The sequence below is a fragment of the Martinezella calliandrae genome (assembly GCF_030272695.1).
GTDB classification, from domain to species: Bacteria; Pseudomonadota; Alphaproteobacteria; order Rhizobiales; family Rhizobiaceae; genus Rhizobium; species Rhizobium calliandrae.
The window spans coordinates 1-56,959 of sequence record NZ_JARFYN010000015.1; the positions used below are offsets into that span (position 1 = coordinate 1).

Annotated in this window: 57 protein-coding genes, 1 tRNA gene and 3 pseudogenes (1 of these 61 cut by a window edge); 24 read left to right on the plus strand and 37 right to left on the minus strand. The window is 59.9% G+C overall.

Annotated features, from left to right (window positions below; genetic code table 11):
• The 9 genes and pseudogenes from purU to PY650_RS13515 form a co-directional block, all read left to right on the plus strand.
• Positions 1-103, plus strand: a pseudogene (gene purU / locus PY650_RS13475) (formyltetrahydrofolate deformylase); the annotation flags it as partial.
• 157 nt (positions 104-260) lie between these two features.
• On the plus strand, positions 261-818 hold the full coding sequence (locus PY650_RS13480; RefSeq protein WP_285879783.1) for a hypothetical protein: 558 nt from the start codon (positions 261-263) through the stop codon (positions 816-818).
• A gap of 169 nt (positions 819-987) precedes the next feature.
• Entirely contained in the window at positions 988-3,915 is a 2,928-nt protein-coding gene (locus PY650_RS13485) for an aminotransferase (protein ID WP_285879785.1), read from the plus strand.
• 505 nt (positions 3,916-4,420) lie between these two features.
• Complete coding sequence (locus PY650_RS13490) at positions 4,421-4,615, plus strand: hypothetical protein (protein WP_285879786.1); 195 nt, start codon at positions 4,421-4,423, stop codon at positions 4,613-4,615.
• Between the two features lie 263 nt (positions 4,616-4,878).
• The gene (locus tag PY650_RS13495; protein ID WP_285879787.1) at positions 4,879-5,874 is read left to right on the plus strand and encodes a P1 family peptidase; all 996 of its coding nucleotides are present in this window, start codon (positions 4,879-4,881) and stop codon (positions 5,872-5,874) included.
• 273 nt (positions 5,875-6,147) lie between these two features.
• Entirely contained in the window at positions 6,148-7,677 is a 1,530-nt protein-coding gene (locus PY650_RS13500) for an ABC transporter substrate-binding protein (RefSeq protein ID WP_285879788.1), read from the plus strand.
• 91 nt (positions 7,678-7,768) lie between these two features.
• A complete protein-coding gene (locus PY650_RS13505) occupies positions 7,769-8,722 on the plus strand; it encodes an ABC transporter permease (protein WP_285879789.1) in 954 nt (317 codons plus the stop codon).
• Entirely contained in the window at positions 8,719-9,579 is an 861-nt protein-coding gene (locus PY650_RS13510) for an ABC transporter permease (RefSeq protein ID WP_285879790.1), read from the plus strand. Before PY650_RS13505 ends, PY650_RS13510 begins: the two co-directional genes overlap by 4 nt.
• 24 nt (positions 9,580-9,603) lie before the next feature.
• On the plus strand, positions 9,604-11,004 hold the full coding sequence (locus PY650_RS13515; RefSeq protein ID WP_285879791.1) for an amidase: 1,401 nt from the start codon (positions 9,604-9,606) through the stop codon (positions 11,002-11,004).
• On the opposite strand, the gene PY650_RS13520 is transcribed toward PY650_RS13515, so the two are convergent.
• The 4 genes from PY650_RS13520 to PY650_RS13535 form a co-directional block, all read right to left on the minus strand.
• Complete coding sequence (locus PY650_RS13520) at positions 11,001-11,240, minus strand: hypothetical protein (RefSeq protein ID WP_285879792.1); 240 nt, start codon at positions 11,238-11,240, stop codon at positions 11,001-11,003. The two genes, PY650_RS13515 and PY650_RS13520, sit on opposite strands and share 4 nt — an antisense overlap.
• A 75-nt stretch (positions 11,241-11,315) precedes the next feature.
• Positions 11,316-12,170 (minus strand): C40 family peptidase, encoded by an 855-nt coding sequence (locus PY650_RS13525; protein ID WP_285879793.1) that lies wholly within the window; start codon positions 12,168-12,170, stop codon positions 11,316-11,318.
• An 11-nt stretch (positions 12,171-12,181) separates the two neighbouring features.
• Complete coding sequence (locus PY650_RS13530; protein ID WP_120702766.1) at positions 12,182-12,532, minus strand: MarR family transcriptional regulator; 351 nt, start codon at positions 12,530-12,532, stop codon at positions 12,182-12,184.
• Between the two features lie 148 nt (positions 12,533-12,680).
• Positions 12,681-14,072: a leucyl aminopeptidase family protein gene (locus PY650_RS13535; protein ID WP_285879794.1), complete on the minus strand. Its 1,392-nt coding sequence runs from the start codon at positions 14,070-14,072 to the stop codon at positions 12,681-12,683.
• A gap of 147 nt (positions 14,073-14,219) precedes the next feature.
• Here PY650_RS13535 and PY650_RS13540 point away from each other — a divergent pair, with 147 nt between their 5' ends.
• Positions 14,220-15,044: a tetratricopeptide repeat protein gene (locus tag PY650_RS13540; protein ID WP_285879795.1), complete on the plus strand. Its 825-nt coding sequence runs from the start codon at positions 14,220-14,222 to the stop codon at positions 15,042-15,044.
• 6 nt (positions 15,045-15,050) lie between these two features.
• Here PY650_RS13540 and PY650_RS13545 read toward each other — a convergent pair whose 3' ends face one another.
• The 11 genes from PY650_RS13545 to PY650_RS13595 form a co-directional block, all read right to left on the minus strand.
• On the minus strand, positions 15,051-15,695 hold the full coding sequence (locus tag PY650_RS13545) for a LysE family translocator (protein WP_285879796.1): 645 nt from the start codon (positions 15,693-15,695) through the stop codon (positions 15,051-15,053).
• A gap of 125 nt (positions 15,696-15,820) precedes the next feature.
• The gene (locus PY650_RS13550; RefSeq protein ID WP_285879797.1) at positions 15,821-16,801 is read right to left on the minus strand and encodes a type II secretion system F family protein; all 981 of its coding nucleotides are present in this window, start codon (positions 16,799-16,801) and stop codon (positions 15,821-15,823) included.
• 20 nt (positions 16,802-16,821) lie between these two features.
• Entirely contained in the window at positions 16,822-17,829 is a 1,008-nt protein-coding gene (locus PY650_RS13555; protein ID WP_285879798.1) for a type II secretion system F family protein, read from the minus strand.
• 10 nt (positions 17,830-17,839) lie between these two features.
• A complete protein-coding gene (locus PY650_RS13560) occupies positions 17,840-19,309 on the minus strand; it encodes a TadA family conjugal transfer-associated ATPase (RefSeq protein ID WP_285879799.1) in 1,470 nt (489 codons plus the stop codon).
• An 81-nt stretch (positions 19,310-19,390) separates the two neighbouring features.
• A complete protein-coding gene (locus PY650_RS13565; RefSeq protein ID WP_285879800.1) occupies positions 19,391-20,662 on the minus strand; it encodes a CpaE/TadZ family protein in 1,272 nt (423 codons plus the stop codon).
• Positions 20,663-20,699: 37 nt separating this feature from the next.
• Positions 20,700-21,428 (minus strand): CpaD family pilus assembly protein, encoded by a 729-nt coding sequence (locus PY650_RS13570; protein WP_285879802.1) that lies wholly within the window; start codon positions 21,426-21,428, stop codon positions 20,700-20,702.
• A 55-nt stretch (positions 21,429-21,483) separates the two neighbouring features.
• Positions 21,484-22,983, minus strand: a complete 1,500-nt coding sequence (locus PY650_RS13575; RefSeq protein ID WP_285879803.1) for a type II and III secretion system protein family protein — start codon at positions 22,981-22,983, stop codon at positions 21,484-21,486.
• A 13-nt stretch (positions 22,984-22,996) separates the two neighbouring features.
• Positions 22,997-23,809, minus strand: coding sequence for a Flp pilus assembly protein CpaB (cpaB, locus tag PY650_RS13580; RefSeq protein ID WP_285879804.1), 813 nt, complete (start codon positions 23,807-23,809; stop codon positions 22,997-22,999).
• Positions 23,810-23,973: 164 nt separating this feature from the next.
• Positions 23,974-24,486, minus strand: coding sequence for an A24 family peptidase (locus PY650_RS13585; protein ID WP_285879806.1), 513 nt, complete (start codon positions 24,484-24,486; stop codon positions 23,974-23,976).
• 93 nt (positions 24,487-24,579) lie between these two features.
• Entirely contained in the window at positions 24,580-24,762 is a 183-nt protein-coding gene (locus PY650_RS13590; RefSeq protein ID WP_285879808.1) for a Flp family type IVb pilin, read from the minus strand.
• 86 nt (positions 24,763-24,848) lie between these two features.
• Positions 24,849-25,031, minus strand: a complete 183-nt coding sequence (locus PY650_RS13595; RefSeq protein ID WP_285879809.1) for a Flp family type IVb pilin — start codon at positions 25,029-25,031, stop codon at positions 24,849-24,851.
• A gap of 405 nt (positions 25,032-25,436) precedes the next feature.
• On the opposite strand from PY650_RS13595, the gene PY650_RS13600 reads away from it, so the two are divergent.
• The 7 genes from PY650_RS13600 to PY650_RS13630 all read left to right on the plus strand — a co-directional run bounded on the left by PY650_RS13600 (position 25,437) and on the right by PY650_RS13630 (position 30,978).
• Positions 25,437-25,850, plus strand: a complete 414-nt coding sequence (locus PY650_RS13600; RefSeq protein WP_285879810.1) for a pilus assembly protein N-terminal domain-containing protein — start codon at positions 25,437-25,439, stop codon at positions 25,848-25,850.
• A gap of 160 nt (positions 25,851-26,010) precedes the next feature.
• A complete protein-coding gene (locus PY650_RS13605) occupies positions 26,011-26,631 on the plus strand; it encodes a TadE/TadG family type IV pilus assembly protein (protein ID WP_285879811.1) in 621 nt (206 codons plus the stop codon).
• 5 nt (positions 26,632-26,636) lie between these two features.
• Complete coding sequence (locus PY650_RS13610) at positions 26,637-27,227, plus strand: TadE/TadG family type IV pilus assembly protein (RefSeq protein ID WP_285879812.1); 591 nt, start codon at positions 26,637-26,639, stop codon at positions 27,225-27,227.
• Positions 27,228-27,363: 136 nt separating this feature from the next.
• Entirely contained in the window at positions 27,364-28,584 is a 1,221-nt protein-coding gene (locus PY650_RS13615; protein WP_285879813.1) for a phosphopentomutase, read from the plus strand.
• On the plus strand, positions 28,581-29,549 hold the full coding sequence (locus PY650_RS13620; protein WP_285879814.1) for an adenosine deaminase: 969 nt from the start codon (positions 28,581-28,583) through the stop codon (positions 29,547-29,549). Before PY650_RS13615 ends, PY650_RS13620 begins: the two co-directional genes overlap by 4 nt.
• 122 nt (positions 29,550-29,671) lie before the next feature.
• Entirely contained in the window at positions 29,672-30,301 is a 630-nt protein-coding gene (upp, locus tag PY650_RS13625) for a uracil phosphoribosyltransferase (protein ID WP_285879815.1), read from the plus strand.
• 149 nt (positions 30,302-30,450) lie between these two features.
• Positions 30,451-30,978 carry a TIGR02281 family clan AA aspartic protease gene (locus PY650_RS13630; RefSeq protein ID WP_285879816.1) on the plus strand — a complete coding sequence of 176 codons (528 nt, stop codon included), beginning with the start codon at positions 30,451-30,453 and terminating at the stop codon, positions 30,976-30,978.
• Positions 30,979-30,984: 6 nt separating this feature from the next.
• Here the strand turns inward: PY650_RS13630 and deoA are convergent, their stop codons facing one another.
• The 11 genes from deoA to PY650_RS13685 form a co-directional block, all read right to left on the minus strand.
• Positions 30,985-32,292: a thymidine phosphorylase gene (deoA, locus tag PY650_RS13635; protein ID WP_285879818.1), complete on the minus strand. Its 1,308-nt coding sequence runs from the start codon at positions 32,290-32,292 to the stop codon at positions 30,985-30,987.
• A 3-nt stretch (positions 32,293-32,295) separates the two neighbouring features.
• Positions 32,296-33,069, minus strand: a complete 774-nt coding sequence (deoC, locus tag PY650_RS13640; protein WP_285879819.1) for a deoxyribose-phosphate aldolase — start codon at positions 33,067-33,069, stop codon at positions 32,296-32,298.
• Positions 33,066-33,872, minus strand: a complete 807-nt coding sequence (locus PY650_RS13645; RefSeq protein WP_285879821.1) for a purine-nucleoside phosphorylase — start codon at positions 33,870-33,872, stop codon at positions 33,066-33,068. The genes deoC and PY650_RS13645 overlap by 4 nt, the downstream gene beginning before the upstream one ends.
• Positions 33,869-34,261 carry a cytidine deaminase gene (locus tag PY650_RS13650; RefSeq protein WP_285879822.1) on the minus strand — a complete coding sequence of 131 codons (393 nt, stop codon included), beginning with the start codon at positions 34,259-34,261 and terminating at the stop codon, positions 33,869-33,871. Before PY650_RS13650 ends, PY650_RS13645 begins: the two co-directional genes overlap by 4 nt.
• Positions 34,262-34,264: 3 nt before the next feature.
• Positions 34,265-35,236 carry an ABC transporter permease gene (locus PY650_RS13655; RefSeq protein WP_285879824.1) on the minus strand — a complete coding sequence of 324 codons (972 nt, stop codon included), beginning with the start codon at positions 35,234-35,236 and terminating at the stop codon, positions 34,265-34,267.
• Between the two features lie 10 nt (positions 35,237-35,246).
• Positions 35,247-36,350, minus strand: a complete 1,104-nt coding sequence (locus PY650_RS13660) for an ABC transporter permease (protein WP_285879827.1) — start codon at positions 36,348-36,350, stop codon at positions 35,247-35,249.
• A 7-nt stretch (positions 36,351-36,357) separates the two neighbouring features.
• A complete protein-coding gene (locus PY650_RS13665; RefSeq protein ID WP_285879828.1) occupies positions 36,358-37,869 on the minus strand; it encodes an ABC transporter ATP-binding protein in 1,512 nt (503 codons plus the stop codon).
• Positions 37,870-37,949: 80 nt separating this feature from the next.
• Complete coding sequence (locus PY650_RS13670; protein WP_285879830.1) at positions 37,950-38,945, minus strand: BMP family lipoprotein; 996 nt, start codon at positions 38,943-38,945, stop codon at positions 37,950-37,952.
• A 385-nt stretch (positions 38,946-39,330) separates the two neighbouring features.
• On the minus strand, positions 39,331-40,206 hold the full coding sequence (locus PY650_RS13675; protein WP_285879832.1) for an NAD(P)H-binding protein: 876 nt from the start codon (positions 40,204-40,206) through the stop codon (positions 39,331-39,333).
• A 137-nt stretch (positions 40,207-40,343) separates the two neighbouring features.
• On the minus strand, positions 40,344-41,162 hold the full coding sequence (locus PY650_RS13680; RefSeq protein ID WP_285879834.1) for a helix-turn-helix transcriptional regulator: 819 nt from the start codon (positions 41,160-41,162) through the stop codon (positions 40,344-40,346).
• 56 nt (positions 41,163-41,218) lie between these two features.
• Positions 41,219-41,536, minus strand: a complete 318-nt coding sequence (locus tag PY650_RS13685) for a hypothetical protein (protein WP_285879835.1) — start codon at positions 41,534-41,536, stop codon at positions 41,219-41,221.
• 233 nt (positions 41,537-41,769) lie between these two features.
• On the opposite strand from PY650_RS13685, the gene PY650_RS13690 reads away from it, so the two are divergent.
• Positions 41,770-41,859: transfer RNA gene (locus PY650_RS13690), tRNA-Ser, on the plus strand.
• Between the two features lie 83 nt (positions 41,860-41,942).
• Here PY650_RS13690 and PY650_RS13695 read toward each other — a convergent pair.
• Both PY650_RS13695 and PY650_RS13700 read right to left on the minus strand, forming a co-directional pair.
• Positions 41,943-42,293, minus strand: a complete 351-nt coding sequence (locus PY650_RS13695) for an ArsR/SmtB family transcription factor (RefSeq protein WP_285879837.1) — start codon at positions 42,291-42,293, stop codon at positions 41,943-41,945.
• A 9-nt stretch (positions 42,294-42,302) separates the two neighbouring features.
• On the minus strand, positions 42,303-42,785 hold the full coding sequence (locus PY650_RS13700; RefSeq protein WP_285879838.1) for an SRPBCC family protein: 483 nt from the start codon (positions 42,783-42,785) through the stop codon (positions 42,303-42,305).
• A 250-nt stretch (positions 42,786-43,035) separates the two neighbouring features.
• Here PY650_RS13700 and PY650_RS13705 point away from each other — a divergent pair.
• From PY650_RS13705 to PY650_RS13725, 5 genes and pseudogenes are all read left to right on the plus strand, one after another.
• Positions 43,036-43,777 (plus strand): annotated as a pseudogene (locus PY650_RS13705) (sulfite exporter TauE/SafE family protein).
• A 66-nt stretch (positions 43,778-43,843) separates the two neighbouring features.
• Positions 43,844-44,650 (plus strand): alpha/beta fold hydrolase, encoded by an 807-nt coding sequence (locus tag PY650_RS13710; RefSeq protein ID WP_285879839.1) that lies wholly within the window; start codon positions 43,844-43,846, stop codon positions 44,648-44,650.
• 18 nt (positions 44,651-44,668) lie between these two features.
• Positions 44,669-44,791, plus strand: coding sequence for a hypothetical protein (locus tag PY650_RS13715; protein WP_285879840.1), 123 nt, complete (start codon positions 44,669-44,671; stop codon positions 44,789-44,791).
• A 94-nt stretch (positions 44,792-44,885) separates the two neighbouring features.
• Positions 44,886-46,007 (plus strand): alkene reductase, encoded by a 1,122-nt coding sequence (locus tag PY650_RS13720; protein ID WP_285879841.1) that lies wholly within the window; start codon positions 44,886-44,888, stop codon positions 46,005-46,007.
• On the plus strand, positions 46,004-46,732 hold the full coding sequence (locus PY650_RS13725; RefSeq protein ID WP_285879842.1) for an SDR family NAD(P)-dependent oxidoreductase: 729 nt from the start codon (positions 46,004-46,006) through the stop codon (positions 46,730-46,732). The genes PY650_RS13720 and PY650_RS13725 overlap by 4 nt, the downstream gene beginning before the upstream one ends.
• A gap of 40 nt (positions 46,733-46,772) precedes the next feature.
• Here the strand turns inward: PY650_RS13725 and PY650_RS13730 are convergent, their stop codons facing one another.
• Together PY650_RS13730 and PY650_RS13735 are read right to left on the minus strand one after the other, a co-directional pair.
• A complete protein-coding gene (locus PY650_RS13730) occupies positions 46,773-47,801 on the minus strand; it encodes an aldo/keto reductase (protein WP_285879843.1) in 1,029 nt (342 codons plus the stop codon).
• A gap of 97 nt (positions 47,802-47,898) precedes the next feature.
• Positions 47,899-50,067, minus strand: coding sequence for a mechanosensitive ion channel family protein (locus PY650_RS13735; protein ID WP_285879844.1), 2,169 nt, complete (start codon positions 50,065-50,067; stop codon positions 47,899-47,901).
• A gap of 181 nt (positions 50,068-50,248) precedes the next feature.
• On the opposite strand from PY650_RS13735, the gene PY650_RS13740 reads away from it, so the two are divergent.
• Positions 50,249-51,313 carry a DUF1444 domain-containing protein gene (locus PY650_RS13740; protein ID WP_285879845.1) on the plus strand — a complete coding sequence of 355 codons (1,065 nt, stop codon included), beginning with the start codon at positions 50,249-50,251 and terminating at the stop codon, positions 51,311-51,313.
• On the opposite strand, the gene PY650_RS37375 is transcribed toward PY650_RS13740, so the two are convergent.
• From PY650_RS37375 to PY650_RS13765, 7 genes and pseudogenes are all read right to left on the minus strand, one after another.
• Entirely contained in the window at positions 51,208-51,528 is a 321-nt protein-coding gene (locus PY650_RS37375; protein ID WP_432761526.1) for a tetratricopeptide repeat protein, read from the minus strand. The two genes, PY650_RS13740 and PY650_RS37375, sit on opposite strands and share 106 nt — an antisense overlap.
• Positions 51,505-51,588: pseudogene (locus PY650_RS37380) on the minus strand (SEL1-like repeat protein); the annotation flags it as partial. The gene PY650_RS37375 and the pseudogene PY650_RS37380, both read right to left, overlap by 24 nt.
• 83 nt (positions 51,589-51,671) lie before the next feature.
• On the minus strand, positions 51,672-52,976 hold the full coding sequence (pncB, locus tag PY650_RS13745) for a nicotinate phosphoribosyltransferase (protein ID WP_285879846.1): 1,305 nt from the start codon (positions 52,974-52,976) through the stop codon (positions 51,672-51,674).
• A gap of 193 nt (positions 52,977-53,169) precedes the next feature.
• Positions 53,170-53,445, minus strand: coding sequence for a hypothetical protein (locus PY650_RS13750; protein ID WP_285879847.1), 276 nt, complete (start codon positions 53,443-53,445; stop codon positions 53,170-53,172).
• Between the two features lie 74 nt (positions 53,446-53,519).
• A complete protein-coding gene (locus PY650_RS13755; RefSeq protein ID WP_285879848.1) occupies positions 53,520-54,479 on the minus strand; it encodes a 2-hydroxyacid dehydrogenase in 960 nt (319 codons plus the stop codon).
• Positions 54,480-54,491: 12 nt separating this feature from the next.
• Positions 54,492-56,129 (minus strand): ABC transporter ATP-binding protein, encoded by a 1,638-nt coding sequence (locus tag PY650_RS13760; protein ID WP_285879849.1) that lies wholly within the window; start codon positions 56,127-56,129, stop codon positions 54,492-54,494.
• Positions 56,126-56,959, minus strand: the 3' portion of a protein-coding gene (locus PY650_RS13765; RefSeq protein ID WP_285879850.1) for an ABC transporter permease. Its footprint extends 318 nt past the window's final position; only the last 834 of its 1,152 coding nucleotides appear in the window; its start codon lies beyond the right edge, outside the window — the gene reads right to left on this strand; the stop codon is at positions 56,126-56,128. The genes PY650_RS13760 and PY650_RS13765 overlap by 4 nt, the downstream gene beginning before the upstream one ends.

The window sequence follows — 56,959 nt, forward strand, 5'->3', positions numbered from 1 at the left end:
GGCCATCCATGCCCATATCCACTACCGCACCTTCCTCAACGGCAACCGCACCATCGTCTTCCCGGCAAGCCCCGGAAGCTATGCCTCGGAGAGGATGGGGTGAGATGCGGTCGGCGCAGCCCATGGAGCACCGAGCGCCTGAGAGACACCGAAGCGCCGAGTAACCCGGGATTCGATCTGGACGCCCCCTTTCCTTTTCCGGCCGAAATGCGATTTAATGCGGCCGATATCGAATCGCTTGCGGGTTCCGGAGGACGGAGATGCCAGCACATTTGTATAGAGTTCTGCCGCTCTCGGCCCTGGCTATTCTCGTGGCCGCGCGGGTCTCGACCGCAGCGATATCGGAGGAAGACCCTTCGAAGATCAATCTCGCGAAGCTGATCGAATGCACCACATACGACGTGCCAAGCTATAACAGCTTTTCCATGTGGTTGACGGGACCGGAAAGTGATGAGGCGATGAAGCTGTTCGGCATTACCGAACAGCCGTCGAACAACCTTCTGCTGCGGGAATTCAAGCTGGCGAAGCCGATCACCGTTTTTGGCCGACAGACAGACAGGATCGCCTTTGCCTCCTCCGGTCCGCTGGCTCTATTCGACGAGGCCGATCCGCACCCGATCGCCAAGCAGCTGGATGTCACCGCCGCGGTCGACAGGTTCGACAAATTCCTGGCCGAGAAGGAAATATTCTCCAAAAAGGAGCAATTGGAGAATTCCGACACGGTGCTGCACACACGCATCGCCCTCGACGTCTCGACCGATATCTACCATCCCGGAAAAACACTGGCGGGTTGCAGCTATTCGATCGAGGTTGAGTGAGGTCCGCGCCAGATTGGAATGCTGGGCCGACCTTTGTGCTCAATGAACGCGCGGGCGCACTAGGCAGGCGCGATTGGGAGCCTATCTTCCTTCCAATCATTCATTTTCGGTGATTTTCTTTTGGACGGAATGGTTTAGTGTCGACGCAGATAAACCATCCGGGGGTGCCATGACCGACGCTGCGCTCGTCAATCGCATGCAACTGCCGAGACCGGATACGACGCCGGAAGCGGCCGCGGAGATCTTGCAGACGCATTACGGCCTGGTCGGAACGCTCACCGAACTGGGCAGCCAGCAGGACCGCAACTACCGCATCGACGCAGGCGATAACAGCTACGTTCTGAAGATCTGCCGGACGGAATATGATACGGTCGAGTTGGAGGCGCAAAACGCCGCCATCCGCCATCTGCATGCAAAACCGGATGCGCCGCGCGTCCCGAATATCGTGCCCTCTCTCAACGGCCGAGAAATCCTCGTCGTCACCATACGTGAGCAGGATTATCTTGTCCGGCTGCTCAGCTATCTTCCCGGTCGGTCGCTGACGCGGCGCAAGCACCTGCCCATAGCCTCGGTGTCGGCACTCGGCGCCCTCTCAGCCCGGCTCGCTCGCGATCTTGCGGATTTCGACCATCCCGGACTGCACCGCAGTCTGCAATGGGACCTGCGCCGCGCGGGGCCTGTCGCCGTGCAGCTCCTGTCGGCAATCACCGACCATGAGGCTCGCGACCGCATCGCCAAGGCGATGGTTGCGGCCGTCAAGCGCATCCAGCCGCTTGCGAGCGGGCTTCGCGTGCAGCCTGTCCATCACGACGTTACGGACGATAATGTTGTCAGTCACCCCGATGTGCACGGGCAGCCGATTCCTGATGGGGTGATCGATTTCGGGGACATCATCCAGGGCTGGCTAGTGGGCGACCTCGCCGTCACCTGTGCCTCGTTGCTCCACCACGCCGAAGGCGATCCCTTCTACATCATTCCTGCCATCAAGACCTATCACGCGATCTACCCGCTTGAGGAAGCAGAGTTGAGGGCGCTCTGGCCACTGATCGTCGCCCGCGCCGTGATTCTTGCCGCGAGCAGCGAGCAGCAGCTCGCCATCGATCCCGACAACGACTATGTGCGCGGCAATCTCGAATTCGAGCGCAAGATTTTCGACGTCGCCACCGGCGCGCAGCCAGAAGTGATGGAGGCGGCGATCCTCCGGGCCGTGGGCATCGACGTTGCGCCGATTGCCACCGATACCTGGTCGGCGTTGCTGCCCGACATTGCATCGGACCGTATTGCTGCCGTCGATCTTTCGGTGACCAGCCCGCACTTTGCCGATGGCAATTGGCAGAAACCGGATATGGACTGGCGGTTGCTCGCCAAGGCGGCAATCGCCTCCGGCACGGCCGCGACTCGCTACGGAGAGTTTCGTCTGTCGCATGCCGATCTCCTCAGCATGGCGCCGCCGCAGAATTTCGCGCTCCATAGCGATGTCTGCCTGCCGGCTGGCACGGCGGTTGCCGCCCCCTTTGCCGGGCGCATCCAATGGCACGGCCAGCATCTGGTTCTCGTTGGCGAAGCGATCAGCCTGCATCTCGACGGCATCGAGTGCACGTTGGAAGAAGGCGCCGCAACCGAGCAAGGCGCTGACATCGGCACGATCGGCAGCGAGGGTTCGGCTATCGGGGGGTTGCGAGTGCAGCTCTGCCGCGTCCAGGGGCTGGTACCACCGCTCTTTGCCGCGCCACACCACGCCAGTGGCTGGTCAGCCATCTGCCCTTCGCCGGCAACCCTCCTCAGCGAAGCTTGCGAAGCGCCGCGGCTGGACAGTGCCGCACTTTTGGCCCGGCGCGAGGCGCATTTCGCCAAGCCGCAAAAACACTATTACGAGGTGCCGCCGCAGATCGAGCGCGGTTGGCACGAGTTCCTGTTCGATGTAAAGGGCCGCGCCTATCTCGACATGGTCAACAACGTGACCATGATCGGTCATGCGCATCCGCGCCTGACGGCGGCCATCGAGCAGCAATGGTCGCGCCTCAACACCAATTCCCGCTTCCACTATGTCGCCGTTGCCGAATTTTCCGAGAGGCTGGCGGCGCTTGCGCCGGAAGGTCTCGAGAGCGTCTTCCTTGTCAACAGCGGTTCGGAAGCCAACGATCTCGCCATCCGACTTGCCTGGGCGCACACCGGCAAAAAAAACATGCTGTGCCTACTGGAGGCCTATCACGGCTGGACGTTGGGAAGCGATGCCGTCTCCACCTCCATTGCCGACAATCCGCGGGCCTTGACAACGCGGCCCGACTGGGTGCATCCGCTCGTCGCGCCCAATACCTATCGCGGTCCCTTCCGCGGACCGGATTCGGCGGCGGATTACCTGGCCGGTGTTACGACCCTGTTGGAGACCATCGACGAGAGGGCCGAAGGCCTTGCCGGTATCATTGCAGAACCGGCCTATGGCAACGCCGGCGGCATCGCCTTGCCACGCGGCTATCTCGCCGAGGTCTACGCCGCCATCCGCAAACGCGGCGGCCTCTGCATCGCCGACGAGGTGCAGGTGGGTTACGGTCGGCTTGGTCATCACTTCTGGGGTTTCGAGCAGCAGGACGTCGTGCCCGATATCATCACCATCGCCAAAGGCATGGGCAACGGCCACCCGCTCGGCGCGGTCATCACCAGGCGGGAGATCGCCGAATCACTTGAGAAGGAGGGATATTTCTTCTCATCGTCCGGCGGCAGTCCGGTGGGCTCCGTCGTCGGGCTTACCGTGCTCGACATCATTAAGGACGAGGGCCTGCAGGAGAATGCGCGAATGATCGGCGATCATCTGAAGGTAGGACTGATCGGGCTGATGGAGCGCTTTCCGCTGATCGGCGCCGTGCATGGTATGGGCCTCTATCTCGGCGTCGAATTCGTCCGCGACCACGAGACGCTGACGCCGGCCACGGAAGCGACGTCGGCCATATGCGAACGGCTGCTCGAGCTCGGAGTCATCATGCAGCCGACCGGCGATCACCTTAATGTGTTGAAGATAAAACCGCCGCTTTGTCTTTCGGCGGACAGCGCGGATTTCTTCGTCAAAGCCCTGGAAAGGGCCCTGGAAGACGGCTTCTAGGCGCATTTTCCTGACCGTTCATCACCGAGGTGATTTCGTGACGAGCTGATTTTAATGCTCGTCAGGCATTGCCGAATCCAATGCCAGTTCCTATCTCTGTTTCGGTGATCGGCAATGCCGTTCCAGCCTCGGAGCTTGCGCGTAAGTTGACACAACCTTTCTCGCAATGCGCTGGATTCGGAATTTTATTTTCTCGATCGTCGATATTTTGACATCTTTCGGAATATGTTTCTGAGGATGGAATGGCTATTATCTACCAAGATTGTAGACAATAGCAGTGGATCGCGGGCCCTATCATTGGAGCCCATACAAGTACAACGCCAACTAAGGAAGTGACATGCTGAATATTAAAGTCATCGCTTCGATCCTTGGGCGGTCCGTGCTTGGCCATGACCGCCCGGGCGCATTCTCCCGCCCGCGCTGTCGAATGTGACGTTCGTCCCCTTATCGGATTCAAACAGTCAATTCGCCATGTCTGCGCCACTAGGGTGCGGAGGGAGTATTTATGAAGAAGCAAGTCATCGAATATGCTGGCGTTCCCGTCGGCATCGTTGTTCCGGATGAAGATCGGTTGAAGTTCATCGCGGTAAAATACCACGTCCACGATCTGGACGAACACCGCTTTAGAAACACGGACGAGGTCAAGCTCGCCATCCGCGATCTTCTCAATCGCCAACAAGCTAAACCGATCCACGTTTGATGGATCGGTTTAGCCATTTCCTTTGCGTCACCCGCCCTCGCCCTTCGAGGGCCCCGCGGGCCACCCCAGGGGTGAGGGCCGACATTTTGTACCGAGCGCGGCGTTCTCTCCGCCCTCTTTGTGAGGTGCGGAGCTGAAGGCCAGAGCCTCGAACCACGAGGGTCGGCCTCGGCGGCCATCGCCGCAAACATCTTGTCTTTTCCCCCTCTTTGCGATCCTATCGCCATGACCGCCTCGCGCTTCGAAAAGCGAAGGATTTTTCATTGGCTGATCTCCTCAATCTCCTGACCGATATCGAAGGCGTCGCCGTCGGTCATTGCACGGACCTTGCGCTTGCTTCCGGCGTCACGGCCATCATCTTCGACGAGCCGGCAGTCACCTCCTGCTCGGTACTCGGCGGTGCGCCGGGCGGACGGGACACGGCACTGCTCGATCCGGCCATGACGTTTGGTGTGGTCGACGGCCTGGTACTGTCGGGCGGTTCGGCCTTCGGTCTCGATGCGGCAGGCGGGGTGCAGGCGGGTTTGCGCGACATCGGGCGCGGCCTGCAGGTGGGCAGCGCGCGCGTACCATTGGTGCCGCAGGCGATCCTCTTCGATCTCATCAATGGCGGGAACAAGGATTGGGGCTTGCATTCGCCCTATCGCGACATGGGTTACGCCGCCTTCAGGGCCGCAGGCAAGGGCGTCTTCCTGCTCGGCACGGTCGGCGCCGGCACCGGAGCGACGACGGCAACGGTCAAAGGCGGCCTCGGCTCGGCCAGTGCCGTCAGCAGCCAGGGACACAGGATCGCGGCTATTGTCGCCGTCAATGCGCTGGGCTCGGCCACCATCGGCGAAGGCCCGCATTTCTGGGCCGCTGCCTTCGAGATCGGCAGGGAATTCGGCGGTCTCGGCATGCCCACGACCATAGACTCGCGCCTGAGGCTGAAGGGCGCGAATGTCACGGCAACAACGATCGGCGCCATCGTCACCGACGCTGCGTTGACCAAGGCGGAAGCGCATCGGTTGTCGATCTGCGGTCATGACGGCCTTGCCCGCGCGCTCTTGCCGACGCATCTGCCGCTTGACGGCGACACGGTTTTTGCCGCTTCGACCGGCAAACACAAAAGGGACGACCTGCAAAGCTTCATGGAACTGTGCCATCTCGCGACCATCGTCATGGCGCGCGCGATTGCCCGCGGCGTCTACGAAGCGACGGTGCTGCCCATCGAAGGCGCGCAGCCGGCCTGGCGGGACCGCTTTCCGGACTGGAGCTGATGCGAGCCGACGCCATACCCCAGTTGGTGAAAAACCTGAAAGTCGCGCTGATGGCGATCAGCCGGCAGATCGAAAATCTCGGATATCTTTTCAGCACGCATGCGGTCGAGTGTAGCGTCCGCGAGGAACTCCAACGGAGCCAATTCAGTCCAGCCGTATCAGCTATACGGGTCACACATTTTCGGAATTGCGTGTGCGCTTGCGAGATGACACTATTTTGAAAAATTATGCAGGCGGGAAACCGGCGTCGCGAGCTGCAATGTGGGAACTGAAATGACCAAGTTTTTAAGTCCAAGCCTGGGCGATTTTGCTCGCCGTCTAGCCTATGGCGCCGCGATATCGGCCGGGTTGCTGATGCTAGGCCTGACGCCCGCCGAAGCGGCCAAGACGACGCTGAATATCGGCATGAGCGTCGAGCCGGCTGGCCTTGATCCGACGATCGCCGCGCCCGTCGCCATAGGTCAGGTGACCTGGCAGAACATTTACGAAGGACTGGTCGCCATCGACGAGAGCGGCAAGATCGTGCCGCAGCTCGCCAAAAGCTGGGATATTTCCTCCGACGGCCTCACCTACACATTCAAGCTGCAGACCGGCGTCAAATTCCATGACGGCGAGGCCTTCGATTCAGCGGCGGCGAAATTCGCGCTCGACCGTGCCCGTGACGGCAAATCCGTCAATCCGCAGAAGCGGTTCTTTGCAACCATCGCCTCGATCGACGCGCCGGATCCCGAAACACTTGTGCTGCATCTCTCTTCGCCAACCGGCAGCCTGCTTTATTGGCTCGGCTGGCCGTCTTCGGTCATGATCGGCCCGAAATCTGCCGCCGACGACAAGACCACGCCTGTAGGCACCGGTCCATTCAAATTTTCGACCTGGGCCAAGGGGGACCATGTGGAGCTCGTGAAGAACCCGGATTACTGGAACAAATCCGTCGACGTAAAACTCGACAAGGTGACCTTCCACTTCATCTCCGATCCGCAGGCGCAAACGGCAGCCCTGAAGGCCGGCGACCTCGACGCATTTCCGGAATTCGCGGCACCCGAGCTCATGAATACTTTCGACGGCGACGCGCGACTGATGACCAAGGTCGGTAATACCGAGCTCAAGGTGGTTGCAGGCATGAACAATGCGCGCAAGCCGTTCGACGATAAGCGGGTGCGACAGGCTTTGATGATGGCGCTCGACCGCAAGACGATCATCGACGGCGCCTGGTCCGGCTTCGGCACGGCGATCGGCAGCCACTATACGCCGAATGATCCGGGATACCAGGATCTGACGGGCACGCTGCCCTACGACCCGACCAAGGCCAAGGCCCTGCTTGCTGAAGCCGGCTATCCCAACGGCTTCACCTTCACTATCAAAACACCGCAAATGGCCTATGCTCCGAGAAGCGCCCAGGTGATGCAGGCGATGTTCGCCGATATCGGCGTTACCATGAACATCGAACCGACGGAATTTCCGGCGAAATGGGTGCAGGACGTCTTCTCCGGCCGCGACTACGACATGACCATCGTCGCCCATGCCGAGCCGCTGGACATCGACATCTATTCACGCGACCCATACTATTTCAATTATAAGAACCCGGTTTTCAACGAGCTGATAAAGAAGATCCAGCTAACCGCCGACCCGGCCACACAGAACAAGCTCTATGGCGAGGCGCAGGCGATCCTGGCCGAGGATGCCCCCTCGCTCTTCCTCTTCGTCATGCCGAAACTCGGGATCTGGGACAAGAAGCTGAAAGGGCTCTGGGAGAACGAGCCGATCCCATCGAATGTATTGACCAACGTCTTCTGGGAGGACTGATTTTTTTCACTTCCACGCGCACAGCCGGGCGAATCGTCTCGCACGCTGTCAAATGCTTCGATGCCGGAGATGATCCGGCCATGGACAGGTAATGATCGTACTCCTCACCCGTCGGATCGTGGGTCTTATCCTGACCCTGGTCGCCGTTTCGCTGCTGGTCTTTGCGTTGATGGCCCTGCTGCCGGGCGATCCCGCCGCCATCACGCTTGGCACCTCGGCGTCACCGGAGACCCTGGCAGCGCTGCGGCACGACATGGGCCTGGATCAACCGTTGGTCATCCGCTACAGCCAATGGCTTGCCGGCGCGCTGTCCGGCGATCTCGGCAAGTCCTACACCTATGGCGTACCGGTCGCCGGCCTCATAGTCGAGCGGCTGGCCGTGACGTTGCCGCTCGCGCTCCTCGCCATCATTCTTTCTATCCTCATTGCCGTGCCACTTGGCGTGGCGGCCGCTGCCCGACGGGGCGGTATCTTCGACATCATCGCCACGCTGTTTTCGCAGATGAGCATCGCCGTGCCCGGCTTTTGGGTGGCGCTGCTGTTGATTTTGCTTTTTTCCACCTCGCTCGGCTGGATGCCCGCAGGCGGATTTCCCGGCTGGGGCGAGGGCGTCGGGCCGGCGTTCAGAGCGCTGATCCTGCCGGCAGTGGCATTGGCTCTGCCGCAGGCCGGCGTACTAACCAGGGTTACCCGTTCGGCCGTGCTCGAAACGCTGAACGAGGATTTCGCCCGTACGGCGCTCGCCAAGGGTCTGTCCGACGATGCCGTGCTCTGGGGTCATGTCTTACCGAACGCGCTGGTGCCGGTGCTGACCATTCTCGGGCTGCAGTCCAGCTTCCTCGTGGCCGGTGCCGTGCTGATCGAGAACGTCTTCAACCTTCCGGGTCTCGGGCGGCTCGCCTATCAAGCGCTCAGCCAGCGCGACATTATCGTCATGCAGGACGTCGTGCTGTTTTTTGCCGGCCTCGTCATCATCATGAATTTCCTCGTCGATCTCTCCTATCTGGTCATCGACCCCAGGCTCCGCAGCGGAGACACGCGATGATCACGGTCGAAACAGTCGCCCCCGCCCTCTCCCGCCGTTCCCGCGCGTTGCGCCGCGCCAAACTGATCGTCGGCGCGACCATCATCCTCGCACTCATCGGCGTGGCGGTTCTATCGCTCTTCTGGACGCCGGTGCCGCCGGCGAAGATGCAGATCATCCACAAGCTGCAGCCGCCCTTCACCTTCGGCCTTCTCGGCACCGATCAGCTCGGCCATGACGTGCTGTCCATGCTATTGGTCGGCTGCTGGAATTCGCTGTCGATCTCGGTATCGGCCGTCGCGATCGGGAGTACCATCGGGACAGTGATTGGCATCACCGCCGCCGCTCTGCGTGGGCTGTTCGAATCGCTGGTGATGCGTGCCTGCGACGTGATCTTCGCTCTGCCGCCGATCCTTTCGGCGATGATCCTCGGAGCCTTTCTCGGCACGGGGCGTTTTACAGCCGTCATCGCCATTGCCGTCTTCATGGTCCCCGTCTTTGCCCGCGTGGCGCTGGGGTCCGCGCTGCAGGCCTGGAGCAGGGATTACGTGCTGGCGGCGCGTGCCCTTGGCAATACGCGTCTTTCGATCACCAAGCGGCACGTGCTGCCGAACATCATCAGCGGGATCATCGTGCAGGCGACCATCCAACTCGGCCTGGCGATCCTGACAGAGGCGGGATTAAGCTTCCTCGGCCTTGGCGTGCCGCCGCCTGCGCCGACCTGGGGGCGGATGCTGGCGGATGCACAGACCTATCTCGGGCTGGCGCCCTGGCTCGCCATCCTGCCGGGCCTGGCGATCGCCCTCTCAGTCCTCGGCTTCAACATGCTCGGCGACGGCCTGCGTGATTTTCTCGATCCACGCGAGGCGAACCGCTAACCTAAGAACTGAAGAGTATTGATCATGACCGAAGCGACCGATCTTTCCATTCGCCAACTCCTCCAGGCGTTTTCTGAGAAGAGCCTTTCGCCGAGCGAATACTGGCTGGCGCTGGAGAAACATATCGAAGCCTGGGAACCGACGATCGCCGCGCTCTATGCCTATGACCAGGAAGAGGGGCGCAAGCAGGCCGCCGCCTCCACCGAGCGCTGGACTAAGGGTGGGCCGCTCGGACGGCTGGACGGCATTCCCGTGACGCTCAAGGAGCTGATCGCCACCAAGGGCCAGCCGGTGCCGCTCGGCACGGCCGCCGTCGAACTGGTTCCCGCCGCCGAGGATGCGCCGATTGCCGCACGTCTGCGCGAGGATGGCGCGGTGATTTTCGCCAAGACCACCTGCCCGGATTACGGCATGCTCTCCTCCGGCCTCTCCAGCTTCCACAAGCTCAGCCGCAATCCCTGGAACCCGACGCAGAACCCCGGAGGCTCCAGCGCCGGCGCTTCGGCGGCGGCGGCCGCGGGCTACGGGCCGCTGCACATTGGCACGGATATCGGCGGTTCGGTACGTCTACCCGCCGGCTGGACCGGCATTTTCGGCTTCAAGCCAAGCCACGGCCGCATCCCCGTCGATCCTTATTATGTTGGTCGTTGTGCCGGCCCGATGACCCGAACCGTCGAAGACGCCGCCTTTTCCATGGCCACTCTGTCGCGGCCCGACTGGCGCGATGGCACCAGTCTGCCGCCAAATGAGATCGACTGGATGGATCTCGATATCGATGTGCGCGGGCTGAAGATTGGCCTGATGCTCGACGCCGGCTGTGGCCTACCCGTCGATCCCGAGGTGCGCGATGCGGTGATATCGGCCGCCAAACGCTTCGAAGAGGCCGGCGCCATCGTCATCGACGTCGAGCCGGTGCTGACGCGACAAATGCTGGATGGGCTGGATGTCTTCTGGCGGGCGCGTTTCTGGGGCGACATCATGGGCCTCAGCGAGGAGCGCCGCGAGATGATCCTGCCCTATATCTACACGTGGGCGAAAGGCGCGGCCGATATCAGCGGCGTCGAGGCGGTGCGCGGCTTCAACCAGACCATCGAGATGCGCAGGAGTTGCGGCAGGCTATTTGCCGAGGTCGACGCGGTGATATCACCGACCAACCCGATCGTCTCCTATCCGGCCGATTGGGCCTCGCCTACCAACAACCCGATGCTGCCCTTCGAGCACATCGGCTTTACCGTTCCCTGGAACATGTCGGAGCAGCCGGCCTCGTCGATCAATTGCGGCTACTCCCGCTCTGGCATGCCGATCGGACTGCAGATCGTCGGTCCGCGTTTTGGCGACATGCTTGTCCTCCGGCTATCGAAGGCCTTCGAGGACTGGACCGGCGGAGTCACGAACTGGCCGAAGCATCCGCTCAAGGCGATTTAAAGCGTAGCCGCGCCCTTCTGCTCGACATCGGCGCCAAGCTGTCGCAGCGCTTTTTCGATGACGCGCAAATCGTCCTGCAGGCCGTCATCGGCGCTCATCATGCTTTCACTGCCGGCGCGTTGGATGCCGCGCGCTTCGCTCTGGAGCTCGCGCAGCCGATCGATCTTTCGGCTACGCCGGAAATGGCTGTCGCCAAGAATATCCCTGATTGTTTGTTCCATGGCCGTAGTTGGCACGATACTTCTCCTCTCGATCAAGGTATTCAACCGAGGAAGTAACGTGTTAAAACCCATGCCGGTTCCGGCCGTGCCTCAGTCCCGAAGGCGGCGATAACCGGTCGGCTGCTGGTAGAGCCAACCGATGCGCTCTACGGCGGCGGCGAAATCTTCGCGCGCGACGGTCATGGTATGGCCGTTGGCATGGACGATGGTTTTCTCGTCTTCCATGATGGCCACATGACCCTTCCAGAAGACGAAATCGCCACGCCTCAGCTCGTCACGGGCTATCGGTTCGCCGAGGCCGGCGGCCTGCATGTCCGTATCGCGTGGCGCGGCGCGACCGGTCATCAACAATGCGAGCTGCACAAGGCCGGAGCAATCAATACCGAGGCCGGAACGGCCGCCCCAGAGATAAGGTGTTTCCAGGAATCTTAGGGCGACGTCGACAAAATCGCCGCCGTCATTGTAGCCGATCGGCTGCACATGCTTGGAGAAGATGGCCGTGCCACCCTCCAGAACGACATAATGGTTTCCTCGCGTCTCGGCCGTGCCAGTAACGCGCAGGCGGCTGCCCATGGACAGCACATGGGCGTGGGGCTTACGGAGCTCCGGCTCGGGGTAGAGAAACGTCCGCTGCGTCACCACGATGTGGGTAGGTGCTGCCTGTTCTCTCCGGATCGCCTTTTCGGAAAGATAGCCGACATAACCATCCGATGCTGCTTTCACCCAGCACCAACCATCCTTACGCTCGAAGACATCGACGTCCTCGCCAAACAAAAGCTCGGTATCGATGCCGCGCGCTAGGTCCGGCTGTGGACGAAGGGCGGCGACGGGAACGACGACTTGTGCCTTGGCGCCTTCGACAAAACGGTCTGCGTCGACCTTGCCCTGGAGAGAGGCATCGGCGAGATCGGGCCGGAAAGCGTTGAGGCGTCGGTCGAGCGTCATGAATATGCTCCTTACACTGATAGTTTGCGGCCTTGCTCGATGATGAGATCACCGAGCTTTTCCAGATAGAGCGCGCCGGTCACAGTGCGCTTGATAATGACATTACGACGATCGCGCTCGTCACGCACGCGGTCGACCAGTCCCATCTCGCCCATCGTGTCCAGCGCTCGGGTGATGACCGGCTTGGTAACGCCGAGCGTTGCGGCGAGCCCGCGCACAGTATGCGGCGGCGGCACGAGGTAGATTTGCAATAGGATCGCCATCTGTCGAAGGGTCAGATCATGATCCTCGCGACGCACCTGCTCGAGCGCCACGCCATGCCAGAGGCCTAGAGCCTGCGAGGCGGAGAGTTCAAGCGGCAAAGGCAACCTCGGAGATCGTTACGCTGCCGTTTCAGTTTCGGCCAAGATCATGGCAGATTCAAGGGTAATTCATAAACCCTTCGCCTCGTTTTGCGGGGAGAAGAGGAAGGCCTCTCCCCGCAAACGCGGGGAGAGTAACAATAATGACCTATCGCACACTCTGGCGGATATGGTGATACAGCGCCCGGATGGCCTGCGCTTCGCCACCGCCCGGCGAGTGGGGACGCTCGGTCTGTGCCCAGCCGTAAATGTCGAAATGCACCCAGCTCGGCGTCTTTGTCACGAAGCGCTTCAGGAACAAAGCGGCGGTGATTGAGCCGGCCATGCCGCCGGACGGCGCATTGGTGATATCGGCGAATTTTGCGCGGATATCCTTGTCGTAGCCCATGTGGAGCGGCATGCGCCACAGCGGGTCGTCCGTCTCCAGGCTCGCCTCGGTCAGATCGCGGGCGAGATCGTTGTCGTCGGTGAAAAAGGGCGGCAAGTCGGGGCCAAGCGCGACGCGGGCAGCCCCCGTCAGCGTCGCCATATCGACCATCAGATCGGGCGCTTCTTCGTCAGCATAGGAGAGCGCATCGGCGAGGATCAGCCGTCCCTCAGCATCGGTATTATCGATCTGCACGGTCAGGCCCTTGCGGCTCTTGTAGATGTCGCCGGGTCGGAAAGCGTTGGACGAGATCGAGTTTTCTACGACGGGAATGATGACGCGCAGGTCGACCTTGAGCTTGGCGTCCATGATCATCAGCGCCAGCCCCATGACATTGGCGGCGCCACCCATGTCCTTCTTCATCAACAGCATCGAGGACGCCGGCTTGATATCGAGGCCACCGGTGTCGAAGCAGACGCCCTTGCCTACCAGCGTGATTCGGCGATGGCCCTTCTTACCCCAGCGCAGTTCCAGCAGGCGCGGCGCATCGGCGCTGGCGCGCCCGACGGTATGCACCAACGGGAAATTCTCCTTCAGGAGGTCGTCGCCGATGATGACGGACATTTCCGCCTTGTAGTGCTCGGCGAGCGCCCGGAAAGCTGCTTCGAGCTGTTCGGGACCCATATCATTGGTCGGCGTGTTGATTAGGTCGCGGGCAAGGAAGACGCCGGCGAGCTGGCGCTTGATATCGGCGGCGTCGGCGTCGCGTGGGATCATCAGCGTCGGCGGGGTTGCCTTTTCCGATTTGTAACGCTCGAATCGGTAGCTTCCGAGACCGAAGCCGAGCGAAAGCCGGTTTGCCGTCAGCGGCGCAGTCTCGATGTGCCAATCGCCCGCTGGCAGGCCGCGCGCCAGTTTACCGGTCAGGAAAGGCTGTTCCGAAGGATTAGAGCCAAGGCCGAATAACGCGCCGCCGAGATGACCTTCTTCGGTCGGAATCAACAACAGCGAGCCGCTTTCGGCCTTGTAACCAGCCTTGCGCGCCCAATCGAGCGCAATGGGATCGATGGTGCCGGTCTCAATATGTGCGGGGGTAACGGCAAAGATCGGCAGCGTCGCCCCACCCTTCGAATTGAAGGGGCTGGCGCGCTCGATGAATTGATAGGGGGCCATAACTGTCCTTTGGCAATGATTTCAGGGAATCGCGGGTTAACTCTCTGTTAGGGTTAACAGATTATTGCTGGAGCGAACATTGCGTCAAACCTTTCCCTGTTCCGATTCGAGGCCAGGCGCAGGACTCAGCATCCCGGGATAGGCGCTATGGCCACTTCATCAATCACGTCTTCGCTCAAGACTTTTCTTTTCCTTGGCGCTTCGGCGGCACTTGTGGCGCTTGCGCTCGCCGGCTGCTCGACGACCGGAAAAGACAAGATGACCACCGGCTCGATCCCGACGATGTCGAAGCCCGTCGATGAGATGAACAACTCGGATCTCGCACAAGCGACCCTTGCCCTGGGCAAAGCCTACGACGCAAATCCAAAGGACCGCGATACTGGCATCAACTACGCCAATGTGCTGCGCATGAACGGCCGCAACGACCAGGCGCTCGCTGTCATGCAGCAAGTCGCGATAGCTCACCCCAGCGACAATGGTGTGCTGGCTGCCTATGGCAAGGCCCAGGCGGCGGCCGGACAGCTCAACGAGGCGCTCGCGACCATCGGTCGCGCACAGACGCCGGACCGCCCGGACTGGCGGCTGGTTTCGGCGGAGGGCGCGATCCTCGACCAGCTCGGTCGCTCGGCCGAGGCGCGCGCGAAATACCGCGATGCCCTCATGCTGCAACCAAACGAGCCATCGATACTTTCCAATCTCGGCATGTCCTATGTGCTGACGGGCGATCTCAAGACCGCTGAGAGCTATCTTCGCTCCGCTGTCAGCCAGCCGGCCGCCGACAGCCGCGTGCGCCAGAATCTGGCTCTCGTGGTCGGGCTGCAGGGCCGCTTCCCCGAGGCAGAACAGATCGCCCGCCAGGAGCTAACACCGCAGCAGGCGAACGCCAATGTCGCTTATCTGCGCTCCATGCTGGCGCAGCAGAATTCCTGGCAGAAACTCGCCGCCGGCGACGCCAAGAAAGCGGTCAACTAGGGCGGTTCAGCGCCAGATATGCCGTGGCAGGCCTTCTGCCACAAGCCGAACGCCAAGCGCGCCCATCACGGTGCCCGCGATGCTGTCGATCCAAAGCTTGGCTCCGAGATAGAACGAGCGCGGACGGTTCGACGAAAAGGCGATCGTCACCACTGTATACCAGCCCACCTCGACGGCGAAGACCGCCAGCGGCACCGCGAGCATCAGCCAGGGATCAGGTTGTGCCGGTAGAAGCGCTGCAAAAATACCACCATAGAAAATGGCCGTCTTTGGATTGCTGAGCTGCGTTCCCAGCGCAAACCAGAAATTGCGCCCGATGTTCCGGCCGGCCGGTGTGACAGGGGCGTCGAGAGGAAGATCATGGGCGGCGCTCCGCCAAATGCGGATGCCGATATAGATCAGGTACAGGCCACCGGCGACCTTGAGCGCAAGATACAGCCATTCGACCTGCATAAGCAGCGCATTCAAACCGAACAGGGTCAAAGTCGCGAAAGTTACGCTGCCGGCGCCCATGCCGAAAGCAGCGGCAAGGCCGGCCCTGCGCGAACGGGAAACGGCGATGCGGGAAACGAGAACGAAACTCGGGCCAGGACTAATCGCGCCGATGAGAACGGCGGCGACGACGCTAAAAAAGATGGCTACGGACGACATAGAAATCCTCCCGATACGATTGGCGTCCGGGCGAGTTTACAAGCGCTGACGCCATCCATCTCACATCGCCGCTGACGCCTGATTGCAACGTAATCAGGCCCAGCGCGGGGGGCAAGTTTTCCATCTCAGAATTTATCCATCACCTGGATAGCCGCCGGGCCAAGGATAACGGCCATGAGAACGGGCAGGAAGAAGACGATCATCGGCACGGTCAGTTTCGGCGGCAGGGCGGCAGCTTTCTTTTCAGCTTCGTTCATGCGCTCGTCGCGACTTTCCTGCGCCAGAACGCGCAGCGCCTGCGAGACCGGCGTGCCGTATCGTTCTGCCTGAATCAGGGCCTGCGTCACCGATTTGACGACTTCGATCTGGGTCCGGCTGGCGAGATTGTCGAACGCGGCGCGGCGATCCGGCAGAAAGGAGAGTTCCGCCGTGGTCAACACCATTTCTTCGGCAAGCGGCGGCGATTGCTCCGACATCTCCTCGGAGACCCGGCGCATACCGGCCTCGATGGAAATGCCCGATTCCACGCAAATCAGCATCAGGTCGAGCGCATCCGGCCAAGCGCGCTTGATGGACTTCTGCCGTTTGGTAACGAGATTGGAAATATAGATGTTCGGCGCGTAGAAGCCGAGATAGGCAGTGCCGATGACGCCGAGAAGGCGGATTGCGAACGGTTTGGCGGCGAAGTAGCCAAGGACGAAAACGAAAATGCCGGCGACGGCAAAAAAGAGGAACGGTAGCAGAAAACGCGCCACCAGAAACATGTTCAACGCGTTTTCCGAGCGCAGCCCTGCTGCCCGCAGCCGATTGACCGTATTGGCATCAACGAGGGCATTGCGGAGATTGAAGCGTTCGACGATCTGGCGGACATTGTGGTTGTTCTGGCTACGCAATGACGCCTTGCTGCCGTCAGTGTTCAGCCGTGCGCGTTCCCGGGCGCGGATTTGCTCGCGCTCGGTGGAAACCGCTTTCATCCGTTTGTTGAGATCGCCGCGCTCCAGGAAGGGTACGGCGATTGTGTAAAAGGTGGCGAAGACGGCGATCGCCACGAAAACGGCAAGGATCATGCCTGGATCGGTCAACTGACTGGCGAAATCGGAGGACATGTCTCGGCGTCTCCTTTAGGTCAAATCTCGAAGTTGACCATGTTGCGCATGATGTAGATGCCGAATGACATCCAGATACCAGCGGCGCCCAGGATCAGATGGCCGCGCGGATCAACGAACAGAATCCTCATGTATTGCGGCGAAGTCAGGTAGACGAGCGTGGCGACAATGAAGGGCAGCGCACCGATGATGACGGCCGAGGCCTTTGCTTCCATCGACAGTGCGGTCACCTTCGCTTTCATCTTCTTGCGTTCGCGCAGCACGCGCGCAAGGTTGCCCAGCGCTTCGGACAGATTTCCGCCCGCCTGCGCCTGGATAGCAATGACGATCGCAAAAAAGTTTACCTCCTGCAGAGGCATATGATTATTCATGCGCAGACAGGCATCGGTCATGCTGAGGCCGACCTGTTGGGCCTCGACGACCCGGCGGAATTCAGATTTGACGGGTTCGCGTGCCTCGGCTGCCACAAGCCGCACGGCATCATTGAGCGGCAGACCGGAGCGGATCGAACGGGTGATGAGGTCGAGCGCGTTGGGAAATTCGTCCAGGAATTTGTTCTGCCGGCGCTTGATGAGGAAGCCGACGACCCAGCGCGGTAAGCCGAAGGCTGCGGCAAAGGGCAGGCCAACCAATACGGGGAGCGGGGCATGGGTCAGGAAGAGAACAACCATGATGAAAAGGCCGAACAGGACGCCAAAGAGATAGAAACGTCCGGGCGTCAGTGACAAGCCGGCGTGTCCGAGCCGCATCTTCAGCGATTGTTTCTTCTTGGTGTTCTCCAGTTGGCGCTTTTCCAGATCCTTCAGCGAATCCTGCACTGATTTGCGCCGTTTCGACATTTCGTGCACGCGGTCGCGCGCCGCCTTGACTTTCGTCCGGTCGGTCTCGGCCGACTTGATGCGGTTGACGCGGCTGTCGGCCTTTTTCTGGGTTTCGATCCGGGAATAGAGGACGGCATAGCAGACCGCCGCCGCGGAGACGGCTGCAAGCACCACAATCAGAAGCACTACCGGATCGGCACCGAACATCGGGAAAGTCCTATTTCGACTTGTTTTCCATCTCGTCGAGGGCAGCAGCCAGGCGCTTTTCCTCGTTGTAATAGCGGGCGCGGTCCCAGAAATGCGGCTTGCCGACACCGGTCGACATATGCCGGCCGATGATACGGCCGCTCGCATCCTCGCCTTCGATTTCGTAGCGCATCAGGTCCTGGGTGATGATCACATCGCCTTCCATGCCGATCACCTCGGTGATCTGGGTGATGCGGCGCGAACCGTCGCGCAGACGGGCGGCCTGGATGACGACGTCAACGGACGTGGAAATGATTTCGCGCACCGTTTTGGCCGGCAGGCTGAAGCCGCCCATGGCGATCATCGATTCCATACGGCTCAGGCATTCGCGTGGCGTGTTGGCATGGATCGTGCCCATCGAGCCGTCATGACCGGTGTTCATCGCCTGCAATAAGTCGAAGACTTCCGGTCCGCGTACTTCGCCGACGATGATGCGTTCAGGGCGCATACGCAGGCAGTTCTTGACCAGATCGCGCATGGTGATCTCACCCTCGCCTTCGATGTTTGGAGGGCGGGTTTCAAGGCGGACGACATGCGGCTGCTGGAGCTGCAGTTCGGCCGTGTCCTCGCAGGTGATGACGCGCTCATCTCGATCGATGTAGTTCGTGAGGCAATTCAGAAGCGTCGTCTTGCCTGAGCCGGTACCCCCGGAAATCACGACATTGCAACGAACGCGGCCGATGATCTGCAGCAGCGTGGCGCCCTCCGGCGTGATGGCGCCGAAGCGGACAAGCTGGTCGAGCGTCAGCTTGTCCCTCTTGAATTTGCGGATGGTAAGCGCCGGGCCGTCGATGGACAGCGGTGGTGCGATGACGTTGACGCGCGATCCGTCCGGCAGGCGGGCGTCGCAGATCGGGCTCGATTCGTCGACGCGACGGCCGACCTGGCTGACGATGCGCTGGCAGATGGAGAGGAGCTGGGCATTGTCGCGGAAGCGGATTTCCGATTCGACCGTCTTGCCGCCGACTTCGATGAAGGTCTGGCCGGCGCCATTGACCATAATGTCGGCGATATCGTCACGGGCGAGCAGCGGCTCCAGCGGACCGTAGCCGAGGACGTCGTTGCAGATATCCTCGAGCAGTTCCTCCTGCTCGGAGATCGACATCGCGAAATTCTTGATGGTGATGATGTCGTTGACGATGTCGCGGATTTCCTCGCGCGCCGCCTCGGCATCGAGCTTGGAGAGCTGCGACAGGTCGATCGTATCGATCAGAGCCGAAAAGACCTGCGACTTGGTGTCGTAATATTCTTCGGTGCGCGCCGGCCGGCGGCGTGTCGGAGTCTGCATCGAAGGGGGCGCTACCTGCTGGCGTTGTTGCGCCGGCTCGACCAGCACGTTCGATGCCGCCGGCGCAGCAGCGGAGGGCGTGCGCGGCGGCGACGGAGGCGACGCTACGCTGCCACTCTTTGCAGGACCTTCATTTCCGCGTCTGCCAAACATGCTGTCGATCCAATTCTAGGCTGGAGCATGATGTCAAAAGTGCGAACCGGCTTTCGAACATGATCATGCGAAATCAAACAATTACTTGCGTTTCAGGAGACCGAGTAGACCGCCCTTTTTTGCCTTCTTCAGTGCAACGCGCCCGGTGACGATGTGCGATATTTGCGAGAAGGTCTCGGCGATCGGCGATTTCGAATCGGTCTCCGAAATCATGCGGCCGCTATTGGCGGCGTTGCCGAACAGGTTGATATCAAAAGGAATGATGGCGATCGGGTCGGTTTCCAACGGCTCACAGAACTCCGAAGGGCCTATTTCCGGGCGCTTGGGCATGCCGACCTGATTGAGGATGAGATACGGCGCCTTGTCGTTGGGACGCAGCTTGCGCAGTGCATCCAGCATGTTCTTGGCGTTGCGCAGATTGGCAAGGTCAGGCGCCGCGCAAATCACGACTTCATCGACGGCCGCAAGCACGGAGCGCGTCCACTCCGACCATAGATGCGGCACGTCGAGCACGCTCACGGGCGCGCTGCGCTGCAGAACGTCGAGCACCGGCTGGAACGCCTGGCCATCGAAATCATAGGCGCGATCGAGCATGGAGGGAGCGGCGAGCAAGGACAGGTGCTGGGAACACTTGGTCAATAGGCGGTCAAGGAAGACCTCATCAAGCCGTTCCGGCGCATAGACGGCTTCAGCAATGCCCTGCGCCGGGTCCTGGTCGAAATCGATGTTGGCAGTGCCGTAGGGCAGGTCGAGATCAGCGAGAATGGTCTCGGTCGAGAACAGGTTGGAGATGCCGAAAGCGCAATTGTGCGCGATGGTGGACGCCCCTACCCCACCTTTGGCGCCGATGAAGGCGATGCTGCGGCCCAGTGGTTCCGCGTCGGGATCGACGAAGATCGCCGCCATCGCGGCCATGACGTCGGTCATGGAGACGGGGTGGACCATATATTCGGAAATGCCGTTGCGGATGAGTTCGCGATAGAGGCCGATGTCGTTGTAATAGCCGACGATCACAACTTTGGTGCTGGGATCGCAGACTGCGGCAAGCGGAGTAAGCTCGGCCAGCAGATTCTGCGGATTAGCGCGGGTTTCCAATATGATCAGATTCGGCGTCGGCGTCGAGGCGAACATGTTTGCCGCCGCCGCCGTGCTGCCGCTGGTAATCCTGAGGCTGACTTTGGACATGCGCCGATCGTTGGCACATCGGTCCATTACCTGCTGCAACTGCTCGCTTTCGCAGAAGGCATGCACGGAGATACGCGGCAGTGGCCGCATGTTTTCGAGATCGCCGACACGGGGCGCGTCCCCGGCTTCCACCGCGGCCTGCTTGATATCGTAATCGATAGCGCTCATGACTTTATCCTGTTGCGGCGACAGCCAACTCTCATGTTTAGAAACCGCTGCTGCCGCGGCTAGAGCCACCGACCGTAGCCGTGCTGGTTGCGGTCGAACCGTTGCGATAATTGTCGATGACCTTGCTGCGCTGGTCGGCATCGATGGGCGTCACCGCGCGCGGCGCGATGAGATCGGTCGGATTGGCGACTTGTGCAGCGAGGTTGTTCTGGGTGGCGCAGCCGAAATTATAATAGTTCTGATTATCGAAAAAGTTGTCGGCAAGATCGTCCGGCCATTGGCCGCAGGCATTGGTGGCCGCGGTCGTCGCCGTGAAGCGCAGGCGGATCGGTGCGGCATCATAGGGACCGCCGGCCGGATAATAACTGTCGACGATGCGCGCCGACGGAATGCCGTTCGCCACCAGCTCCTGACGGATCTGCCGGCGTAAGACAGATGCGGCCGGCGAGTTCGCAGATTCCCGCGGTGTGAGAATTTCGACCGTGCCAGTTGCGTGCGCGCGATAATCCTGTGCGAACCCCCGGACCGTATCGCGCGTGCCAGGGGTCAGGCGGCGATCACCAGCGGAGATCGGAATGTCGACATGGTGTTCCCTCTCCGTCAGCACGATTGGATGACGCTGACGATAGTCGTCGGAAATGGCGCTGGTCCTTATGCCATCCGGCGAACCGGCACATCCGCTGACAACGCTAGCCATCATGATCAAGGCGAGGGCTGCAAATCGCGGCCTGGCGATACGGGGCGCATTGCGATCGAGGCTGGCCATGTTTTGGTCTCTCGTGGATCCGATTGAAAAGGGGCGATTCATGATCCGTTTGCCCTCACTTGTAGATAAAGCCGACTGTGCCGTGGAAATTGGCATCGGCGACCGGCGGCGCATCCCTGCGGCCGTAGATCTTGTTGACACGGTTCATGAAGAAGGCAGCGGCATCGTTCGTCGGGGAGAAGTTATCGTCGGGACGGGCAAGCTGATCGCGAGCCACCGGCCGCACGAGGTAAGGCGTCGCAATGATCACCAGTTCTTTTTCGTCACGCTGAAAGCTCTTCTGCCGGAACAGCGCGCCGATGATCGGAATCTTCGAGGCGCCAGGTGTTCCGTTGGTATTCTGCTGGATGTTATCGCTCAGGAGGCCTGCGAGCGCTATCGAGCCGCCGGAAGGCAATTCGACGGAGGTGTCTGCCGCGCGCTGGTTGTAGGTCGCCTCTCCGGCGGTGCCTACGGGTTCGGAAACCTGAGTCTGGACATGCAAGCTGATGCGTCCGGCCGAAAGGACGACAGGCGTGAAGGCAAGGCTGATGCCGTAAGTATACGGCGTGATCGTCACCTTGCCGTCCTGATCGATGGTGGAATAGAGCGTCTGGCCACCCGAATTGAAGGTCGCGGCCTGGCCTGAAATTGCTGTCAAGGTCGGTTCGGCGAGGGTGCGGACAGCGCCAGCTTGCTCCATAGCATTCAGGTAACTTTTAATATCGTATTTGCCGATCGCCGTCTTGAACAAGGCGCTGATGCCGCCATTGCCGTAGGCGGCCGTTGAATCACCACTGACGTTGCCGAGCTGCGCAACGGTGAGACCGGAAGAATTACTGACGAGATGGTCGAAACCGATCTGCTTCAGCACGCTGCGCTTGATCTCGGCGACGGTGACCTTCAGCGTCACCTGATCCTCGCCTTCGATCTGCAGGAGATTGACGATCTGCGAGGTCTGGCGCGCTTCGGCAAACAGAGCGACGGAATTGTCTCCACCGCTACCGCTGGCGGTTTCGGTGCGGGTGGTGGCTTCGCCACCTTTCAGGAAGGCTTCAGCCAATTGCTCGGCGCGCGCCGAATCCTGTGGGGTACGGACCGTACCCGTCAAGACAATGTTATCGGAGACGATCTCGACGTTGATGGCGGAGTCCGCGATGAAACGTTTGAGGTTGGTCTGTAGGCCGGCGATGTCGCGTTCGATCTGAAGATCGAGGCTGACGATCTCCTTTCCGTCGGCACCGAACACGAAGATATTCGTCTGGCCGACAGTCTTGCCGAAGAGGTAAATGCGGCGCGACGTACGCGTCACCGCATCGGCCATCTTAGGATCGGAGACGAGAATATCATGGGCATCCGCCGGGAGGTCGACCACCAGTGCTTTGTTGAGGCCGAGCTTCAGCGTGCGCTTAGTGCCGAGGCCGGCAATGGTGACGATGGTGTCGGCGCCGTCGGCCTTGGCCATTGCCATGCGCAGGAAAGCCGGCGCGTCGGCGAAAGGCAGTCCGGCGAAAGCGACAGAGAAGGAGAGAACCGCAGACGTAAGAAGGCCGATTGGTTTGCTGGTCTTAAACATGGTCCCGCCCTTCTCATTGCGTCTTGGCTGCGGCTGCGCTGTTGGTGACGATCGCGCCTGACTTGATGACCTGGACGACGGCGCCGCCATTGTCTCCGGCCAACAGATAGTCGGCGGCGGTCGTATCCGATTGCCCCGCATCGGCGACCGAGCGCAGCGCCAGCGTCAGGCGATCGGCCATCTGTTGGGCGACCGCCAGAACCTTGGTCTGGTCCGGCGTCAGCTCCAGAGTCGCGGTCGTGCCGACCACAGCCTTGGTGCCATCCTGCTTTTCCTCGATTTGTTGATCGACAGCGAGGACGCGGACGTTGCTGAGCACGGTCTCGGTTACGAATTTCTGGGTATCGCCCTTGCGTACCATGATCACGTCGACACGGTCATTGGGAAGGATGAAGCCGCCGGCACCGGTCGCGACCGAGATTTCGGTGGCGACTGCACGTTTGCCGGAAGGCAATAGCGACGAGAGAATGTGGCTGTTGGAATCAGCGACTTTCTCCTCGCGGATCGGTTCGCCTTCAAAAATCGGCAGGCGGACGACCGCACCGTCTAGGTCCTTCAGCGCATCGGGGCGATCGGCTTCGGTGATGAAACCCTTGACAAGGCCGCTCTGCGGCCAGGCGATCCAATGGACCGACTTGTCATTCAGGCGCGAGCCGACCGGAAGATTAGCGTCGGCGACGAGCACATTGACCGTCGCCTCCTTCTCCACCACCGCTGCGACCTGCGGCACGACATTGTGCGAACCGGCTAGACGCATCGCCAGCAGTCCGGCAAGCCCTGCCGTAACAACTGCCACCGCGAGTATCATTAAGCGAGCGGGTTTCATGATCATTCCTTGGGGAATACGACTCTTCGCCCCGCAGAATGCTCTGGAATTGGTGTAATTATGGTTAATGGTATATTACATTTACAATTATTTAAGCACGTCTATTAATGAAACATAATATATATCGCGGTTTAGTACATCATTAATACTTAGAATTATCTAATTTAGATAAGATGCGACGTCGCCGCAATGACCAGCGGAGACGAGGGAAAAACCAGAAAGCCGCCAATGGCGATAGCGATGCCATACGGGATTTTCTTGGCGATCAGCAACGAGTTCGGCACCGGCAGGCCCATGGCCAGGATGGCATTGGTTTGCGAGCGCACCATAAGGATGAAAATCGTCACGACGCCGCCGAGGAAAGCGACATGGATGAGGAAGGACAGAAGCGACGGGTCGATGCCAAACCAGAGTGCGGAAGCCGCCAGCAGCTTGGCATCGCCACCGCCCATGACGTTCACGGCAAAGAGCGCAAAGCAGACACAAAAGACAATGGTCGCGCCGGCAAAGTGCATGCCGATGTCAGTCCATGTCAGGCCGAGTAAGGGTGCAAGCACCATGAAGGCGCCAAACAAAACCAGCGATACCCGATTCGGGATCGTCATCGTAAACAGGTCGGAAAGGGCCGCGACCGCAAGGCAGAGCGGGAAGATCAGCAAAGTGGCAGCTTCAAGCATTTGATATCCCCCAGACCAACCAATAAATGTCAAAAACCGCTCACTATACGGAGCGGTTTCCGAACTTTTTACATCACTATACTTCCGCTACGATTAATGTGCCGTGGAAGCGGTGTTCATCTTGTCAGAAACGCCATTGAACGTGGTGCTGAGCGTGTTGCCCAGCGTCGTTGCGCCGGCAATAATGGCGACGGAGATCAGCGCGGCAATCAGACCATATTCGATTGCGGTCGCACCGGATTCGTCTTTCAGGAAACGCGAAAAAAGCTTAGTCATAAGATAACTCCGCTCATTTTGTTAATAGCACGTCGGTCAACAGTGCCGTTTTCAATCCAAACATGCCGCTGAAGCGCCGCAATCAATTAATGTGCGGTAGAAGCGGTGTTCATCTTGGTAGAAATACCATTGAACGTGGTGCTGAGCGTATTGCCCAGCGTCGTTGCGCCGGCAATGATGGCGACAGAGATCAGCGCAGCAATCAGGCCATATTCAATTGCGGTGGCACCGGATTCGTCCTTCAGAAAACGCGAAAAAAGCTTGGTCATAGGTTAACTCCACTCACTTTGTTGACAGCACGTCCGCCAACTGTTTGCCGTTGATCGGATGAGTTACACGGTAGCGGCTGGCCGTTTCCATCGCTTTAAGGAAGTGGGTTAACAGATCGGAAATTCTAAAACGCAAATAGACTAGTTAACGTCAAATCATGTCTTTCCAAACAATTTTAAAGAAAATCTTCAATTTCAGGGCAATAATTAGAGGCTAATGTATTAGGGCAATGCATGGAGTGTCTCGCAATATTTCATACCCAGAATGGAAATCCCAAAATGGAAGGCCAAGGCGACGAACTTGCGTCACAATTGTACGAGCAGCGTTCCCTTAATTGTTCATTCACCATTCTTTCTCATTGTATTTGGTAACCGTTTCCGCCAACAGCTTCACGAGGCCAGACCATGCCAACCCGCGGCAGAACCACATTCTTTGCCTGCGCTGCCGCAATAGGGGGCCTGTTAGCGCAACTTTCCCACGCCGCGGACGACGGCATGCTGCGGGTCTATATGGATCACGCGCGCGTTCTGAAGCTTGATCGTCCCGTCAGCAAGGTCATTGTCGGCAACTCGCAGGTTGCGGATGCGACGGTCGCCGATCCGAAGACCATTGTGCTTACCGGTCGGAGCTTCGGCACGACGAATATCGTCCTGCTCGATTCCGATGGCAACGCGATCGTCGACGAGCGCATCCTCGTATCGATCGACGAAGGCAATACGGTCCGCGTCTACCGTCAGACCGATCGTTCAGTGCTGTCCTGCACACCCAATTGTGAGCAGCATGCCCAACAGAACCACGCTGCATCGGCCGCGCCATAGAGGCCGGTTTTCATTCCCTCGCTATATTCAACTATACTGAACAAGATTTGGCTTTCTTAAACAAATCCAAGCTTCCTCTCAATATGAAGAGAGAAGAGAAACGGATTATCAAGAAAGCGGCTCTAGTCTCACCCCCGTTTAAATCGCCGCGGATCCCGGTATGACGCCAGACGACGATATCCCTGGGGGCAAGACCCTTGTGCGGCGACGCGCGAGTGGCGGCCTGCGTGAATTCGTGCGCTCCCGCGACGGCACGGCCGCCATCGAATTCGCCCTTCTGGCCATACCCTATTTCCTAATCATCTTTGCGATCCTGGAAACATTCGTCGCCTTTATCGCAGAACAGGTCGTTTCCAACGCCGTCGATACGCTGTCGCGTCAGATCAGGACCGGGCAGATCACCGCCGCCAATACGAATCAACAGCAGTTCCGCCAAGCTTTCTGCAACGAGATTTCGGTCATCATCGCTTGCTCGGCGGCCGAGCTGGCGACGCCAACTAATCTTTATCTCGACGTCGAAAGCTACACGACGTTTGCGGCCATGCCGACCACCATACCACGCGTGTCGTCCAACCCCTATTCCGACCTCAACACAACGGGCTTCAAATACGCGCCTGGCGGCGCCCAGTCGTATAACATGATGCGCGCTTATTACCGCTGGCAGGTGATAACCGATCTGCTGCGGCCCTATCTCACCACTATACGTCCAACTGACGGTTCCATGCCAACGACCTATCTCATCGTCGCGACGGCGGCCTTCCAAAACGAGAATTATCCGTGAGGAGGATGGCAATAGGTCAAAAGGAGTTGATAGCGAAGCTTTGCGCCACCTCTCTGCGACGCTTTGCCCGCGACGAGCGGGGGATCGGCGCGATCGAATTTGCCATCCTCTTTCCGGTGCTGGTGATGCTCTATCTCGGCGCCTTCGAACTCACCATAGCGCTCAGCGTCGAAAAGCGAGCCAGCCGGTCGGCCGGTTCCATCGCCGACATCCTGACGCAGCAACCCAGCGTCAGCAAGGCGATGCTCGCGACAATGCCTTCGGTCGCCAGCGCTATTTTCGCGCCCTACGAGACGAAGGGCCTAACGCTAAAGATCAGCGGTATTCAGCTCGATGCCAGCAGCAACGCCACCGTTGCCTGGTCCTGGGCACAAGACGGCAGCAAGCCCTATTCGACCGGCAGCACCGTTACCCTCCCCACCAATATCGCTCAGCCGAGCACATTTCTGGTGCGCACAGAGCTCGCCGTTCCCTATCAGCTCATCAGTTTCGGCTCGGATTTCCTGCCTGCCGGCAGCAGCCAGATCACCATCGGCCGCGAGTATTTTTATCGTCCGCGCACCACCGATAAATCGATCTCTTGCACCGATTGTTGAGCGCAATTTCCGCAAATCCGTGCGATATTCCCCATTTGAACAGGAAAATTGCCAAGTCGACGTCTCCGTTATATGGGTGACGTCCAATGCGCCTCGCATCAGATGTGGCGCGTTGAGCAATCCTATCGGGTGAACTATGGCGCGCGCCTTTCTCTTCGTTCTTGATTCCTTCGGCGTCGGCGGCAGTCCGGATGCGGCGGCCTATGGTGATGAGGGCGCCGATACGCTCGGCCATATCGCCGAATTCTGCGCCGCGGGTGCGGCCGATCGCGAGGGCCTGCGTTCCGGACCGTTGATGCTGCCGAATATGTCGGGTCTCGGACTGTTAGAAATCGCCAAGGCGGCGACAGGCCGCTACCCGGACGGCATGCCAAAGCCGGAAAAGCTCTATGGCCTATATGGCTGCGCCAATGAAGTGTCGCGCGGTAAGGACACGCCATCAGGCCACTGGGAAATAGCCGGCACGCCCGTGATGTTCGACTGGGGTTATTTTTCCGCCGAGGGCGACGCCTTTCCGCCGGATCTGGTGGAGGCCATTTGCAAAGCAGCCGATCTGCCAGGCATTCTCGGCAATTGCCATGCTTCCGGCACCGAGATCATTGCCAAATATGGGGAGGAGCATATCCGTAGCGGCAAGCCGATCTGCTACACCTCGTCCGACTCCGTGTTCCAGATTGCTGCCCATGAACACCATTTCGGCCTGGAACGGCTAATCGCTCTCTGCCAAATCGTTCGCACCTTGGTCGATCCCTATAATATCGGCCGGGTCATCGCCCGCCCCTTCATTGGAGAAACGCCGGCGACATTCGAGCGCACCGGCAACCGCCGCGACTTCTCCGTGCTGCCGCCCGAGCCGACCCTGCTCGACCGGCTGGTCAAGGCCGAACGCACCGTACACGCGGTTGGCAAGATCGGCGACATCTTTGCCCATCAGGGCATCTCCAAGGTCATCAAGGCCAACGGCAACATGAAGCTGATGGATGCGACGCTCCGGACGATGGACGAGACTGCCGACGGCGATCTTGTCTTTACGAATTTCGTCGATTTCGACATGGTTTATGGCCATCGCCGTGATGTGCCCGGCTATGCGGCGGCCCTTGAAGCCTTCGACGCGCGGCTGCCGGAGGTGCATGAGAAGCTGAAACCCGGTGATCTCGTCATCCTGACCGCCGATCACGGCTGCGATCCGACCTGGCGCGGCACCGACCATACGCGCGAGCGTGTGCCTGTCATCGCCTATGGGCCTGGTATCCGCTCGCGCTCGATCGGCGTCCGCCGCACCTATGCCGATATCGGCGAAACCGTTGCTCGCCATTTGGGAATTGCCGCAGGGCCGCATGGAAGGAGTTTTCTGTGACATCGCATTTGAAGAAGGTCGAGCTGCACTGTCATCTCGAGGGTGCCGCTCCTCCAGCGCTGACACTCGAACAAGCTCGGAAATACAACGTCGATACCAGCGCCTTCCTGCGTGATGGCATCTATCTCTGGAAGGATTTCGCCGAATTCCTCGTCTGCTACGACAAGGTTTCTGAGGTCTATCGCACTGAGGAAGACTACGCGCTGCTGACCGAAACCTATCTCGAAGGGCTTGCCGACATCGGCACGATCTATAGCGAACTGATCGTCTCGCCCGACCACGGCGACCGTATCGGCCTCGGCGCCGACGCCTATATGGCCGGCATTTCCGCCGGCATTCGCGCAGCGCAGGAAAAGAGTGGCATCGTCGCCCGGCTGCTCGTCACCGGCGAACGTCACTTTGGACCGGAGCGTGTCATCAAGGCCGCCGAATATGCCGCCAAAAGCGATAATCCGCTGATCACGGGCTTCAATATGGCGGGTGAGGAGCGCATGGGCCGCGTCGCCGATTACGCGCGCGCTTTCGACATTGCCCGTGACGCCGGTCTCGGCCTCACGATCCATGCCGGCGAAGTCTGCGGCGCATTCAGCGTCGCCGATGCGGTTGCGCTGGTGCGCCCGTCGCGCATCGGCCACGGTGTCCGCGCCATCGAGGATTTCGACCTTGTCAAACGCCTCGCCGATCTCGGCACGGTACTGGAGGTTTGTCCCGGTTCCAATGTCGCACTGAACGTCTTCCCGGATTTTGCCACCCATCCGCTACGCAAGCTGCGTGACGCCGGCGTGCGCGTGACGATCAATTCCGACGACCCGCCCTTCTTCCACACCTCACTGAAGCGCGAATACGATCTGGCTTCCACCGCCTTCGGCTTCAGCGACGACGAGATCGACGCCATGACCCGCACGGCGATCGAGGCTGCCTTCGTAGAAGAAGCAACGCGAGAGGCGCTGTTTGCAAGACTGTAACAGCTTCATTTTAGGCGGCGGACTGGGGATGACATCTCTCAGTCGGGCCTATTTTCTTGCACCAGAGGCAATTTCCGTGAAAGAAACATCTGATATCGCGGAATTACTGGAAGGCTGAAACCATGGACGGCGTCACTGTCATCGATCACCCGCTTGTGCAACACAAGCTCACAATCATGCGCAAAAAGGACACGTCAACGGGAAGCTTTCGCCGGCTTCTGCGCGAGATTTCGACGCTGCTCTGCTATGAGGTGACACGCGATCTGGAATTGACGATCGAGACCATCGAGACGCCCCTTCAGACCATGGATGCGCCGATTCTCGAAGGCAAGAAGCTGGTCTTTGCCTCGATCCTGCGCGCCGGCAACGGTCTGCTGGAAGGCATGCTCGACCTCGTGCCGTCGGCCCGCGTTTCGCATATCGGTGTCTATCGCGATCACGAGACCCTTCAACCGGTCGAATATTACTTCAAGGCGCCGGAGGATATTTCCGAACGCCTGATCATCGTCGTCGACCCAATGCTCGCCACCGGCAATTCCTCGATCGCCGCAATCGACAAGCTGAAAGAGCGCGGCGCCCACAATATTCGCTTTCTCTGCCTGCTCGCCGCACCGGAGGGCCTCGCCAATTTCCGCAAGGCGCATCCCGATGTGCCGATCTTCACGGCAGCGATCGACAGCCATTTGAATGAAAAGGGCTATATCGTCCCCGGCCTCGGCGACGCCGGCGATCGCATGTACGGCACGAAGTAAATCCCGCGACCATATTTGTTTTTTTGCCTGGCAGTCCCCAATTGCCGGGCTTTTTATTGATCTGATTAGCGGCCTGTCAGCGAAGCTGCTTTAAACAATGGGGATCGATGGGCTCCGACTTGACAAAGCCCATAGGAAGGATCTCGCCGATGCTCGCTCGCTTCCTTGTTTCTGCCGGCCTCATCGCCGCGGTGGCCATGCAGATTCCCGCGTTGCTTGGCACGCAAGCGACGACCAGCGAAAGCTCGATGCCCGTGGTCAAGGTTGCCTTGCCGCAGCAGCCAATTGCGACGCCAACGGCCGGATATGGAAGTGTGTTGTTGCCGGCCGGCGCGGGCGGTCACTACGAGGGCGATTTCAAGATCAACGGCCGATCGGTGCACGGCTTGATCGATACGGGCGCAACCTATGTGGCAATCAACGAGAGCACGGCACGCCGCCTTGGCATCAGCGGCAACGATCTCGACTATCGCTACACGATCCAGACGGCCAACGGTCCATCCAAGGTGGCCCTCGCCAAACTCGACCGTCTCGAAATCGGCACGATCAAGGTCCGCGATGTCGATGCGGTGGTTTCGAAAGACGATGCTTTGAACACCACGCTGATCGGCATGAGCTTTCTGAAAAAGCTCAATTCCTACGGGGCTGAAAACGGCTCATTGCGTCTGACGCAATAATTGCCGTCAAATCCGCGAGACGATTATCGGCGGAAGAGCTGGTGAAGTATCACTGATCCGGTAGTTTGCAGCCAGACCGGCCGCGGCCCTTTCAGCGCTCGTCTCATCGGCGGCATGGACGGTCGCGATGCGGTCGCCTTTGCTAACCTTTGTTCCGAGCGGCAGGATATCGCTGAAGCCGACGCGATGGTCGATCTTGTCCTGCGGATGACGGCGACCGCCACCGAGATCGATGACGCTTATGCCGATGGTGCGCGTATCGCAGTCCGCCAGCCAACCATCCGAAGACGCAAGAACCGGTTTCTGCACCGGTGCAGCGGGCAGATATTTGTCCGGCTGATCCATGAGATCGGCAGGGCCGCCAAGGGCGTGAGCCATGCGGCCGAACAGCTCGGCCGCCTTGCCGGAGGAGAGCGCTTCGCGGGCTTTTACCTCAGCCCCGGCCAATGAGCTGATAATGCCCGCCTGCCTCAACATCTCGGCTGCGAAGGCCAACACGACCGTTTCGAGCCTTGTGCCGGCTTTGCTACCCTTCAGAAAATCCAGGCAATTGCGGAGTTCGACGACATTGCCGGCCGCGTCGGCCAACGGCTGGTTCATGTCCGTGACCAAGGCCGCGGTCCTGACGCCCGCGCCATTCGCGACCTCCACCAGCGACCGCGCCAGCGTTTCGGCCTCTTCCAGCGACGTCATGAAAGCGCCGTTGCCGATCTTGACGTCGAGGACCAGCGTTTCGAGACCGGCCGCCAGCTTCTTCGACAGGATCGATGCTGTAATCAGCGGCACGGAATCGACCGTGGATGTGACATCGCGCACGGCGTAGAGCTTGCCGTCAGCGGGCGCCAAGGTCCCGGTCTGTCCGATGATGGCGCAGCCCACTTCATCCACCACCTTGCGGAAGCACACCGCGTCCGGGGTGATATCGTAGCCGGGGATCGATTCCAGCTTGTCCAGCGTGCCGCCGGTATGGCCAAGGCCGCGGCCGGAGATCATCGGCACGGCAAGACCACAGGCCGCAGCGATCGGGGCTAGCATCAGCGAGACATTGTCGCCGATGCCGCCGGTCGAATGCTTGTCAGCGATCGGCCTGTCTATGCCCGACCAGGAAAGCATATCGCCCGAACGAGCCATAGCCAATGTCAGGGCCACAGTCTCCTCGCGCGTCATCCCGCTATACCAGACGGCCATGGCGAAGGCGCCAATCTGGCTGTCAGCCAACTCACCCCGCGCGAGGGCCGCGATGAAAGCATCGATATCGGTGGCTGGAAGCGTGCCGCCATCGCGCTTCCGCCGGATGATCTCCTGCGGGATCATCGTTCAGTATCCGGCCGCCGCTGCGGTGGACTTCCCGCCGCCAAGCACGTTGAGGATATCATCGAGCAGACCCGATGCGCCAAAACGGAAGGTCGAGGGCATGGCCCAATCCGGCGCCATGATGGTTTCGGCGAGGCTCAGATAGAGAGCTGCGTCGGCGACGGAGCCGATGCCGCCAGCCGGCTTGAAGCCAACCTTGCGGCCGCTTTGGCGGATCGCCCGCAGCATGATGTCGGCCGCTTCGAGCGTGGCATTCACGGCGACCTTTCCGGTGGAGGTCTTGATGAAATCGGAGCCAGCCTCGATCGCTAGTTCGGAGGCGCGTCGGATCAGCGCCACGTCCTTGAGTTCGCCGGTTTCGAGGATGGTCTTCAGCAGCACGGGCCCTGTGCATTCGGCCCGCACGGCCGCGACCATGTCGGTGACGGCCCGCTCGTTACCGGCCAGTAACGCATGATAGGGAATGACAAGATCGATCTCGTCCGCGCCATCGGCGATCGCCTCACGCGCCTCGGCAGCAACATCAGCCACTTCCATATCGCCGGCCGGGAAATTCACCACGGTCGCGATCCTCACCGCATGGTCGGTTCCGAGAATACCGCGCGCCTGGGCAACGAAACGCGGCCAGATACAGATGGCGGCCGTGTTGCCATAGGGGGACTGAGCGCGAGCGCAAAGCGTTTCGATCTGCGCCGGCGTGCAGTCATCCTTTAGATTGGTGAGATCGAGAAGGGAGAGCGCAACGGCCGCCGTTTCTCTGAGGGAATGGCTCGTCATTGATTGTTTCCTTCGTCCGCAATCATTTCTTTCAGGATGGCAGCAAGGCGAGCGCCACCAACCGGGGCCATGTCCTTCGTCTCTTCATGCGAGAGCTCGCCGCCGGTCATGCCAGCCCCATAGTTAGTAATGACGGAGGCTGCTGCAACCCTCAGGCCGAAAAGACGCGCAAGAATAACTTCCGGCACCGTCGACATGCCGACTGCATCGGCACCCAGGATGCGCGCCATGCGGATTTCCGCCGGGGTCTCGAAGCTCGGGCCGGAGAACCACATATAGACGCCGTGCGACAGCTTGATCTCGGCCGATTCCGCCGCCTTGCGCATGCGCATGATCAGCTCGGTATCATAGGCATTGGTCATGCCGACGAAACGCTTGTCGCTTTCCTCGCCGATCAACGGGTTCATGCCGGAATAATTGATGTGATCGGTGATCTGCATCACCGATCCAGGCGGCATTTCCTCGCGCAGTGATCCGGCGGAATTGGTAAGGATCAGCGTCTCGACCCCGAGACCCTTCAGGGTCTCGATCGGCGCCCGCATGGCGTTGGCATCGCCCTTTTCATAGTAGTGCACGCGGCCGGACAGCATGATGACCGGTACGTCGCCGAGATAACCGGCGACCAGCGTCCCGGCATGGCCGGAGACGGCGCTGACGGGGAAGTCGGGGAGATCGGCATAGGGAATGCGCACGGCATCCCTGACCTCATCGACAAGCGCACCAAGGCCGGAGCCGAGGACGATACCGTAGCGCGGCTGGAGATCACCGAGCTTTTCGGCCAGGATATCGACGGCTACGGTCATCCCAATAACTCGGTTTCGAAGCTGAAGGGCAGCATTTCGTCCATGGTCATGGTCTTCTTCACGCCGGTTTCGTCGCAAAGGTAGATGCGGGTTTCCTTGCTGGCGAACTCGGCGATTTTCTGCCGGCAGCCGCCGCAGGGCGGGCAGAGCGGCAGTTTTTCGGCGATGACGGCCATTTCGATGATCTTTTTGGCGCCACCCATGATCATGTGACTAATCGCTGTCGGCTCGGCGCACCAGCCTTGCGGAAAGGAGATATTCTCGATGTTGGCGCCGGTATAAACCTTGCCGTCCTCCGCGCGGATGGCCGCGCCGACAGGAAAGTTCGAATAAGGGGCGTGAGCAAAGGCCATCGCCCCGCGGGCAGCTTCGAACAGATCATGCGACATGGATCAGCGCTCCTTGGTGTAGGGCACGCCGCCCGCCTTTGGCGGTTTGGCGACGCCGATGAAGCCTGCAAGCAGGATGCAGGTGAGAATATAGGGCAGCGCCTGGAAAATCTGTACCGGCACTTCGCCGATGCCCGGCACTGCTTTGCCTTGCATGAAATTGGCGAAGGCATCGAGGAAGCCGAAGAGCAAGCAGGTGAACATGACGGGCACCGGCTTCCACTTGGCGAAGATCAGCGCCGCAAGCGCAATATAGCCCTTGCCCGCCGACATGTTGTTGATGAAGGCGGCCGACTGGGCGATGGCGAGGTAGGTGCCGGAGAAGCCGCAGAGAATGCCGGCGACAATCAACGACCGATACCGCAGCCACTCGACGGAGATGCCAGCTGTATCGACGGCACCTGGATTTTCGCCGACGGCGCGCAGGCGCAGACCAAAACGGGTGCGGTAGAGGATCCACCAGGAAATCGGCACCGTGAGAAATGCGAGATAGGTCAGGATATTGTTGCCGGAAATGACATTGGCATAGAGCGGCCCGATGAACGGCACACCATGAATGGCGTTGGCGCCCGGCAAGGTGATCGAAGCAAAACGCGCCTCGGCCGGCAGCGTCGGCGTGCGGCCACCCTGGCCGAACCAGGCCTGGCCGAGCACGATGGTCAAGCCAGCCGTCAGGAAGTTGATCGCAACGCCGGAGACGATTTGATTGCCGCGATTGGTGATCGAGGTGAAGCCATGCAACAGGCCAAACGCTACCGATGTAACGATGCCGGCGCCGAGACCGGCCCAGGCCGAGCCGGAGACGGAGGCGACGCAGGCGGCGGCGAAGGCGGATGCCAGCATCTTGCCTTCGAGACCGATGTCGAAAATGCCAGCGCGCTCGGAAAACAGGCCGGCAAGTGCGGTGAAGATCAGCGGAATCGACAGGCGGATAGTCGAGCCAAGTATGCTGATGAGAAGATCATAATATTCCATCGTCCGATCCTCACGTCCTGGCGAATTTTTGATAGATGCGCACCATAGCGGGCCGGAACATATATTCGAGGGCGCCGGCGAACAGGATGACCAATCCCTGGATCACCACGATCATGTCACGCGTGATATTGGGCATGTCGAACGAAAGCGCATCGCCGCCCTGATAGAGAATGCCGAACAGGATTGCCGCCAGGATGATTCCGACCGGATGGTTACGGCCCATCAGGGATACCGCGATGCCGACAAAACCGGCGCCGAGCACGAACTCGACCTGCAGACGGGCCGAAGCGCCCATCACCGGATTGAGCGCCATCATGCCGGCGAGACCGCCGGAAATGAGCATGGCGATGATGACCGTGCGGGCATAGGGAATGCCGGCATAGACGGCGGCCGTCGGGCTAAGACCGAGCGTGCGCATTTCATAGCCGAGCTTGGTGCGCCAGACGAGCACCCAAACGAGGAAGCACATGACCAGCGCGATCAGGAAGGACACATTGAGGGGTGCTGCGCCGATTGTTGAGCCAAAGATGCCCATCAACCAATCGAGCTTCGGCAACTGGCCACCCTCGAGGAAGGTGCGGGTTTCCGGCGCCATTTTGCCCGGCACGATCAGCACATGCACCAAGATGAAGTTCATCATCGCCGACGCGATGAAATTAAACATGATGGTGGTGATGACGACGTGGCTGCCGCGCTTGGCTTGCAGCCAGGCAGGAATGAGGGCCCAGAGCGCGCCGAAGATAGCCGAACCGATGACGGCGAAAGGCATCGTTACATACCAGGGTACGTATCTGTCGAGCGTCAGCGCCGCGAGCGCGCAGCCTAGGCCGCCGACATAGGCCTGGCCTTCCGAGCCGATGTTGAACAGGCCGCTATGAATGGCGACGGCGACGGACAGGCCGGTGAAAATGAAGCTTGTGGCATAGTACAGCGTAAAGCCGATGCCTTCGCCGCTGCCGAGTGCGCCATCCAGCAGTAGGTTCAATGCACCGAGCGGACTCTCACCGATGAACCAAACGACGAGACCGGAGATCAGGAAGGCGATGACAAGATTAAGAATGGGGATCAGACCATAAGTGATCCAATTGGGGAGCGGAACGGAAGCAGTGCTCATCAAGGCCTCATGCGGCAATGCCGGCCATCATTAGGCCGAGTGTCTGTTCACCGGCGTCAGCCGTTTTTTCGCCGACGATGTGGCCAGCGAACATGACGAGGATTCGGTCTGAAAGCGCGCGGATTTCATCCAGTTCCACCGACACCAGCAGGATCGCCTTGCCGGCGTCGCGCATCTCGATGATGCGGCGATGGATGAACTCGATGGCGCCGATATCGACGCCGCGCGTTGGCTGGCCGATCAGCAGAGCCCTCGGATCACGCTCGATCTCGCGGGCGACGACGATCTTCTGCTGGTTGCCACCGGAGAAATTGGCGGTCTTGAGCCGGGCGTTCGGCGGGCGGATGTCGTATTTCTCGATCTTTTCGATCGCATCCTTGCGCATGGCGTCGAGATCGAGCATGCCGGCCCTGCCGTATTTGACATCGCGATGGTAGCCGAGCATGGAATTTTCATATTCCTCAAACTTGAGGACGAGGCCCATGTGATGGCGGTCTTCGGGAATATGCGCGAGGCCGAGATCACGCAGGGCTGCCGGGTCAGCGGTGCCGATCGGCTCGCCATGCAGATGGATTTCCCCCGAGGCGGGCTTGCGGATACCGGCGATCGCCTCCAGCAATTCGGATTGGCCATTGCCGGCAACGCCGGCAATGCCGACGATCTCGCCGGCGCGGACGTCGAAGGAAACATTGTCGACCATGGTCACGCCGCGGCTGTCCTTGACGGTGAGATTTCGCACGGAGAGCACGACATCGCCCGGATGGGCTGAGCCTTTTTCAACACGCAGCAACACGCGGCGGCCGACCATCAATTCCGCAAGTTCTTCGACGGTGGTTTCCGCCGTCTTGCGGGTGGCAACCATTTCGCCGCGGCGCATGACCGAAACCGTATCGGTGATCGCCATGATTTCGCGCAGCTTATGGGTGATGAGAAGGATGGTCTTGCCCTGGTCGCGCAACACGCGCAGAATCCGGAAGAGATTGTCGGCTTCGGCTGGCGTCAAAACGCCGGTCGGCTCGTCGAGGATAAGGATCTCGGCCCCGCGATACATGGCCTTCAGGATCTCGACACGCTGCTGCTGACCGACGGGAAGTTCCTCGATCAGGGCGTCCGGATCGACGTCGAGGCCGTAATCCTTCTCCAGCCGCCTGAGTTCGGCGCGGGCAGCGGCTACACCCTTCGCCAATATCGCACCACCTTCGGCGCCCAGCATGACGTTTTCCAGCACGGAGAAATTGTCAACCAGCATGAAGTGCTGGTGCACCATGCCGATGCCGGCGGCGATGGCCGTCTGGCTGTCACGGATGGCAATAGGATTGCCGTTAATGCGGATTTCGCCGCTGTCGGCATGATAGAAGCCGTAGATAATCGACATCAAAGTCGATTTTCCGGCACCATTCTCACCGATAATTCCGTGGATCGAGCCCTTGGAAACGGTCAGGTTGATGTCTTTATTGGCGTGGACAACACCGAACTTCTTGTCGATGCCCACGAGTTCGATGGCAGGCGTTTGGCTCACTACGCAGCTCCAGAAATCAGACTTCCGGATAAGAAAAGGGCGTATGACGTTTTACGTACATCATACGCCCTTATTTCATATCAGCTCTTCGGGCAGGCGTTGTCGGTCGTGTAGTCGTGGACCTTGATCGTGCCGGCGATGATGCCGGCGGTCGCCTTGTCGACGGCAGCCTTCATTTCCGGCGTGACGAGCGGCTTGTTGTTTTCGTCCATGGCAGCGCCGACGCCCTCTTCCTTGAGGCCGAGTTCCTGCGTGCCAGCCGTGAACTTGCCGTTCTTGGCGTCGGTAAAGGCGTTATAAACGGCGAGATCGACGCGCTTGACGACCGAGGTCAGAACCGAACCCGGATGCAGGTAGTTCTGGTTGGAGTCAACGCCGATCGACAGCTTCTTATTGTCGGCAGCCGTCTGCAGCACGCCGAGCCCGGTGGCGCCGGCAGCCGCGTAGACGACGTCAGCGCCCTGGTCGATCTGGTTCTTGGCGAGCTCGCCGCCGCGAACCGGGTCGTTCCACGCGGCACCAGTCGTGCCGGTCATGTTCTGGAAGACTTCGATCTTCGGATTGGTGGCGCGTGCGCCCTGTTCATAGCCGCATTCGAACTTGCGGATCAGCGGAATGTCCATGCCGCCGACGAAACCAACCTTGCCGCTCTTGGAGGCCAGCGCAGCCATGACGCCGGCCAGATAGGAGCCTTCGTTTTCCTTGAACTTAACGGAGCGGACGTTTGGCAGATCCAGGCTGTCGTCGATCAGAACGAACTGGGTCTTCGGATATTCGGCTGCAACCTTCTGAAGAGCAGACGTCCAAGCGAAGGAGACGGCGATAACTGGATTAAAACCCTTGCTGGCGAAGTTGCGGAGCGCCTGTTCACCCTGGGTGTCGCCCGTCGGCTCGAAGTCGCGATAGGCAATGCCGGTTTCCTTCTTGAACTTCTCGGCGCCATTATAGGCAGCCTCGTTGAAGGACTTGTCGAACTTGCCGCCGGTGCCATAAACGATCGCAGGCTTGATATCGGCCGCGAGCGCCGTTGCCGACATGGCAGCCAAGGCGAAAAGGGTCAAAAGGGATTTTTTCATGAGGTGCAGCCCTGTTGTTGCTATCTTGTTGGGTCCTCCCGCAAGCCCGTTGACCGGACATGTCTGCGGAACCGCCGACCTCCCCCGAGGCCGAGCTGGCGCATCCTTGCATGGCTGCACGAAAAATTCACGAGAAATTTTTCAGTTGGTAAAGATTTGTGGGAATTGCCAAAAGCCTGCCCAAGAGAGCTGATTTTTGGCCATTTTCGTCCTCAAGCTGCAATTTTATTAGTCAACCATGAGATGATAGCCGGTACTGTAGGGGATTGGGATGAGCTCGCGACCGGTTGCCCCGATACGCTCGTGACCTATCTTATATCGATTGTTCGATACGCACCGGATTGCCTGATTTTAGCTCGTCACGTCGAGATCCCTGTCTCTAGCGTCAAGACGTTTTCGTCATCGAAGCCAGAACCTCGCGCAGCCCGGTTCGGCCTCTCCTTACCTCTCCGACGCCTGGCTCCAGGTCTATCCGTCCGGCATTGTGGGCGTCATACAGCGCGGCGACCAATTCGGCGTAGCTTGCGCTCAACCCGCCCCGAACCAGCGCGGGTATCCAGTCCGGGCGAGGCATTTCGCTGGTGGCGATTTTTCGGCTGGCGAGCGCTCCAGCCGTCCGCGCGACGTCCTCGACGCTGTAGCGATTTGGCCCCTCCACATGAATGATGCGGAGCGGAGCTTGAGTATCGGACAAGAGCAATTCGCCCGCGATGACGCCGACGTCGGGAGCCGATACGGTGGGAAATAGCTTGGTTGTCGGATGATGCAGGCTCGGCAGCATGCCGGTTTCGACCGCGCGTCCAATCTGCCGGCTCCAGTTCTCCATATGCTCGGCTGAGCGCAAGAAGGTCAGAGCGGCGGGAAGCTTTTTCAGTTCAGATTCCAGATGATGGAAAGTCAGCGTGATGCCCGTGTCGGACGCGAGGTGTGCGCCATAGTCGGAAATTGCCAGAATGGAGCTTGGCCTATTCCGGTCGAGTGCATCGACGATTGTTCCTATGCTGTTTTTCATCTCGGCGGCAGCATGGTCCGCCCGAACACTCATGGGGCAGATGATCTGTACGGCTGTCGCGCCCCTCATACTTTCAGAAAGAGCGGCACCGTTCTGAATGTCGGCGACGGCGATATCGCAACCCATAGCGCTGAGATCATCGGCACCATCTGGCCGTCGAACGACGGCTCGTACCGGCGCACCTTGGCCGCGGAGCTTGGCAATCGTCGCCCGCCCGATCTTTCCGGTCGCACCCAAAACTACAAACATCTCTTACATCCTCGAACGTTTCATCGCGGATGTAGATCATGCTGCTTTCAGAGGATCTGTCGCACAGGATCGGATGATGAAGAACAAAAACGGGCAGTAAATGGATGCTCACGCGCCTGCAGAGAAGCCTAGAGAGGCTATTGTCTCATCCTGGCGATACTGGCCGGTGTCACACCGAGGATACGCTTCATCACCTGCGCCATGTGGCTCTGATGGGCGAAACCGGCGGCCAAAGCAATCTGGCTGATCGGCAATTCTCCCAAAACAAGCAGGCTTCTGGCGCGCTCCAGCCTGCAACGGATCACATATTGATGAACCGGAATGCCGAATGAGCGGCGAAACAGCACTTTAAGGTGCGATACGCTGATGGACGCAACGTCAGCCAATTGAGCCAGCGACAAATCCTGATGGAGATGGGATTCGATGAATTCGACCAGCCTGCGGCTTTGGCGCGATGAAAGCCTTTGCCTGGCCGCGACGGTCGGCGGGTTGAAAGGCCCGGTGATGAGCCGCACCGCCAGCGCCTTTCCAAGACTTTCGACGAACAGGCGATCGGAGGGTCCATCCATGCTCATCTGCGTCTCCAACGCCAGGGCTATGTGCTCGATACCTGGATCACGATGCTGGAACTTGGGAATGACGGCAACGCTGTCCGGATCGATCTCCAGATCCTCCGCGGCACAGCGCACGATCGCGGGGCTTATCCAGAGCCTCAGGATCGAGCAGTCGCCATCGTCCTCCCACTCGCCGTCCAATCCCGCCGGAACGATATCGATATCGCCGTGCGACTGGACGCGATTGTGCTGTCGACCATCACACCGGCACGAGGCGTTCACGGGCGCTCCGACATGAATTCCGAGGCGGTGAAATGGTGTCGCGGGAATATATGTTAGGCCAGCAGCTATATGCCGGCGCTCCGCTCTTATGCCGAATGTGCCGAGATCGTGGTCAAGCAAGTTTCCTCTCCGTCTCCAGCGCCTGGTTGACTGAATTCTCACGTTTGTCGGTGGTCTCAGACGCTGAAACGACCAGCAACCGGCGGCTTTTTATAGGCAATCATCCACAGAAGCAGCGAGATTACCAGGAACACTGCGAAGGCCGGCTGAAACAGCACCCACTGCATGGCCAGATCATAGAGACGCGGATGGATATAATAGGATATCAGCGACTGGACGGTCGCAAGCGATGACGGGCTGACATCGTTCCAGGCATCCTCCATCGGGGTCACCACTATGGCAGAGGCCGCAACCGACTGGATGGAATCGATGGTGCCAGCGATCACCGCGACGACGAGCGCAACTAGGCTGGCAAAACGCAACAAGAAACGCATCGATCTCTCCGAATTCTCATTACCTATCGGCCATAGACTACCGGCCAATCGCATTTTGCCCATCCATCCTTTTAGATAGGTTGAGAGCCAGACGAGCGCAATGGAGGAGAGGCCCAGAGTTTTCTGTCCGGAAGTCAAAAATCTGTCAGATTCGGGTTGATCCTGAGAAATTCATCGGTATATATCGCGGCCGTTCCGACGATTTGCCTCCTGACCGGTTGCGAAACGCCAAAGGACAGGTGGCCGAGTGGTTTAAGGCGCACGCCTGGAACGCGTGTGTACGTGAAAGCGTACCGAGGGTTCGAATCCCTCCCTGTCCGCCATCCCACGTTACACTATCCACCAGGGGTTCCTGCCTCCGGACTTCGTCCCCTTCCGGCTGCCCAATATCTTAGGCCCGCCTGCCTCAGGCGTCGTTTTCTACAAACTCCGTCAATCGTTCCAACCGCTGGTCCCATTGCGCCGAAATCCAGTCGAGGTAGGTACGCACGATTGCAAGCTGCTGGGCTCGCAGTCGCCACTGCCGGTCCCGCCCTATTCGATCACTGTCCACGAGGCCGACATCTTCGAGCACATGCAGGTGCTTGGTGACGCCCTGACGGGAGACACCTTCGGCACATTGCTTCAGCTCAATGGTGGGAAGCGGCCCATCTTTGCATAGTCGGGCGACTATTGCCAATCGGACCGGATCACCCAAAGCAGAGAAAAGCTGCGCGGCGCCCGGCAAGTTATCGGCGCTGTCGCCGTGGTTCAGCATGGTGGCGCCTCAGGATTGCTCGTCAAGAGCAAGATACTTCTCAATCAGCTTGGTCTGATGTGCCCAGCCAGCGTCGTTGCCATCCCTGGCCGCCGTCCGCCGATCAAGCGGAAGCTGTTCGAAACCCGACTCGGTAATGGTGAGCAGGGTGCCACCATCGACCTGCGCAAGCTCGAATGTCACGAGCGTCATGGGCTCGCTGGAATAGTCCGAGTTGGGATCAACAGCACCCGGATGCCAGCGGAACGAGAACAGCGTCATAGGCACGATCCGCTCTACCATCACACGCCAGGGAAATCCCACATACGGCTCCTGGAGCCGGGCAACCTCCGGATCAACCTTTGTCGGAGCAATCCGCCCAATTGCTTCCTTTCCGCCGTCGATCTCGACGCCGAACCATGCGCCAAAGGACGCCGAATCGCTGATGCCACGCCACACTCGTTCCTGATCTGCTTTAAGGACGATCTTCTTTTCAATTCGATCGGAATTCATGGGCAACCTCCTGGTTGCTCGTTTGTACTCCACTTAGATTTAACGCAACCATTTTGTTGCGTCTACGACTTCCTCTGGTGAAGAATGGCCCGCGCTGCTCGAAATGAAGGCCGACTTGATTCCATTCGCGCGCTTGCCAGGAGAGGGCGCCTTAGGTGGCTATAGGGTCGACACAGTTCCCATCTTCATTATCCTCGGACCGCTAGTATCCGCATGGCGAGGCAGGGACAGAATTGCCACAAATCAGTGCATGTCCGATCTATCTGCCTGGTTGATTCTCGCCCTCACGTTAACGTTCTTCCTCGCCGGCATCGTTAAAGGTATCACCGGTATGAGCTTGCCGACGGTCGCCATGGGGCTGCTTGGTGCGATCATGCCTCTGGTCGCTGCCGCCGCCTTACTGATCGTGCGTCCTTCATATCTAATGTCTGGCAATTGTTTGCCGGGCCGCGTATCGCTTCGCTCGCCGGAAGGCCGTGGCCCATGTTGCTCGGCATCTTGATCAGCACGATCGCCACCTCTTCGATTCTGGCGGGCGACAATACGCAGTGGACAACGATGGCGCTGGGCGCCGCCTTGATAATCTACGCCGGCTACACCCTGTTTGCCCGGCAATTGTCCGTGCCGAAGAGAGCGGAAGCCTGGCTATCGGTCCTCGTCGGCCTGATGACCGGCGCCATCACCGGCGGCACCGGTTTTCTTGTCATTCCTGCCGTTCCCTATCTTCAGGCGCTTGGATTGGCCAAGGACGATCTGATCCAGGCTCTCGGGCTTTCCTTCACGGTTTCAACCAGCGTCCTTGCGATCGGATTGGCGTCGCGCGGTGCCTTTCAGCTCGACAATCGATGTCCTCTCTCGCTGTAGCGCCGGCGCTGCTCGGAATGTGGCTGGGTCAAGCGGTCCGGCGGAAGGTTAGTCCCGCAACATTTCGCCGATGGTTCCTGCTATCACTCATCATCGGGGGCGAGTTTGCCCTTCGCTCGTTCTTCTAGCGCAGCATCGGCCTTCGAGTCCGGGGGACGATGCGCTATAAGGGCGAAACTTGGAGGGGGAGCAGCATGGAATTTCAGGACGACAATCTCGAAAAATTTGCGGCGGACGGCGCAGCACCGCTACCGGAAACAGATACCCAGGGTCATGTCGAACATGAGGGTGCACGTATCTGGTATGCCGCCTATGGCTCTGGCATGCCTGTCGTCCTGCTGCATGGCGGTCTCGGAAACAGTGGCAATTGGGGATATCAGGTACCGGCCTTGGTCGATGCCGGCTACCGCGCGCTCGTCATCGATAGCCGTGGCCATGGGCGCAGCACGCGCGATTCGCGGCCTTACAAATATGAGTTGATGGCATCAGACGTGTTGGCGGTGATGGACAGGCTGCACATCGAAAATGCTGCCGTCGTGGGGTGGAGCGACGGCGCATGCACGGGCTTGATCCTGGCCAGGACCAATCCGCAGCGCGTTGGCGGCGTATTCTATTTCGCCTGCAACATGGACCCCAGCGGTACGAAAGAATTCGTGCCAACGCCGATCATCGACCGCTGCTTTTCCCGGCACGTGAAGGACTACGCTGCCCTGTCGGCCACCCCGGATCAGTTCGATGGCTTCGTTCAGGCGGTGGGCCTGATGCAGAGGACGGAGCCGAACTATACCGCCGCCGATCTCGCCGAGATCAAGGCGCCGGTCGCGATCGTACACAGCGAGCATGACGAGTTCATCAAGCGCGATCATGCGGACTATCTCACCCGCAGCATCTCCGGCGCTGAACTTGTTCTACTACCGGGCGTCAGCCATTTCGCGCCGCTGCAGCGGCCAGCGCAATTCAACGATACAATACTGACTTTCCTTCGCGGGATTGCGGCGTAGCGACACGGGAGGCGCAGCATGCCCGACCCGCGCTGCGAGAAATCCGTGCCATGCTGCTCCGGCCAGCTCAGCGCGGAAATCCTCATCATTCGCATGTCGGTTGCGCGGGATTTCGTTGCGCGCGTCCGATTGTTGGAATAAATGATGCACGTCATATTAATACTCCCTAGACCGAACCGCCGCTGACCGGCCCTTCCGCCCAGGGAGCAAAATTCGCTCCAGGCAGGAGAATTTCATGACAGCTACTTTGTTTTCGCCGCTGGCCGTCGGTTCTTACGAGCTGGCGCATCGTGTCGTTATGGCGCCGTTGACGCGCATGCGGGCAAGCCAGCCAGGCAATGTGCCTTCCGCGATGAATGTCGAGTATTATGCACAGCGCGCGTCGATTGGCGGGCTGATCATTTCCGAAGGCTCGCAGATTTCGCAGGCCGGACAGGGCATGCCGGCAACACCGGGCATCCATACGCCAGAGCAGATCACCGGCTGGAAAGCGGTCACCGACGCGGTTCATGCCAAGCGCGGACGGATCTTCCTCCAGCTCTGGCATGTCGGCCGCATTTCTCATTCCTCGCTTCAGCCCGGCGGCGCCCCGCCCTTCGCCCCCTCGGCTATCGCAGCTGCCGGGCATGCTTTCACGGCGTTGTTCGAGCGCGCCCCCTTCGAGACGCCGCAGGCGATCGATACCGATCTGATGCCCCTGCTGATCGAAGTCTACGGACAGGCTGCTGCCAATGCGAAGGAGGCCGGCTTCGACGGCGTCGAAATCCACGGCGCCAACGGCTATCTGATCGAACAATTCCTGCAGACCCGTTCGAACCGACGCACCGACCAATACGGCGGATCGATCGAGAACCGGACGCGCCTGTTGCTCGAAGTGGTCGAAGCCGTGTCTGCCGTCTGGGGGTCGAATCGCGTCGGCGTCCGCCTCTCTCCCTTCGGCATCGCGAACGATAGCGGCGAGGACGATCCGCTGCGCCTCTACGGCCATGTCATCCGCGAGCTCGACCGGCTTCACCTTGCCTATTTGCACCTGATAGAGCCGCGCGCCAGCGGCGCGGGCCAGGCGGAAGTCGATCACAAGAACGTGCCGTCGGCAGCCGAGCTCTTCCGCCCCGCCTGGTCCGGAACTTTGATCGCCGCCGGCAATTTCAAGCCCGAGACCGCCGAGGCCGCCCTCGCCGCCGGCCATGCCGACGCCATCGCCTTCGGCCGCCTGTTCATCGCCAATCCGGACCTGCCGGAGCGCATTCGCCGCGGCGCAAGCCTCAACCCCTATCATCGCCCGACCTTTTACGGCGGCGGCACAGAGGGCTATACGGACTACCCGACATTGAATGCGAGGGAGGCTGCGGAATGAGTGTGCCAAGCGCCATCATCGTTGGAGTGGGAGCACAACAAGGCCTTGGCGCAGCACTCTGCCGGCTGTTGGCCGACAAAGGCTACCACGTCTTTATCGCCAGCCGGACGCTGGAAAAGATCGCCAAGGTCGCCGACGCCATCAACGCCTCCGGCGGCAGTGCTGAAGCCATTGAAACCGATGCCACCGACGAGGCCGCCGTGAAGCGGCTCTTCGAGCATGCTTTTGCGCCGCAGGACGAGATCGATCCGCCCGACTTCATCGTCTTCAATGCCGGTATCAACCGTCACATCGGCTTTCGTGGCGTCACCGCCGCCGAATTCGAGGAATTCTGGCGCATCTGCTGCTTCGGCGGTTTCCTCGTCGGGCGAGAGGCGGCCAAACATCTCGTGCCCTTCGGGCGCGGCACGGTGATCTTTACCGGCGCTTCGGCGAGCCTGCGCGGCAAGGCCGGTTTTGCGCAGTTCGCCGCCGCCAAGGCAGGCCTAAGGATGGTTAGCCAGAGCATGGCGCGGGAATTCGGCCCGGTCGGCCTGCATGTCGCGCACACCATCATCGATGGCGGCATCGACGGCGAAAGATTGCGGTCGAGGCGGCCGGATGTGCAGGCAGACACTCTACTTAATATCGATGCCATCGCCGAGACCTACTGGCATATCCACCGCCAGCATCCCTCCGCCTGGACGCAAGAGATCGATCTGCGTCCCTACAAAGAAACCTTCTGAGGCCGGCGCTTCCCTCGCGCCGACCTCATCATAAAAATCCTTAGCCGGCGGGAAAGGGATTGCGTTCACTGAAGCCGCGCTGATGCCAATAGGGATAGGCGGGCGTCTGAGCGCTGGCGGCGTCGAGGCGGGCGACCTGTTCCGCGGTCAGGTTCCAGCCGACGGCGCCGAGATTGTCGCGCAGCTGACCTTCGTCGCGGGCACCTACGATGACGCTCGATACCGTCGGCCGCTGCAGCAACCAGTTCAATGCCACCTGCGGAATGGTCTTGCCTGTTTCCTTAGAAACCCCGTCGAGCGCATCGACCACGGTATAGAGATACTCATCATCCACCTGCGGACCGAGGTCCCCCGTTTTATGCAGGCGGCTAACTTCCGGCAATGGCTGGCCTCGGCGGATCTTGCCGGTCAGACGGCCCCAGCCAAGCGGACTCCATACGACGGTGCCGACCTTCTGGTCGACGGCAAGAGGCATCAGCTCCCATTCGTAATCGCGGCCGACAAGTGAATAATAGGCCTGATGCGCGACGTAGCGCGGCAGATTGTGACGATCGGCCGCCGCCAGCGACTTCATCAAATGCCATCCAGAGAAATTCGAGCAGCCGACATAACGGATCTTGCCAGTCCGTACGAGATCGTCGAGCGCCGACAGCGTTTCTTCGACCGGCGTCATGGCGTCGAAAGCATGCAGCTGGAAGAGATCGATATAGTCGGTCTGCAGCCGCTTCAGTGAAGCTTCCACCGACTTGACCAAGTGGAAGCGCGAGGAGCCGACATCATTGGGCCCATCGCCGAAGCGGAAGGTTGCCTTGGTGGAGATCAACAACTTGTCGCGACGACCCTTGATGGCCTCGCCCAATACCTGCTCGGCAACGCCACCGGAATAGACGTCGGCGCTATCGAAGAAGTTGAGACCGCCATCGAGGCATATGTCGATCAGGCGGCTTGCCTCACTGACGTCGGTGGCGCCCCAGGCGCCGAAAAACTCGCCTTTGCCGCCAAAGGTGCCGGTACCGAAGCTGAGGACCGGCACGCGAAAGCCCGATCCGCCGAGATAGCGATAGTCCATAACATAACCCTCCAAATGAGATGGATGCAGCAGAAATTGCGCGCGGAACGAACCGCACTAGGCTGGGCCGCACTCGTACCCGGGTGATGTATGGCCGCTACCCCGCTTGTTCAACACCTTCGACGCTCGCCACCCGCATCTCGACCACCTGGCGGGCTGCCGCGGCGGCGGCGTCCTTGTCGCTTGCGACCTGCACAGTCGGGACAGCAAAATGGATGTCGTTTTCATCGAAAGCCTGCTTGACCATCGCCAAGGCGCTGCGCCGGATGACGGAGAGTTCACCGGGCTTGGTGGTGATCGCCAGCCTGATTTCGATCGCAAAATCGCTGAACTGCTCGACACCCTTCATCTTCAGCGTCTGGATGATGTTTGGCGCCAATTCCGGATCGTCGAGCAGCCGTTGACCGATCTCCTTGATGATCCGCTTGGTCTTCACCAGGTCGGTGTCGTAGGTGACCTTCAAGATGATTTTGTCGATCGCCCAGTCGCGGTTCATGTTGTTGACCGCACCAAGCGAGCCGAAGGGCACGGTTGCGAGCGGACCGCGCTGATGGCGCAGTTTCACCGAACGCAAGCTGAAGGATTCCACCACGCCCTTATGATTGCCGCTTTCGATATATTCGCCGATGCGGAAAGCATCGTCCCAGAGATAGAAGATGCCGCTCATGACGTCCTTGACAATGGTCTGCGCGCCGAAACCGACGGCCACGCCCACTACGCCAGCGCCGGCGATCAGCGGCCCGATCTCGATGCCGAGGCCCGACAGCACCATCATGATGGCGATGATGCCGATGACGACGGCAAGGATATTGCGGAAGATCGGCAACAGGGTGTGCAGCCGGGCACGCTGGGACTTCAACTCCTCGCTGTCGCTGTCGAGCGGCACGGACGCCGACAGTTTGGCGTTGATGTAGGTCTTGGAAAGATGCCAGAGCAGATCGGCGGCCAGCAGAATGACGATGCCACCGAGAATGCCGCGGGCGACACGGTCAATCATGGATTCAGGGGGCCTCATCATCATTGCCGCCTCGACGCCGAGCATCCGGCCCAGCCAAAGGGCAGCTAGCGCGATGATGATCGCACGTACGCCGCGGTCCAGCAGCACCCTGGCGACGTTGCCGGCGCCGAGAGCACCGCCTGCCGAATCATGCAGCGCCTCTACAGCCCGCGATGATACCGAGAGGGCACGCGGCAGCAGAATAGCATAAATGCCGAGCCAGAGCAGAGCGTTGAAGCCAGTCACCCACAGACACCAGAGCGCGGCGAAATAGATCGTGAGCAGCCAGGAGACAACCTTTCTGCCATGCGCGCCGGGATGGACAGGGCGCGACCAGACAGCCCCTACGGCGATCAGGAACAGGCCGATGCCAAGCGTATAGCCGATGAGATCGCTGGCGCCGTCTGAAAAGCCAAGCGGTATCATGGCTTGCGTCACTGCCCAGCCGCAGGCGAAGTAAATGACAAACAGGGTGCTGCGCTGATACCAATATTTCGCCACAAGCCGCCGCTCGGCGATGCGGGCAGCGCCGCCGTCCTCATCGAGAATGTCGTTCGCCTGACGCATTGCAATCAGCTCCAACAGCAGTCTGCCGAGTGAGGTCGCCAACCTTATGGAGACGAGCGCGATGACGCAGGCGATCGCAAAACTTTCGATGATCGGCGGCCAGTCGAAGACAAGAAGCGGAACCAGCGTTGCCACGCCGTGAACGATAGCGGGCACGACGCCGCCCATGAACTGGAACCGAGCAGCTTGAAGTTCCGTCTCGACGCCGGCCACCCTCTCGGTATGCTGCATGTGTTTGATATTGATCAGGCGCGCGACAACCAATTCAGCCACGAGGCCAAAGAAAAACAGCACCAACGCTTGTATGCCGATGCGCAGCCTGCCTGCTGCCTCTCCCTCGTGTTCAAGTTTCTGAGATGCTGTCATTACCTCGGAGGGCAATGTCATCGCGGCGCCCGACACGGTCTCCAAATGGCGTCGGGTGTGGCCAAGCGTGTCCGACAACTCCGACATTTGGCCCCCGCCGTTCGTGCCGGGATTGCCGGCGAAAACGGCTGGGGGGGTTGCCTGCGACTGAAGCCATTGCTTGACGTCAGGTTCGTTCATTAACAGGATGAGTTCCCGGACCTTTTGCGGCGGTGGCGCCGCAACGGCCGATGGTGGCGCAGCGCTTTGCGCCAGAGCCGCAACCGGTACGGCAAATGTGAATAGAAATATAAGCAGCGTTCCGATTGACAGCCTGCCAGCCCCAATAACACCCATATGCCATGCCCTTCCCGCAATCGGCCGATCAATCCCCTTTTGCAGACTACCCGATCGGTCCGCCTTTGTAGCTTATACGACTGTTTAGTGCGAACAAGCAGGCACTTACCCGAGTGGATCGTCAGCCGGCATCGGCATTGCGCGCGAGCCGCCGCCACGTTAGGCTTCGCAGAAATACCGTTTGGTACCTTGGGGAGGCACGCAGATCGAGCCGCCAGCCCCGCCCAAGCCTCAACTCGCCGACAAGCCAGCGATCAAGAGCCTCGACCTCAACATCCCCGATGAAGCGCTGCAAAACGAGGCACGCTTTGCCGCCTACCTGCAAGAACGCCTGCCCTTTTTCGGCGATGTTATCAAATTCGACTATGATCCGGGCGCCGGCAGCCTGACGCTGCACAGCCGCAACGGCGACAAGATGACGAAATTCCTGGGCAACGCTCTGCTGGCGCTACCCGAAAAGCAAGGGCAGGCGCGCGCTGAGGGCCTGCTCAACTATCTCAACATAACCGAAGCCTGGGAAGGCGCAGGCGAACTCCACAAGGTGCTGCCGGTGCTGAAATCGCGCAGCTTTATCGACGTGGCACGGCAGCAGATGCTGCAGGCGGTCAAGGGTAGATCCGACCCGCCGCAATTCGTCTATCTCCATGAGCCCGAAAATCTGGTCAGGCTTTTTGTCGTCAACGGCGGAACTACAGTCAGCTATGTGATGACCACCACATTAGACGGCTGGGGCAGCGATGTCGGTGAATTGGCGAAGACGGCGCAGGACAACCTCCATAAATTCCTGGCGAAGGCCGGCGTCCAGGTCGCCAAACGCAGCCAGTTCCAATATCTCGAGATCGACGGCCAATTCGAATCCCGCGTCGCCTTCCTGCCGAAATTCTGGGCGCAGGTGCAGGACCAGTCCGGCGGAGCAACGCCGATCGCGGCTTTCCTGTCACGCGATAAGGTATTCTTCACTCACGAATACGACGTTCAGGGACTGCATCTGCTCGAACTGATCAGCGCCGATCTCAGCGACGTGCCCTACGTGATTTCGCCGGATCAGTATCGCTGGGAGAACGGCAAATGGTCGCTGTTCAAGCGGGTGAAACGGAGCGAGAAGAGACAGGTTTATGCATGGACGCCTTCCCGCAAAATTCAATTTTTGGAAGAAGGCGGGCCATCCGCCGGCTTGGCCGTTTCGGAGGAACTGTCTGTAACTGCGGATGAAGCGGTTGTATCGGCTTCCCTGCGAGACCAATAAGCAGCCTCTGCCTCATCATGGGGGTGCGCACGTTCTGCATGAACAGTACGAAGACGTCGTTGCGCGCTGGGATCACCTCGTTCCGCAGCTTTCTTAAGCCACTTGATCGCCAGGTCGCTATCCTTGCGATTGTATTGCTCATTAGTATTGATATCAGCGAGGGAGAGTTGCGCGTCTAAATCGCCTTGTTCCCCGGCCTTTGAGAGCCAGTTTATCGCCTCATCCTCACCTCGGCTCACACCTTGGCCGCGCAGATACATCTCGCCGAGCCAATATTGCGCCGAGGCGGTTCCCCGTTCTGCCTCTTCGCGAAAACTATCGGCGACGCGGCCATGCGCTCATTCCAATAAAAGATAGGTTAAACCAGCACCTCTTGATCGACCCGATCTTCGGCGCCGAAGAATTTCAGATAGCGCTCCACCTCCGCGGGCTCGCCTGTCGCCTTCTGCGGATTGTCCGAAAGCTTGACGGCCGGGCGGCCGTTGGCTTCGATTACCTTGCAGACGATCGAGATAGGGTTGAGGCCATGGATTTCCGTGGGCGCGCAGCCGGCGAAATCATTGGTGAGGTTGGTGCCCCAGCCGAAGCCCATGCGCACTCGGCCCTCAAAGTGCTTGTAGGTGGCGATGATAGCGTCGACATCCAGGCCGTCGGAGAAGATCAGAAGCTTCTGGCGCGGGTCGCGGCCCATCTTCTTCCACCAGTCGATGATCTTTTCGCCGCCTTCGATAGGCGGCGCGCTGTCGGGTCGGAAGCCGGTCCAGTCGGCCACCCATTCCGGCGCATTGCGCAGGAACGAGGCCGTGCCGAAGGCATCCGGCAGAACAACCAGAAGATTGCCGCCGTAGAGGCGGTTCCAGTCGCGCAACACCTTGTAGGGCGCCTTGCCAAGCTCATCGTTCGTCTTTGCCAGTGCCGCCGCCACCATCGGCAGTTCGTGCGCATTGGTGCCGACAGCCTCGAGATCGGAATCCATGGCGAGAAGGACGTTGCTGGTGCCCGTGAAGGCATGGCTAACACCTTCCTTCAGCGCTTCGACGCACCAGCGTTGCCAAAGGAAACTATGGCGCCGGCGAGTGCCGAAATCGGAAATGCGCAGGTTCGGCAACTCCCTCAGCCGTTCAACCTTTTCCCACATCTTCGCTTTGGCGCGCGCATAGAGGACGTCGAGCGTGAAAGGACCAAGCGCCTTCAGCGCCGCGCGCGAGCGGAGCTCGTTGATGATGGCGAGTGCCGGAATCTCCCACATGGTCGTTTCCTTCCACGACCCGTGGAAGTCGAGAATATACTGCCCGTCACGCTTGGACAGCTCATACTCCGGAAGCTGGAAATTCGACAGCCAAGTCAGGAATTCCGGCTCGAAAATCTGGGCGCGACCATAGAAACTGTTACCTGCCAGCCAGATCATCTCCTTTTTGGCGAGCCTGATCGTGCGGGCATGATCGAGCTGCTCGCGCAATTCCTTCTCGTCGATGACTTCGGCGAGCCGGACGCTCTTCGTGCGGTTGATCAGGGAGAAAGTGGCGTCGACATCCGGATAAAGCTTCCAGATCATCTGCAGCATTAGGAGCTTATAGAAATCGGTATCGATCAGGCTGCGAATGATCGGATCGAGCTTCCAGGTATGATTATAGACACGGGTGGCGATATCCGTCTTCGTCATGTCGTTCCTGCCCGTCTCCCTGCGCCCCGGACGTCAAGCTTCACACCTCCAGCTCACTGGCGGCGGGTATAATGCTCTTCTTATCAAAAAAAGTTGAGCGAAAGTCCAGTCACTGAAAGAAAATTGATACTAAATCAAATCCGGCATCCCGGATATCGTCAGCGGGTGCCCAAGTTTCACTAGTGGGCCGAATTCAATATAACTGGGAATAGCCTTGAACCGGCGGGTTCGGCGGCGGGGCCTGATCCAGGGTCGCCGTCAAGGGCGCTGTGTGCGCGGCTTCATAACCACTCCACATTTCGGCCAGCGCCCAGACGATCGCTGTCAGGGCAAGTGCAATAATAAGCACCGCCAATACCCGGCGTCCCATATGTCCCTGCTTGGCCTCGGTCGCGGGCAATTCCTTGTCCTCATGAAGGCGCTGATCGGAATCCTCCCAATGGGTATGGGTTTCCAACTTCTGTGGCATGATTGCCTCCTTCCAGTGCCTTGTGGCAGCGTTCTCTGGAAACGGAGGCGGCTGTGGAAAGGTTCCGAGAGCGCTCAATACCCCCGGCTGCGATCCACGAGATATTGCAGCGGTTCGCCGCGTTCGAAGCGGCCGATCTGCTCCTCGACATGGCGCATCAACGAAATTTCCTCGGAGACGGCTGCGTCATGCGGAGTGATGACGACATTCTCCAGACCCCAGAGCGGATCATCCATCGGCAACGGCTCGACATCGAAGACATCGAGCGACGCGCCGCCGAGCACCCCAGTCTCGATCGCCGACACGATATCGGCGTGAACCTGGCTTTTGCCACGTCCGGCATTGATGAACACCGGCTTGCCCAGGGCACCGCCACGGCGAAGCCTGGAAAAAAGCGAGGCGTTGTAGAGCCCGGTCGTCTCTGGCGTCAGCGGCAGCAGGCCAACGAGAATCTCGGTGCGCGCGAGAAAGGCATCGAGCTCGCCGGCATCGAAGGTTTCCATGCCGTCGATCAGCTTTTTCTGCCGCGACCAGCCGATGACATTGAAGCCCAGGACCTTGAGCTTGGTGGCGGCATCGAGGCCGAGAATGCCGAGACCCATGACGCCAACCGTCACTTCGCGCGCTTCCGGTGCCGGAAGATGACCCCACACGCGCTTGCGCTGGTGCCTGAAGTGACCGAAGGCGTCGCGCAGATGCATGAGGCATTGCAGCACGACCCATTCGGTCATGCGCACTGTCAGGCTGCGGTCGACGAAGCGGACAATGGGAATGTCGGGCAGGCCAGGGATATTCAACATGGAATCGACACCGGCGCCGCCGGAAAAGATCACCTTGAGGTTGGGCGCGCGCTGAAAGAGATCCGCGTCCGGCTTCCATAGGAGGGCATAGTCGACTTGGCTCAGATCCGCGCCTTTGCTCGCGGAATCGGCGAGATTGATGCTGCCGCGATCGGCAAAGGCGGTTTTAAGGACTTTGGCGATGGCCTCAGGCGAGAATTTGAGATCGACGAGAACGGGGCTTTTGACTGGCATGGCGATTATCTTTTATTGCTGGACGACGGCGGTGGGTACCGCCTCGATGTTGAAGGCGGCAGCGAGAAGCGCCTTGGTGTAATCCTCTTTAGGCGCGCGGAAAATCTCCGTTGACGAACCCTGCTCCACAACCTTGCCGAAGCGCATGACGATCAAATCGTTGGCAAGCGCCTTCACCACCTTCAGGTCGTGACTGATGAAGAGGTAGGCAAGATCATGGCGGCGCTGCAGGTCGCGAAGGAGATCGACCACCTGGGCCTGCACGCTCATGTCGAGCGCCGAGGTCGGCTCGTCCAGCATCACGAAACGCGGCTTCAGCACCATGGCGCGGGCAATGGCGATACGCTGCCGCTGGCCGCCGGAGAATTCATGCGGGAAACGCCAGCGCGTCAATGGATCGAGACCCACCTCCTCCAGCGCCCAGCAGACGCGCTGATCGCGCTCTTCGGCCGACAGGGATTGCTCATGCACTTTAAGTCCCTCAGCAATGATTTCGCCAACCGACATGCGCGGGCTCAGCGATCCATAGGGGTCCTGGAAAACGACCTGCAGCTGATTGCGCAGCGGCCGCATCTCCTTGAAGGAATAATTGGCGATATCCTTGCCGACAAAGCTTATGCGGCCTTTGGAAGAAATCAGACGAGCAAGCGCCAGGCCGAGCGTCGTCTTGCCGGAGCCGGACTCACCGACGACGCCGAGCGTTTGGCCGGCCCTGAGCCTCAGATCAATGCCGTCGACCGCCTTTACATGGTCGACCACCTTGCGCATCAGGCCGGCCTTGATCGGGAACCAGACTTTGATGTCGGAGCCTTCCATGACCACGGGCTTGCTGATATCGCCCCTCGGCGGCTCGCCGCGCGGCTCGGCGGCAAGCAGATGGCGGGTATACTCATGCCGGGGATTTGCAAAGACCTCCTCGACCGTGCCGGTTTCGACGATGCGGCCCTTGGTCATGACACAGACGCGATCGGCGAATTTGCGGACGATGCCGAGATCGTGGGTGATGAACAGCATCGACATGCCATGCGCACCCTTGAGGTCGCGCAGCAATTGGAGGATCTGCGCTTGTACCGTTACATCGAGCGCCGTTGTCGGCTCGTCGGCGATCAAGAGCTCTGGCCGGTTGGCTAGCGCCATGGCGATCATGACGCGCTGGCGCTGGCCGCCGGATAGCTCGTGCGGATACGCCTTGAGACGCTTTTCCGGCTCGCGGATGCCCACCTGGTTCAGGAGATCGAGCGTGCGGCTGCGGGCCGCCGGGCCGACCACGCCCTGGTGCAGCCCCAGGATTTCGCCGATCTGCTTTTCGATGGAGTGAAGCGGATTGAGCGAGGTCATCGGCTCCTGGAAGATCATCGTGATGTCATTGCCACGGACGGCACGCAGCTCGCTATCGGACGCCTTCAGCAGGTCCTTGCCTTTAAACAGGATTTCGCCGGAGGGATGGCTGGCGGACGGATAGGGAAGCAGCTTCAGGATCGAGTTGGCCGACACGGATTTGCCGGACCCGGATTCGCCGACCAGTGCTAGGACCTCGCCCTTGGCGATATCAAAGGATATGCCATCGACGGCGGTCGAAGTTTCGCCACCTTGGTGAAAGGCGACGGACAAATTGCGGACGGAGAGCAATGGGGTTGGGTTTCCGCTCATCGGAACGTCTTCCTCGGATCGAATGCGTCGCGCACCGCCTCACCGATGAAGATCAGCAGCGACAGCATGATCGACATCGTGAAGAAGGCGGAAAGGCCGAGCCAGGGGGCCTGCAGGTTGGATTTGCCCTGCGCGATCATCTCGCCAAGCGAGGGCGAGCCGGGAGGCATGCCGAAGCCCAGGAAGTCCAGCGAGGTCAGCGTCGTGATCGAGCCAGAGAGGATGAAGGGTACGAAGGTCAGGGTCGCGACCATCGCATTCGGCAGCAGGTGGCGATACATGATGGTGAGATTGTTGACGCCGAGCGCGCGGGCGGCTCGCACATATTCGAAATTGCGCGCTCGCAGGAATTCGGCACGGACAACACCGACCAGGCCCACCCAGGAGAACAGAAGCAGGATGCCGAGAAGGATGAAGAAGCCGGGCGGCAGAACCGAAGCGATGATCAGCAGGATGTAGAGCACCGGCATCGAGGACCATATCTCGATGAAGCGCTGCAGGAGAAGGTCGGTCCAGCCGCCGAAATAACCCTGGATGGCGCCGGCGGCAACGCCGACGACCGCCGAGCAGATGGTTAGCGCCAGACCGAATAACACTGATATGCGGAAGCCATAGATCATGCGCGCCAGTACATCGCGCGCCTGATCGTCCGTGCCGAGCCAATTGAGATTGCTCAAAGTGCAATTCGGATCGGCGGCACCCTTTTCATAGCCGGAGCATCGCTGTTCCTTGCTCATCAACCAGAAAGGCGGGGTCGGGGCAGACATTCCTTTCGGAAGATTCGAATTGGCGGTCTGATAGGAATAGTGGATCGGCGGCCAGATCATCCA

Bases quoted from the DNA above. Each gene is read 5' to 3' on its own strand.
- PY650_RS13550 (WP_285879797.1), bottom strand. From the start codon at position 16,801: ATGTCCTCCGATTTCGCCAGTCAGTTGACCGATCCAGGCATGATCCTT.
- PY650_RS13715 (WP_285879840.1), top strand. From the start codon at position 44,669: ATGCCCGACCCGCGCTGCGAGAAATCCGTGCCATGCTGCTCCGGCCAG.
- PY650_RS13490 (WP_285879786.1), top strand. From the start codon at position 4,421: ATGAAGAAGCAAGTCATCGAATATGCTGGCGTTCCCGTCGGCATCGTT.
- PY650_RS13675 (WP_285879832.1), bottom strand. From the start codon at position 40,206: ATGTTTGTAGTTTTGGGTGCGACCGGAAAGATCGGGCGGGCGACGATT.
- PY650_RS13585 (WP_285879806.1), bottom strand. From the start codon at position 24,486: ATGCTTGAAGCTGCCACTTTGCTGATCTTCCCGCTCTGCCTTGCGGTC.
- PY650_RS13610 (WP_285879812.1), top strand. From the start codon at position 26,637: ATGGCAATAGGTCAAAAGGAGTTGATAGCGAAGCTTTGCGCCACCTCT.
- PY650_RS13485 (WP_285879785.1), top strand. From the start codon at position 988: ATGACCGACGCTGCGCTCGTCAATCGCATGCAACTGCCGAGACCGGAT.
- PY650_RS13540 (WP_285879795.1), top strand. From the start codon at position 14,220: ATGGCCACTTCATCAATCACGTCTTCGCTCAAGACTTTTCTTTTCCTT.
- deoA (WP_285879818.1), bottom strand. From the start codon at position 32,292: ATGATCCCGCAGGAGATCATCCGGCGGAAGCGCGATGGCGGCACGCTT.
- PY650_RS13615 (WP_285879813.1), top strand. From the start codon at position 27,364: ATGGCGCGCGCCTTTCTCTTCGTTCTTGATTCCTTCGGCGTCGGCGGC.
- PY650_RS13655 (WP_285879824.1), bottom strand. From the start codon at position 35,236: ATGGAATATTATGATCTTCTCATCAGCATACTTGGCTCGACTATCCGC.
- PY650_RS13600 (WP_285879810.1), top strand. From the start codon at position 25,437: ATGCCAACCCGCGGCAGAACCACATTCTTTGCCTGCGCTGCCGCAATA.
- PY650_RS13660 (WP_285879827.1), bottom strand. From the start codon at position 36,350: ATGAGCACTGCTTCCGTTCCGCTCCCCAATTGGATCACTTATGGTCTG.
- PY650_RS13730 (WP_285879843.1), bottom strand. From the start codon at position 47,801: ATGGACTATCGCTATCTCGGCGGATCGGGCTTTCGCGTGCCGGTCCTC.
- upp (WP_285879815.1), top strand. From the start codon at position 29,672: ATGGACGGCGTCACTGTCATCGATCACCCGCTTGTGCAACACAAGCTC.
- PY650_RS13515 (WP_285879791.1), top strand. From the start codon at position 9,604: ATGACCGAAGCGACCGATCTTTCCATTCGCCAACTCCTCCAGGCGTTT.
- PY650_RS13570 (WP_285879802.1), bottom strand. From the start codon at position 21,428: ATGGCCAGCCTCGATCGCAATGCGCCCCGTATCGCCAGGCCGCGATTT.
- PY650_RS13710 (WP_285879839.1), top strand. From the start codon at position 43,844: ATGGAATTTCAGGACGACAATCTCGAAAAATTTGCGGCGGACGGCGCA.
- PY650_RS13605 (WP_285879811.1), top strand. From the start codon at position 26,011: ATGACGCCAGACGACGATATCCCTGGGGGCAAGACCCTTGTGCGGCGA.
- pncB (WP_285879846.1), bottom strand. From the start codon at position 52,976: ATGACGAAGACGGATATCGCCACCCGTGTCTATAATCATACCTGGAAG.
- PY650_RS13555 (WP_285879798.1), bottom strand. From the start codon at position 17,829: ATGTTCGGTGCCGATCCGGTAGTGCTTCTGATTGTGGTGCTTGCAGCC.
- PY650_RS13695 (WP_285879837.1), bottom strand. From the start codon at position 42,293: ATGCTGAACCACGGCGACAGCGCCGATAACTTGCCGGGCGCCGCGCAG.
- PY650_RS13560 (WP_285879799.1), bottom strand. From the start codon at position 19,309: ATGTTTGGCAGACGCGGAAATGAAGGTCCTGCAAAGAGTGGCAGCGTA.
- PY650_RS13510 (WP_285879790.1), top strand. From the start codon at position 8,719: ATGATCACGGTCGAAACAGTCGCCCCCGCCCTCTCCCGCCGTTCCCGC.
- PY650_RS13670 (WP_285879830.1), bottom strand. From the start codon at position 38,945: ATGAAAAAATCCCTTTTGACCCTTTTCGCCTTGGCTGCCATGTCGGCA.
- PY650_RS13545 (WP_285879796.1), bottom strand. From the start codon at position 15,695: ATGTCGTCCGTAGCCATCTTTTTTAGCGTCGTCGCCGCCGTTCTCATC.
- cpaB (WP_285879804.1), bottom strand. From the start codon at position 23,809: ATGAAACCCGCTCGCTTAATGATACTCGCGGTGGCAGTTGTTACGGCA.
- PY650_RS13700 (WP_285879838.1), bottom strand. From the start codon at position 42,785: ATGAATTCCGATCGAATTGAAAAGAAGATCGTCCTTAAAGCAGATCAG.
- PY650_RS13575 (WP_285879803.1), bottom strand. From the start codon at position 22,983: ATGTTTAAGACCAGCAAACCAATCGGCCTTCTTACGTCTGCGGTTCTC.
- PY650_RS13500 (WP_285879788.1), top strand. From the start codon at position 6,148: ATGACCAAGTTTTTAAGTCCAAGCCTGGGCGATTTTGCTCGCCGTCTA.
- PY650_RS13650 (WP_285879822.1), bottom strand. From the start codon at position 34,261: ATGTCGCATGATCTGTTCGAAGCTGCCCGCGGGGCGATGGCCTTTGCT.
- PY650_RS13720 (WP_285879841.1), top strand. From the start codon at position 44,886: ATGACAGCTACTTTGTTTTCGCCGCTGGCCGTCGGTTCTTACGAGCTG.
- PY650_RS13505 (WP_285879789.1), top strand. From the start codon at position 7,769: ATGATCGTACTCCTCACCCGTCGGATCGTGGGTCTTATCCTGACCCTG.
- PY650_RS13630 (WP_285879816.1), top strand. From the start codon at position 30,451: ATGCTCGCTCGCTTCCTTGTTTCTGCCGGCCTCATCGCCGCGGTGGCC.
- PY650_RS13685 (WP_285879835.1), bottom strand. From the start codon at position 41,536: ATGCGTTTCTTGTTGCGTTTTGCCAGCCTAGTTGCGCTCGTCGTCGCG.
- PY650_RS13535 (WP_285879794.1), bottom strand. From the start codon at position 14,072: ATGGCCCCCTATCAATTCATCGAGCGCGCCAGCCCCTTCAATTCGAAG.
- PY650_RS13565 (WP_285879800.1), bottom strand. From the start codon at position 20,662: ATGAGCGCTATCGATTACGATATCAAGCAGGCCGCGGTGGAAGCCGGG.
- PY650_RS13595 (WP_285879809.1), bottom strand. From the start codon at position 25,031: ATGACCAAGCTTTTTTCGCGTTTTCTGAAGGACGAATCCGGTGCCACC.
- PY650_RS13480 (WP_285879783.1), top strand. From the start codon at position 261: ATGCCAGCACATTTGTATAGAGTTCTGCCGCTCTCGGCCCTGGCTATT.
- deoC (WP_285879819.1), bottom strand. From the start codon at position 33,069: ATGACGAGCCATTCCCTCAGAGAAACGGCGGCCGTTGCGCTCTCCCTT.
- PY650_RS13760 (WP_285879849.1), bottom strand. From the start codon at position 56,129: ATGAGCGGAAACCCAACCCCATTGCTCTCCGTCCGCAATTTGTCCGTC.
- PY650_RS13755 (WP_285879848.1), bottom strand. From the start codon at position 54,479: ATGCCAGTCAAAAGCCCCGTTCTCGTCGATCTCAAATTCTCGCCTGAG.
- PY650_RS13750 (WP_285879847.1), bottom strand. From the start codon at position 53,445: ATGCCACAGAAGTTGGAAACCCATACCCATTGGGAGGATTCCGATCAG.
- PY650_RS13645 (WP_285879821.1), bottom strand. From the start codon at position 33,872: ATGACCGTAGCCGTCGATATCCTGGCCGAAAAGCTCGGTGATCTCCAG.
- PY650_RS13525 (WP_285879793.1), bottom strand. From the start codon at position 12,170: ATGACGCTCGACCGACGCCTCAACGCTTTCCGGCCCGATCTCGCCGAT.
- PY650_RS13590 (WP_285879808.1), bottom strand. From the start codon at position 24,762: ATGACTAAGCTTTTTTCGCGTTTCCTGAAAGACGAATCCGGTGCGACC.
- PY650_RS13725 (WP_285879842.1), top strand. From the start codon at position 46,004: ATGAGTGTGCCAAGCGCCATCATCGTTGGAGTGGGAGCACAACAAGGC.
- PY650_RS13735 (WP_285879844.1), bottom strand. From the start codon at position 50,067: ATGGGTGTTATTGGGGCTGGCAGGCTGTCAATCGGAACGCTGCTTATA.